Origin of the sequence: Bradyrhizobium sp. F1.4.3 (assembly GCF_040548375.1) — a bacterium.
GTDB lineage: Bacteria > Pseudomonadota > Alphaproteobacteria > Rhizobiales > Xanthobacteraceae > Bradyrhizobium.
This window is the reverse complement of record NZ_JBEPRN010000009.1, coordinates 219323-263347: the sequence shown is the minus strand read 5'-3', so window position 1 is coordinate 263347 and position 44025 is coordinate 219323. Positions and strand designations below refer to the sequence as shown.

39 protein-coding genes and 1 tRNA gene (1 of these 40 running past the window's edge) are annotated in these 44025 nt (G+C 62.5%); 35 read left to right on the top strand and 5 right to left on the bottom strand.

Annotated features, from left to right (window positions below; translation table 11 throughout):
- Positions 1 to 380: transposase (locus tag ABIB73_RS23715; protein WP_354227847.1), on the bottom strand; the 380-nt coding region annotated here is incomplete at its 3' end.
- A gap of 371 nt (positions 381 to 751) precedes the next feature.
- Between ABIB73_RS23715 and ABIB73_RS23710 the strand changes: the two genes are divergently transcribed.
- From ABIB73_RS23710 to ABIB73_RS23675, 8 genes are all read left to right on the top strand, one after another.
- Complete coding sequence (locus ABIB73_RS23710) at positions 752 to 1909, top strand: thiolase family protein (protein WP_354227845.1); 1158 nt, start codon at positions 752 to 754, stop codon at positions 1907 to 1909.
- The gene (locus tag ABIB73_RS23705) at positions 1909 to 2298 is read left to right on the top strand and encodes a Zn-ribbon domain-containing OB-fold protein (protein ID WP_354227843.1); all 390 of its coding nucleotides are present in this window, start codon (positions 1909 to 1911) and stop codon (positions 2296 to 2298) included. Before ABIB73_RS23710 ends, ABIB73_RS23705 begins: the two co-directional genes overlap by 1 nt.
- Before the next feature lie 210 nt (positions 2299 to 2508).
- Positions 2509 to 3369, top strand: a complete 861-nt coding sequence (locus ABIB73_RS23700; protein ID WP_354227841.1) for a MaoC family dehydratase — start codon at positions 2509 to 2511, stop codon at positions 3367 to 3369.
- A 169-nt stretch (positions 3370 to 3538) separates the two neighbouring features.
- A complete protein-coding gene (locus ABIB73_RS23695; protein WP_354227839.1) occupies positions 3539 to 4417 on the top strand; it encodes an SDR family oxidoreductase in 879 nt (292 codons plus the stop codon).
- A 30-nt stretch (positions 4418 to 4447) separates the two neighbouring features.
- Positions 4448 to 5401 (top strand): dihydrodipicolinate synthase family protein, encoded by a 954-nt coding sequence (locus ABIB73_RS23690; protein ID WP_354227837.1) that lies wholly within the window; start codon positions 4448 to 4450, stop codon positions 5399 to 5401.
- Between the two features lie 4 nt (positions 5402 to 5405).
- The gene (locus ABIB73_RS23685) at positions 5406 to 6200 is read left to right on the top strand and encodes an NUDIX hydrolase (RefSeq protein ID WP_354227835.1); all 795 of its coding nucleotides are present in this window, start codon (positions 5406 to 5408) and stop codon (positions 6198 to 6200) included.
- A 78-nt stretch (positions 6201 to 6278) separates the two neighbouring features.
- Positions 6279 to 7193, top strand: a complete 915-nt coding sequence (locus tag ABIB73_RS23680; protein ID WP_354227834.1) for a DMT family transporter — start codon at positions 6279 to 6281, stop codon at positions 7191 to 7193.
- Positions 7194 to 7316: 123 nt separating this feature from the next.
- Complete coding sequence (locus ABIB73_RS23675; protein WP_354227832.1) at positions 7317 to 10004, top strand: PAS domain S-box protein; 2688 nt, start codon at positions 7317 to 7319, stop codon at positions 10002 to 10004.
- Positions 10005 to 10011: 7 nt separating this feature from the next.
- On the opposite strand, the gene ABIB73_RS23670 is transcribed toward ABIB73_RS23675, so the two are convergent.
- Positions 10012 to 10362, bottom strand: coding sequence for a GrlR family regulatory protein (locus tag ABIB73_RS23670; RefSeq protein ID WP_354227830.1), 351 nt, complete (start codon positions 10360 to 10362; stop codon positions 10012 to 10014).
- A gap of 260 nt (positions 10363 to 10622) precedes the next feature.
- Here ABIB73_RS23670 and ABIB73_RS23665 point away from each other — a divergent pair, with 260 nt between their 5' ends.
- A complete protein-coding gene (locus ABIB73_RS23665) occupies positions 10623 to 11120 on the top strand; it encodes a hypothetical protein (protein WP_354227828.1) in 498 nt (165 codons plus the stop codon).
- Between the two features lie 52 nt (positions 11121 to 11172).
- On the opposite strand, the gene ABIB73_RS23660 is transcribed toward ABIB73_RS23665, so the two are convergent.
- Positions 11173 to 11556, bottom strand: a complete 384-nt coding sequence (locus ABIB73_RS23660) for a VOC family protein (protein ID WP_354227826.1) — start codon at positions 11554 to 11556, stop codon at positions 11173 to 11175.
- Between the two features lie 231 nt (positions 11557 to 11787).
- On the opposite strand from ABIB73_RS23660, the gene ABIB73_RS23655 reads away from it, so the two are divergent.
- The 5 genes from ABIB73_RS23655 to ABIB73_RS23635 all read left to right on the top strand — a co-directional run bounded on the left by ABIB73_RS23655 (position 11788) and on the right by ABIB73_RS23635 (position 17564).
- Entirely contained in the window at positions 11788 to 12345 is a 558-nt protein-coding gene (locus tag ABIB73_RS23655; protein WP_354227878.1) for a hypothetical protein, read from the top strand.
- A 165-nt stretch (positions 12346 to 12510) separates the two neighbouring features.
- Positions 12511 to 12975 (top strand): hypothetical protein, encoded by a 465-nt coding sequence (locus ABIB73_RS23650; RefSeq protein ID WP_354227824.1) that lies wholly within the window; start codon positions 12511 to 12513, stop codon positions 12973 to 12975.
- 151 nt (positions 12976 to 13126) lie between these two features.
- Positions 13127 to 13203, top strand: a tRNA-Arg gene (locus ABIB73_RS23645).
- Positions 13204 to 13911: 708 nt separating this feature from the next.
- Entirely contained in the window at positions 13912 to 16674 is a 2763-nt protein-coding gene (locus ABIB73_RS23640; protein ID WP_354227822.1) for an autotransporter family protein, read from the top strand.
- Positions 16675 to 16955: 281 nt separating this feature from the next.
- Positions 16956 to 17564 carry a DUF502 domain-containing protein gene (locus tag ABIB73_RS23635; protein ID WP_354227820.1) on the top strand — a complete coding sequence of 203 codons (609 nt, stop codon included), beginning with the start codon at positions 16956 to 16958 and terminating at the stop codon, positions 17562 to 17564.
- A 212-nt stretch (positions 17565 to 17776) separates the two neighbouring features.
- On the opposite strand, the gene ABIB73_RS23630 is transcribed toward ABIB73_RS23635, so the two are convergent.
- Positions 17777 to 20242 (bottom strand): tetratricopeptide repeat protein, encoded by a 2466-nt coding sequence (locus ABIB73_RS23630; RefSeq protein ID WP_354227818.1) that lies wholly within the window; start codon positions 20240 to 20242, stop codon positions 17777 to 17779.
- Positions 20243 to 20380: 138 nt separating this feature from the next.
- Positions 20381 to 22198 carry a tetratricopeptide repeat protein gene (locus tag ABIB73_RS23625; RefSeq protein ID WP_354227816.1) on the bottom strand — a complete coding sequence of 606 codons (1818 nt, stop codon included), beginning with the start codon at positions 22196 to 22198 and terminating at the stop codon, positions 20381 to 20383.
- A gap of 372 nt (positions 22199 to 22570) precedes the next feature.
- Here ABIB73_RS23625 and ABIB73_RS23620 point away from each other — a divergent pair, with 372 nt between their 5' ends.
- The 21 genes from ABIB73_RS23620 to ABIB73_RS23520 all read left to right on the top strand — a co-directional run.
- Positions 22571 to 22816: a hypothetical protein gene (locus ABIB73_RS23620; RefSeq protein WP_354227814.1), complete on the top strand. Its 246-nt coding sequence runs from the start codon at positions 22571 to 22573 to the stop codon at positions 22814 to 22816.
- Positions 22817 to 22989: 173 nt separating this feature from the next.
- On the top strand, positions 22990 to 24594 hold the full coding sequence (locus tag ABIB73_RS23615; RefSeq protein WP_354227876.1) for an arylsulfatase: 1605 nt from the start codon (positions 22990 to 22992) through the stop codon (positions 24592 to 24594).
- A gap of 77 nt (positions 24595 to 24671) precedes the next feature.
- Entirely contained in the window at positions 24672 to 25685 is a 1014-nt protein-coding gene (locus ABIB73_RS23610; RefSeq protein ID WP_354227812.1) for an HAD family hydrolase, read from the top strand.
- 85 nt (positions 25686 to 25770) lie between these two features.
- Positions 25771 to 26103: an HdeA/HdeB family chaperone gene (locus ABIB73_RS23605; RefSeq protein WP_354227874.1), complete on the top strand. Its 333-nt coding sequence runs from the start codon at positions 25771 to 25773 to the stop codon at positions 26101 to 26103.
- Between the two features lie 52 nt (positions 26104 to 26155).
- Positions 26156 to 27154, top strand: a complete 999-nt coding sequence (locus tag ABIB73_RS23600; RefSeq protein ID WP_354227810.1) for a formylglycine-generating enzyme family protein — start codon at positions 26156 to 26158, stop codon at positions 27152 to 27154.
- 37 nt (positions 27155 to 27191) lie between these two features.
- Positions 27192 to 28565 (top strand): DUF3300 domain-containing protein, encoded by a 1374-nt coding sequence (locus ABIB73_RS23595; RefSeq protein ID WP_354227808.1) that lies wholly within the window; start codon positions 27192 to 27194, stop codon positions 28563 to 28565.
- Positions 28566 to 28676: 111 nt separating this feature from the next.
- Complete coding sequence (locus ABIB73_RS23590; RefSeq protein WP_354227806.1) at positions 28677 to 30344, top strand: arylsulfatase; 1668 nt, start codon at positions 28677 to 28679, stop codon at positions 30342 to 30344.
- A 137-nt stretch (positions 30345 to 30481) separates the two neighbouring features.
- On the top strand, positions 30482 to 31477 hold the full coding sequence (locus tag ABIB73_RS23585; RefSeq protein ID WP_354227804.1) for an AAA family ATPase: 996 nt from the start codon (positions 30482 to 30484) through the stop codon (positions 31475 to 31477).
- A gap of 7 nt (positions 31478 to 31484) precedes the next feature.
- Positions 31485 to 32471 (top strand): DUF58 domain-containing protein, encoded by a 987-nt coding sequence (locus ABIB73_RS23580; protein ID WP_354227802.1) that lies wholly within the window; start codon positions 31485 to 31487, stop codon positions 32469 to 32471.
- Positions 32464 to 32955, top strand: a complete 492-nt coding sequence (locus tag ABIB73_RS23575) for a DUF4381 domain-containing protein (RefSeq protein ID WP_354227800.1) — start codon at positions 32464 to 32466, stop codon at positions 32953 to 32955. The genes ABIB73_RS23580 and ABIB73_RS23575 overlap by 8 nt, the downstream gene beginning before the upstream one ends.
- Positions 32948 to 33946, top strand: a complete 999-nt coding sequence (locus tag ABIB73_RS23570; protein WP_354227798.1) for a vWA domain-containing protein — start codon at positions 32948 to 32950, stop codon at positions 33944 to 33946. The genes ABIB73_RS23575 and ABIB73_RS23570 overlap by 8 nt, the downstream gene beginning before the upstream one ends.
- A gap of 4 nt (positions 33947 to 33950) precedes the next feature.
- Positions 33951 to 35468, top strand: coding sequence for a VWA domain-containing protein (locus ABIB73_RS23565; protein ID WP_354227796.1), 1518 nt, complete (start codon positions 33951 to 33953; stop codon positions 35466 to 35468).
- Positions 35465 to 36865 carry a BatD family protein gene (locus ABIB73_RS23560; protein ID WP_354227794.1) on the top strand — a complete coding sequence of 467 codons (1401 nt, stop codon included), beginning with the start codon at positions 35465 to 35467 and terminating at the stop codon, positions 36863 to 36865. Before ABIB73_RS23565 ends, ABIB73_RS23560 begins: the two co-directional genes overlap by 4 nt.
- Before the next feature lie 145 nt (positions 36866 to 37010).
- The gene (locus ABIB73_RS23555; RefSeq protein WP_502918453.1) at positions 37011 to 38627 is read left to right on the top strand and encodes an arylsulfatase; all 1617 of its coding nucleotides are present in this window, start codon (positions 37011 to 37013) and stop codon (positions 38625 to 38627) included.
- A 39-nt stretch (positions 38628 to 38666) separates the two neighbouring features.
- The gene (locus ABIB73_RS23550) at positions 38667 to 38879 is read left to right on the top strand and encodes a hypothetical protein (protein WP_354227791.1); all 213 of its coding nucleotides are present in this window, start codon (positions 38667 to 38669) and stop codon (positions 38877 to 38879) included.
- Positions 38880 to 38944: 65 nt separating this feature from the next.
- Positions 38945 to 39454, top strand: coding sequence for a hypothetical protein (locus ABIB73_RS23545; RefSeq protein ID WP_354227790.1), 510 nt, complete (start codon positions 38945 to 38947; stop codon positions 39452 to 39454).
- Between the two features lie 33 nt (positions 39455 to 39487).
- A complete protein-coding gene (locus tag ABIB73_RS23540; RefSeq protein WP_354227788.1) occupies positions 39488 to 39727 on the top strand; it encodes a DUF3302 domain-containing protein in 240 nt (79 codons plus the stop codon).
- Positions 39727 to 40668, top strand: a complete 942-nt coding sequence (locus tag ABIB73_RS23535) for an HlyD family secretion protein (protein ID WP_354227786.1) — start codon at positions 39727 to 39729, stop codon at positions 40666 to 40668. The genes ABIB73_RS23540 and ABIB73_RS23535 overlap by 1 nt, the downstream gene beginning before the upstream one ends.
- A 57-nt stretch (positions 40669 to 40725) precedes the next feature.
- Positions 40726 to 41160 (top strand): hypothetical protein, encoded by a 435-nt coding sequence (locus ABIB73_RS23530; RefSeq protein ID WP_354227784.1) that lies wholly within the window; start codon positions 40726 to 40728, stop codon positions 41158 to 41160.
- A 255-nt stretch (positions 41161 to 41415) separates the two neighbouring features.
- Entirely contained in the window at positions 41416 to 42798 is a 1383-nt protein-coding gene (locus tag ABIB73_RS23525) for an MltF family protein (protein ID WP_354227782.1), read from the top strand.
- 136 nt (positions 42799 to 42934) lie between these two features.
- Positions 42935 to 44025, top strand: the 5' portion of a protein-coding gene (locus ABIB73_RS23520; RefSeq protein ID WP_354227780.1) for an adenylate/guanylate cyclase domain-containing protein. Its footprint extends 832 nt past the window's final position; only the first 1091 of its 1923 coding nucleotides appear in the window; it begins with the start codon at positions 42935 to 42937; the stop codon falls past the right edge of the window.

Here is a 44025-nt window from a genome sequence, read left to right as displayed (position 1 = left end):
TTCACCGACACCCCGCCGCACAGCCAACGATAGGCATCGTGGCTCTCGCACAGCCGCTCCAACGCCCGCGCGCTGCCGACGCCCTCGCTGGTGGCCGAGAGCCACAGCGCCAGCAAAAGCCGCGGCGAGGTCGCGGGGTGACCGGGGCGGTCGCCCCTGGCCTTGATCCGGTTCTCCAGTTCACTCAGATCAAGCTCTTCGACATAAGACCAGATCAGGCGCACCGGGTGGTCTTCCCCGATCAGGCTCTCGATATCCACCGCCCGCAACGCGATCTGGTCGCGCTGTGGCTCACGCAGCCGTGGCGCGCCGAGCGGCGCCGCGTCGGCTTCGGGCTTCGACTGCGCCGGCAGATCACCGAACAATTCATCGGCAGCCATCTTCGCCTCCCGCCAATCCATCATCGCCAGAGAATCACATTCCACCAGCATTCGGACAGATTTACCTGGCACGCTGCCAAAAAAATCACACGCTCTGAGGTGCGAGCTGTGCGGCGCGTAGCACCGCGCAGCGAGCCTCGAAGGGCGACGGCCCGACTGCATCCGTCGGAAGCATCTCGGCCGTTCATCCTTCGAGGCTCCCCACGCGACGCGTAGCGCCGCATGGTTCGCGCCTCAGGATGACGGATTGAATGGAGCACTTGCGCCGAGCCGCTACCCTCTCGCCCGACGGAATATTTCCGCGCTTGCCAATCAGGCCACCGCGGTTCAGAAAAAAGAGGCAAGAAGAAACGCGAGCGGAGACCTCTGTTTTGACCATCAAGGGCAAGGCCTACATTGCCGGGATTTTTGAACATCCGACCCGGCACGCGCCGGACAAATCCACCGCCCAGCTCCACGCCGAGGTCGCCAAGGGCGCGATCGAGGATGCAGGGCTCAGCAAGGACGATGTCGACGGCTATTTCTGCGCGGGCGATGCGCCCGGCGGCGCCTGGCCGATGGTCGATTATCTAGGGCTGAACACCAAAAAGCTCCGCCACGTCGATTCCACCGAGACCGGCGGCTGTTCCTACATCATCCATCTCGGCCATGCCGCCGAAGCGATTGCCGCGGGCAAATGCTCGATCGCGCTGATCACGCTGGCCGGCAAGCCGCGCACCGGCGCGATGCCGCCGCGCGCCGCCGGCGCGGAAGCCGATTTCGAGTCAGCCTACGGCGCGACCACGCACAATGCCTATGGCATGTGTGCCATGCGCCACATGCACGACTATGGCACCACCAGCGAGCAGCTTGCCTGGATCAAGGTCGCGGCCTCGCATCACGCGCAATACAATCCGCATGCGATGCTCAAGGACGTCGTCACCGTCGAGGACGTGCTGAATTCACCGATGATCTCCGATCCGCTGCATCGCATGGATTGCTGCGTCGTCTCCGACGGCGGCGGCGCGCTGATCGTGACCACGCCCGAGATCGCCAAGAGCCTGAAGAAGCCGCTGGTCAAGTTGATCGGTCATGGCGAGGCGATGAAGGGCCCGCGCGGCGGCAAGGATCTCGATCTCACTTACTCCGCCGGCATCTGGTCCGGCCCGCGTGCGTTCGAGGAAGCCGGCATCACGCCGAAGGACATCAAATATGCCTCGATCTACGACAGCTTCACCATCACGGTGCTGATGCAGCTCGAGGACCTCGGCTTCTGCAAGAAGGGCGAGGGCGGCAAGTTCGTTGCCGACGGAAATCTGATCTCGGGCGTCGGCAAGCTGCCGTTCAACACCGATGGCGGCGGCCTCTGCAGCAACCATCCCGTCAACCGCGGCGGCATGACCAAGATCATCGAGGCCGTCAGGCAGTTGCGCGGCGAGGCGCATCCGAAGGTGCAGGTTCCGAATTGCGATCTCGCCATCGCCCACGGCACCGGCGGCCTTTTGGGTGTTCGCCACGCCGCCTCGACGGCCATTCTGGAGCGCGTGTGATGAGTGAAGCAAAAAAGTATCCGGCACCGGTGACCAATCCGGAGACCGCCGTATTCTGGGATGCCGCGAAGCAGGGCAAGTTCATGATCAAGCGCTGCACCGCCTGCGGTGAAGCGCATTACTTCCCACGTGCGATCTGCCCGTTCTGCTACTCCGACAAGACGGTGTGGGAGGAAAGTTCGGGCGAGGCCACGATCTACACTTACAGCCTGATGCGGAAGTCGCCGACCGGTCCCTACGCGATCGGCTACGTCACGCTGAAGGAGGGGCCGTCGCTGCAAACCAATTTCATCGATTGCGATCTTGAGAAGCTCAAGATCGGCCAGAAGGTGAAGGTGGTGTTCAAGCCGACCGACGGCGCGCCATTGCCGTTCTTCACGCCAGTGTAGTTCTTACTTCCCTTCTCCCCTTGCGGGAGAAGGTGGTGCGAAGCGCCGGATGAGGGGTATCGCTCCACGGAGACAATGCTCGATGCGGAGGCAACCCCTCACCCAAATGAGTTTGCTGCACGGCTCTCGCAGCCCTCTCCCGCAAGGGGAGAGGGCACATTAACGGGCGCCGCTGCTCGCTGAGAAGGATGCCGGGAGGAAACGAACAAAATGTCCGCCAGATACGAAGAACTCAAAGGCCTGAAGAACCTCGGCCAGAAATACGCCTACAGCGATCGCGAGGTCATGCTCTATGCCTACGGCATCGGTCTCGGCGCCGATCCGATGGATGAGAACGAGCTCGCCTTCGTCAACGAGGGCACGCTGACGCCGCGGCCGCTCAAGGTGGTGCCGACCTTCGCCTCCGTCGCGGCGTGGGGCTCGGGGCCGGGTGAGATGAATCTCAACCGCGTCATGGTGGTCGATGGCGAGCGTGACATCACCTTTCACCAGCCGCTGCCGGTGGCCGCGCACATCACCGCTGACTCCTCCGTTGTCGAGGTCTACGACAAGGGCAAGGACAAGGGCGTGGTGATCAGCCACCAGACCGTGCTGAAGAACGAGAAGGGCGAGAAGCTTGCTACGCTGGTCGCCTCGCGTTTCGCCCGGGGCGATGGCGGCTTTGGCGGGCCGAACCTGACCCAGCCCGATCCGCACAAGATCCCGTCGCGCAGCCCCGACCGCACGATCGACATCGCCACGCGTCCGGATCAGGCGCTGGTCTATCGCCTCTGCGGCGACCGCAACCCGCTGCATAGCGATCCGGAGTTTGCCAAGAAGGCCGGCTTCCCGCGCCCGATCCTGCACGGCATGTGCACGTACGGCATCACCTGCCGCGGCGTGCTCCAGACCTATGCCGATTACGATGCAAGTGCATTCCGCCAGCACGTCGCGCGGTTTTCTTCGCCGGTCTATCCCGGCGAGACCGTGACCATGGACCTCTGGAAGGACGGCAATTTGATCTCGTTCGAAGCCAAGGTGAAGTCGCGCGGGGTGACCGTGATCAAGAACGGCAGGACGGTGCTGGGATAGGTCGGTCTCGTGCCCCGGACGCAGCGCAGCGCTTCTTCAGCGGTGCGCTGCTGAGCCGGGGCCCAGAAAGTGGCCGCGAAGAAGAATGGGTCCCGGCTCTGCGACGCAGCGTTTCAGGCTGCATCGCGTCCGGGACACGAAGAGAAGACAAAAACAGGGAGATGCCACCATGGGACTACTCGACGGCAAGGTTGCGCTGATCACCGGCGCGGGCGGGGGGCTTGGTGAGGCCTACGCAAAGCTGTTTGCGCGGGAAGGGGCGTCCGTCGTCGTCAACGACCTCGGCGGGCCCCGCGACGGCTCCGGCGCCGACAAGTCGATGGCGCAGCTTGTGGTGGACGCGATCAGGGCCGAGGGCGGCAAGGCGGTCGCCAACGGCGCCGACATCTCCACCATGGAGGGTGGCCAGTCGGTGTTCGACGACGCCATCAAGCACTTTGGCCGGGCCGATATCCTCGTCAACAATGCCGGCATTTTGCGCGACCAGACCTTCTCCAAGGCCTCGGAGTCCGACTGGGACAAGGTCATCAAGGTGCACCTGAAGGGTACCTTTTGTTGCACCATGCCGGTGTTTCGCTGGATGCGGGAAAACGGCGGCGGCGTTATCGTCAACACCTCCTCGACCTCCGGCCTGATCGGCAATTTCGGCCAGACCAATTACGGCGCGGCCAAGGGCGGCATCTGGGGCCTGTCCAATGTGCTGGCGATCGAGGGCCGCAAATACAACATCCGGATCTGGACGCTGGCCCCGGGCGCGCTGACCCGCATGACCGCAGACCTGCCCCGCTATAAGGAGAACCCCGGTGCGGCGCTGGGGCCGGACGGCATCGCGCCGGCCGTGCTATATATGGTCAGCGATTTGTCGGGCGACCAGACCGGCAAGGTGCTGGGTGTGTCCGGGCCCCGCGGCGTGCGCGAAATGCGGATGATGGAAATGGAAGGCTGGAAACCGCCGCATACGGGCTGGAAGGCCCAGGACATCGCTGATCACGCCAAGGAGATCTTCTTCTCCGAGGAGCAGATCAAGATGGGTGCGCGGCGGTTTTAGCCACGACAGATGATAGGACAGAGAGACCCGATGAAACTCACCGCCGACGCCAAGGGCACCTTCGCAATCGCGCCGACGCCGTTCCACGACGACGGCCGGATCGACGAGCGCTCGATCGACCGCCTGACCGATTTCTACGAGGAGGTTGGCTGCGACGGCGTCACGGTGCTGGGCATCCTCGGCGAGGCGCCGAAGCTTGACGCCGCCGAGGCCGAGCAGGTCGCTGTGCGCTTCGTCAAGCGCGCCAAGAAGATGCAGGTCATCGTCGGCGTCTCCGCGCCGGGCTTTGCCACCATGCGCTCGTTGGCGAAGGCTTCGATGGACGCGGGCGCGGCTGGCGTCATGATCGCGCCGCCGCCGTCGCTCCGTACCGACGACCAGATCGTCGGCTATTTCAAGCAGGCGGCCGAGGCCATCGGACCGGATGTGCCCTGGGTGCTCCAGGACTATCCGCTGACGCTCTCGGTGGTGTTCACCCCTGCCGTGATCCGCAAGATCGTCATGGACAATCCGAACTGCGTAATGCTGAAGCACGAGGATTGGCCGGGACTCGAAAAGATCTCGACGCTGCGCAGCTTCCAGAACGACGGCTCGCTGCGACCGCTCTCGATCCTCTGCGGCAATGGCGGCACGTTCCTCGATTTCGAGATGGAGCGTGGCGCGGACGGCGCCATGACCGGCTACGCCTTCCCCGAACTGCTGATCGACGTCGTGAACCTCTCGAAGGCCGGCAAGCGCGATGCCGCGCATGATCTGTTTGACGCGCATCTGCCGCTGATCCGCTACGAGCAGCAGCCGGGCGCGGGCCTTGCCGTGCGCAAATACGTGCTCCAGAAGCGCGGCATCATCGCCTCCAGCGCCCAGCGCAAGCCCGGCGCGACCATCACGCCGGCGGCGAAGGCCGAGGTCGACTATCTGCTGTCGCGCGTCGCCCGCTTCGACAAGCGCGCCAATCTCCAGCCGCAATCGAGCGCCGCAGGTTAGTTGCATGGTAGAGGCCGCCGCATCACGCCCCGCGTCCACGATCCTTCTGCTACGCGATGGCGCAAAGGAGATCGAGGTCTTCATGATGGTTCGCCATCATCAGATCGAGTTCAATTCGGGCGCGCTGGTGTTTCCCGGCGGCAGCGTCGATGCGGGCGACAACGAGATTGTCGCCCGCATCGACCTGTATTCGGGCGGCGAGGGGCTGAGCGAGGCGGACCGCGGTTTTCGTATCGCCGCGATCCGCGAGACCTTTGAGGAAAGCGGCATCCTGCTGGCGCGCTCGAAAGGTTCGAGCACGCCGATCGATGCCAAGCGCGCCGGCGAGATCGCGGACAAGCATCGCGTCGCGCTCAACGAGCACAAGATCAGCTTCCTCAGCGTCCTCGCCGACAACGGTCTCGAGCTCGCGCTCGACACGCTCGTGCCTTACGCGCACTGGATCACGCCGGAGGGCATGCCCAAACGTTTCGACACCTGGTTCTTCCTCGCCGCAGCGCCGCCCGATCAGCTCGGCGCCCATGACGGCAGGGAGTCGACCGACTCGATCTGGGTGTCGGCGCGCGAAGCGGTGGAGGGCGGTGAGAGCGGCCGGTTCAAGCTGCCGTTCCCGACCACGCGCAACCTGATCCGTCTGGCGAAGCAGGGTAGGGTGGACGCCGCGCTCGACCACGCCCGCAGCATGTCGATCGTGACGGTGATGCCGATCATGACCAAGACAGAAAGCGGCCGCCAGCTCCGCATTCCCCGCGAAGCCGGCTATGACGGCGAGGTGTTCGAGGTCGGCGCCGTCGGATAGCACACTTCGACACACGACGAACTATTGTGCTCGTGGCCGCTGTATGTTCCGTCCCCTGAAAGCAGGACGGGACGCGCCATGGACAACCGGCAGGACACCAACATCGCCGTGGATCTGGCGCTGCTGGTCGCGCTCGCAACGCTCTGGGGCGGCTCCTACACCTTCATCAAGCTCGGCGTCGCCACCATCCCGCCGATCACGCTGATCGCGGCGCGTACCACGATCGCGGGCCTCTTGCTGCTGATCGTCATGCAGGCGCGCGGCGTCAAAATGCCGACGGATGCCGCGACCTGGCAACGCTTCGCGTTCCAGGCCGTGCTCAACAGCGTGATTCCCTGGACGCTGATCGCCTGGGGTGAGCGCCATGTCGATGCCGCGCTCGCCACCATCCTCAACTCGGCCGGACCGATCTTCACCTTCCTGCTCACGGCGGTCGTCACTCGCCACGAGGCGACGACACCACGAAAGCTGATCGGCGTGGTCGCCGGCATGGTCGGCATCCTGCTGATCGTCGGCGTCGATGCGTTCCATGACATCGGCAGCGGGCTCGTCGCGGAGGCCGCGATCGTCGCCGCCACCATCTGCTACGCCTGCGCCGCGATCTTCGGCCGGAGTTTTAAAGGCCTCGATCCGATGGCACCCGCCGCCGGCTCGCTGCTTGCGGGCGCCGCGGTCCTGGTCCCGGCCTCGCTCGTGTTCGAACAGCCCTGGACGCTGTCGCCCTCGCTGAGTTCCGTTCTGGCGCTGCTCGCGCTGGCCGTGTTCTCGACCGCGGCGGCGTTTGCGATCTATTTCCGCCTGATCCAGACGCTCGGCTCGGTCGGCACCACCGCGCAGGCCTATCTGCGCGTGCCGATCGGGGTCGCCATCAGCGTCGTCTTCCTCGGCGAGACCCTGAGCCGGACCGCCTGGATCGGCTTGGCCTGCGTGGTCATCGGCGTTGCCGCCATGACGATCCCGGCCCGGCGCCCGGCGAGCGTCAAAACGTCCTGATCTCAAGGGCTAATCCGGGACCGACCGGCAATTTTAAGGATATTCCGCGGCCGGAGGCATGTTCCCCCGGGGCCGCAACGTCGTATATTGGGCTCCCAGTAGCCCGGTCCGCAAAACACACCAATGTCAGCCGAATTGACGCCGACCCCTGAGAAAAAGCGAACATTTTCGCTCTCCATCGGCCAGTTGACGTTCGGCAGCTTCCTGCTGGTGCTGGCGGTGATCATCGTCACCTCGACCGCGAGCGTGATCGCGATCCGGCACATCGACACGACCTTCGCCGAGTTGCAGCGGCTCCAGAGCGTCGGCGACCTGGCCGAGGACATCGACCGGCGCATGAACGAGCTGCGCCTTGCCGCGCGCGACTTCGTCACTGATCCCGGCGCCGGCATCCAGTTCAAGCAGGTAGGCGAGGCGGCCTCGACGCTCAGCGACATCCTGAAGAAGACCCGCATCGAGCTCGCGCCCGAGCAGCAGGACATGATCGACGGGGTCACCGAGCGGCTTGCGACCTATCGCAGTGGTCTGGAGCGGATCTCGACCCTGATCGACCGGCGCGCGCAGCTGCTCGCTGGGCTGCCGCCGCTGCGCGACCAGTTCGACGCCGCCGTCGCTGGTGCTGCGGACCGCCAACTCGCCGCCCGCCTGTCGGAGGCGCAGAGCCGGATCGCACTCGGGCTGCTCGCGCGCAACCCGTCCGCGGCCGAGCAGGCCGCGCAGGGCATGCGGACGATGGACATCGCCGATGCCAAGCTGAAGTCGGCCGTGAACAGTTACGCCGATGCCATCATCGCGGTCGCCGTCCGCGAGCGGCAGATCGCCGATATCGACCGCGAGGTGCTGGGAACCGAGGGTCGGCTGATCGGGCGTGTCACCGAATTGCTGCGCGAGGTCAGCGCGCGGCGCGGCCACGTGCTGTCGCGCGACTTCGCCCGTACGCTGACCGAGGCGCGGTGGCAAAGCATCGTGCTCGGCACCATCGGCGTGCTGATCGGCATGGCCGCGGCATGGTTCGTGGTGCGGCGGACGGTGCGTCCGCTGGCCCAGATCGCGCGATCCATTCGCGCGCTTGCAGCCGGCGAGAAGAATGCCTCGATCCCGTCGGCCGACCTCGACAACGAGATCGGCGACATCGCGCGCGCCGCCGAGGTGTTTCGCCGCGCGCTGGAGGAGGCCGACACGGCGCGCGAGGCGGCGGTGCGCGCGCTCACTGAGCAGCGGCTGGCCGAGGAAGGCTATCGCAAGCTGTTCGAGGGCTCGGTCGACGGCATCTATGTGACGACGCCGGCCGGCGACCTCCTCAACGCCAATCCGGCGCTGGCGCGGATGATGGGCTATGACAGCCCGCAGCACCTGATCGACAGCATCAACGACATCGCCCACACCATCTACGTCCATTCCGAGGCGCGCGAGGAGTACCAACGGCTGATGCACCGCGATGGCATGGTGCGCGAGTTCGAGTACCAGGTGCGCCAGCGCAGCGGCGACATCCTCTGGCTCTCCGACAGCGCGACGGGCGTGCGGGACGAGCAGGGCAAGATCGTCCGCTACGAGGGCACGCTGCGCGACATCACCGACCAGAAGCGGGCGGAAGACGCCATCGCCGAAGGCCGGCGCCTGCTTCAGCAGGTCATCGACACCGTGCCCGCCGTCATCAACGTCAAGGACCGCGACCTGCGCTATGTGCTGATGAACCGTTACATGGCCGGCATCTTCGGCATCGAGCCCGGTGACGCGCTCGGCCGCACCACCGCGGACCTGATGTCGCGCTACGGTGCGGCCAAGACCGACGAGCACGACAAGCGCGTGGTCCAGTTCCGCAAGGGCCTCGGTTTCTACGAGGAGGAGTACAAGGACTCCTCCGGCAACATGCGGCAATGGCTTGTCAACAAGCTGCCGCTGCTCGATGCCGAGGGCGAGATCGAGCGGATCGTCACCGTGGCGCTCGACATCGGCGAGCGCAAGCGCGGCGAGCAGGAGATGCGGAAGGCGAAGGACGCCGCCGAGACCGCGCTGCGCAATCTGCGCGAGACCCAGGCCTCGCTGATCGAGGCAGAAAAGCTCGCGGCACTCGGGCGCCTGGTCGCCGGCGTCGCGCACGAGGTCAACAATCCCGTCGGCATCAGCCTCACGGTCGCCTCTGCGCTGGAACGCAAGACCGCGATGTTCACCGCCGAGGTCGAGCGCGGCGAGCTTCGCCGCTCCACGCTCAACGACTACCTCCACACCAGCCGCGACGCGTCCTCGCAGCTTGTCTCCAATCTCAACCGTGCGGCCGAGCTGATCCAGTCGTTCAAGCAGGTCGCCGCCGATCGCAACTATTCGGACCAGCGCACCTTCGACCTCGCCGATCTTACCGAGCAGGTGGTGATGAGCCTGCGGCCGGGCCTGCGCAAGCAGAACCTGACGCTCAATGTCGATTGCCAGCCCAATCTGACCATGAACAGCTATCCCGGCCCGTACGGTCAGGTGCTGACCAATCTGTTCCTCAATTCCGTTGCACATGCTTTCCCGGACGGCCGGCCGGGGATCATCGACATCCAGGTACGCGAGTCGGGCAAGGACAATGTCGAGATCATCGTTGCCGACAATGGCTGCGGCATGAGCCTCGACGTCCGCCGCCGCGCGTTCGATCCGTTCTTCACGACGCGGCGCGACCAGGGCGGCACCGGCCTCGGGTTGCACATCGTCTACAGCATCGTCACCAACCGGCTCGGCGGGCGGCTCGATCTCGATTCCGCGCCAGGCGGTGGCACGCGTATCCAGATGATTCTGCCGCGCGTCGCGCCGCTCGAACAGGCTGCGGAATAGCTCGCGCTCAATCGACGTCTGCGAGCTTGTGGAGAGTGGCGCCAAAGATCTGGCTGGCCTTGCCGACCAGAGCTGTGCCCGTCATGTCCGCGCGCGTAGCCGTGAAAGTGCCGCTGACACCGATGCCGACTGCCGCGGGACCGCCGAACAGGGGATTGTCGTCGCCTCGCGGGGAGGTATGCCGCTGCACCAGCACCTCGCCCTTGAAGGTGTTGTCCTTCACCGTGTAGCTGCCGGTGTAATAGAGATAGGCGTCGCCGCCAAGGATCTTGCCGTCGCGGAAAAGAATCACGCCGCTGCCCTTGCCGACTCGACCATCGAGCAGGGTTACGTGAATCGAATAGAGGCCGTTCTTCATAACGTCCCGTAGGCCGGCCGCCGTCGCCCAGCGGCGTAACCGGTGAAGCTTTTATGCCAAAGCGCAATCCCTCGCGCAACGCGGCAGTTTGCCGGCCGGCAGGCCGCCCCAATCACACGAACCGTAATTGTCCCGTCTTGTCTGTGACACGGATATGACGGTCTCATCGTGGGGCGAGGCCGGTCATTGCGAATCAGAGTTGGCCCGCGAAATGCATAACCATTGTTGCACTGGCCGCGGGGTGCTGGAGCAAGACGAACGTGACCAACTGGATCGATTCCGGCGGCGATGAGCCGCATCTGTACAGTGTGCGTCCCACGAATTGCGAAGCAGAACGACGGCGAGTTGGCCGCGCGACACGCAGGCGAAGCATGGCGAGGCTCGGCGGTGCCTTGCTCCTGATTGCGCTTGCTGCTCCCTTCGGGTACGCGCGCGACCGTGGCCAGTTCGTCAACACCAGTGCCGAGCTGAAGGCCTGGTTCGACGGTCTGCGCAGCGGCAAGGGGCCATGCTGCTCCGATGCCGACGGTTCGGCAATCTCGGACTCCGACTGGGAGAGCAAGGACGGGCACTATCGTGTCCGCGTCCCGCGCCTTGGCTATGTGATCGAGGGCCAGCAGCAGGAGCTCGTCTGGGTGGACGTGCCCGAGGAGGCCGTGATCTCGGAGCCGAACCGGGTCGGACGGACCATGGTCTGGCCGATCTACGGCTACATGGGCGTCACCATCCGATGCTTTATGCCCGGTAGCATGACCTAACCCCGGCGCTAGCTCGTCCGGTCTTGCTGACGATCGATGCGGCCGTGCCGCGTCAGGTGTATTTCTTGTCGCGCTCGAGCAGCTCGATCGAGATCCCTTCGGGACCGCGGATGAAGCAGATGCGGACGCCGGGCCGGATCGTGGTCGGCTCGCGCGTGAAGGTCACGCCCTTGGCCTTGATCTCGGCTGCGACGGCGTCGATATCTTTCACCGTGAGACCGAAATGGTCGAGGCCTTGATGCGGGTGCGGCGGTGGCGGGCTGACGGCGTTGTCACCCTCCAGCGGCGCGATGAAGATTTTTGCGCCGCCAAGGTTCACGTCGATTCGCCCCGGTGCGCGCGCGATCTCGCCCCCGAGGATATCCCGCAGCCAGGCCGCAGTGGCCTCCGGATCGGGGCTGCGCAGATGGACGTGATCCCAAGTGACGACTGGCATTTCATTTCCTCCCGACGGGTCTTCGCGATGTTGCGGCGCATGTTAGCGATCCGGGCCGGTGATCGCCACCGTGCGTCTTACCCGCGATTCGCGCGCTCGCGGGAACCTTAGTTCCTCCTGCGGATTGAAAAAGGACGCGAATGAGAGTTCGGTCGCAGAATGGCCGCATCGGGCCCTTATGATGAGGCAACATGCCGGAAAGCGCCCGGGCCGGCATTCGGTGATGCACCCATGAACGCAGGGTTTGGCCGGATCGGAATGGGAAGCGTCGTCGGGACCGGCGAGGGTCTGTCACGGTCTGGGGCCGTGACAAGCGTCTGGGTCAAGCGGGGCATGCTATGGCTGCTCGCCGCGATCATCATCGGCAGCGCCATCTGGCTGCTGATGCCCCCCTCCGAAGGCAATGTTGCGCAAACCGAGCCAGTGAAGTTGGCACTGGCAACTGTCGATCCGGCTCCGGCGGCAACGGCCGCAGAGACTTCGGCAGCGGAGGCCGCGGGGCTCGACCGGCTTAAGATTTCTTCGCAGACTTGGCGCCGCGGCGGGCTCGGCTCGAAGGCGCTGGTAACCTTCACCGTGCGAAATGACAATGACTATGCCGTAAAGGATGTCGAGATCGTCTGCGCCTTTACGCGACGTGACGGCAGCCATCTGACCGACCGCAGCCGCGTGCTGGCCGATACGGTAAGCATGAAGAGCCGCAAGACCTTTGCGCGCGTGCCTGTCGGCTTCATCAACGTTAATGCTGATCAGGCAAAATGCTCGCTGGTGACGGCGCGGCGTGCGTAAAGCGCGGCGCATTCCGCTAGCTAGCGGAAAAGTGACTGTCCTCCCCCTTGGTCAAAAAACTTAGCGTTGCCATTTGAACCGAACGGCTGGGCGTAGGAACCAATTAAAGGACCGCTTGTTAGGGCGGATAGCCCACGCGGGGACGCGGGGGGCGGAGTGCGGCCAATGCCCATCTTTCGCTATTTCATGTTTGTCGGCGGAGCGCTGCTCGCACTGTTGTTCGCGGCGGATTTTGTTTGGCCGGCGCCGCCGGTTGCGGACGCCGTTGCGACCGCAAGCTATGACCAGCCGCTGATCCGGATACGGTCCGACCGCCATCTGCCCGATCGTGTTGTGCTTGACACCAGCCAGCCGACGATCGCTGCCCCCGTGGTGAAGACCGCGGCTGTCGCGGCCCCGCAGCCGCCGGCGCAGGCGGATGCGTTGGCCGTGATGTCGGCTAAGGCGCGGGTGCGTGAGACCTTTGCCCAGTTCACGCCGGCGTCACCGAAGGCCGATGCAGCCTCAGCGAGGGCTCCCACTCAGCCCAAGCGCAAGGTCGCCAGGGCGCGTCCGGCGCTGCCGCGCGGCCAGCCGATGATGCTGGTGGCACAGCAGCCGCATTTCGGTCTGTTCAACACGACCTGGTAAAACGCCTTTGACCCGCCTCGATAGGGCGGGTAGGGCTTTTTATTGTCCGACCTCTCTGCTAATCCCAATGCATCCGAACGCCACCCGGCGTGCTGGCTCTCCAGCAACGGTCCGGCGCGTCTCGGTTGTGACCCACTACCCCCGGGTCAGGGCGCTCGTAGCTCAGTTGGATAGAGCATCGGATTTCGATTCCGAGGGCCGGAGGTTCGAATCCTTCCGAGCGCGCCATTTGCGTACAAAACTGCGAACGTCGGGGTTCGCGTTTGAATATCCGGTGGTATCGGCGGCAGCCTAGCAGACGTTGGCCGTCTGCCGAGCGTTGCAGAACACGCCCCCCCCAAATCGAAAATGGGTCGCGGAGTGATTTGGTTCCGCATCTTGAGGAACCGAAAGCCGGTGCCGGTGCTGCGGCCAAAAACGGGTTGAGAACGACAGGGCTGGATCTCCGGAAACGCAGGGTTCCAAGACTCCCGCAGAACGCAACCATCCGCCTACGCAGGCGCTTTGAAGCAGAAACGGGTCTCGCAAGGTGATCTGTCAGATTCGTGTGTCCCGAAAGCAGCACTCAGACACAAAACTTCATTGGCATTGCTTGTCGCCACAATCGCGGCAATCTCTGACCCGAGTGTTGATGAAATGATTTGCGATCTCAAATTGTACTAACTTTTGCGCTTTTTGCGCCGTGCGGGCGCAACCGCTCTTTCAATTTGTCGTCGTTAGCGACCGACATTTCTGGGGGGAGGAGCTTTCGCGATGGCTGGCGTTGCTGGTTGGGTTCTTCCATGCTTTCACTTGGCCAGTTGTGAGAACGAGGCGCCCGCAAACGGGTATTTTCGAATATTGCAATCCGCGATTGCGGTCCTCCGGAAGCAAGATCGGCGGACAGCGTCGGCCAATCGGGCTAGATCAAGTCGCTTTCACGTCACGGCGCTGGCGTTGCTCGCGTCGGGTGCCCTGATCGATGCGGCCGCAGCTCAATCCTGCACCGTAGCTCCCGGTTCCACCGTCACACTCACCAGTGGGACTTGCGCGATCGATCCGAATACGACTCTCATTGGCACGCCGGCGGTTCACGCCAGCACGACCGCCGCAATCACCACCAACAACGTCAACATCAATCTCTTCAACGGCGGCAGCGTCGGCGGCTTGGCCGACACGAACGGCACGATCATTTTCAGTTCCGGTTCTAGCATCAATGGCAACTGGAGCACTGCGGCGTGGGCGCAGAGCGGCGGCCAGATCGTCTTTCAGTCGGGGTCAGCCATCAATCCAGCGTTCAGTAGCGGCGGAACCGCGCTGCTGGCGGATGGCGCGGGTAGCCAGATCAGCGCGACGGGTCTCGGGGTGCATATCAACGGCGTCGGTAACATCGTGGCCGGGAGGGCCACGAATGGCGCCACCATCGATCTGTTAAATAGTTCAATCAGCTATGCCGCCGTTGGCCCTGGCGGCAATACGGGTCTTTGGGCGACCGGCTCCGGCAGCCAGGTTACGTCCACCGATACGACGATCTTGATGCCCGGCGGCGGCGGCAATGATGTCGGCGCGAAGGCGGGCGGAGGCGGTGCGGTCACGCTCATCAGAGGAAGTGTTGCCGTTAAAGGCAATGGCGGCGGCGAGATCGGGCTGCAAGCGAGCGGTGTCGGGAGCACGATCACGGCAACAGACGGTACTGTCTCGGTGTCGAGCAGCGGCGGCGCCGGCGCGCAGGCAGACAGCGCGGGACGAGTGGTGCTCACGAACACAACGGTCAACACGTCGGGCGCCTCGACGCCCGGTTTGCTGGCGATGGGAACGAACTCATCAATCGCCGCCATTGGCGTCGATGTCACCACGTCTGGTTCGACCGCCCACGCCGCGGCGGTGACAGGCGGCGGCACGCTGGACATGACCGGAAATTTGACCGCCAACGGCGCCGGTTCAAATGCCCTCAATGCAAGCGGCGGCACCGCGTCACTCTCTGTAACGATCTTGACCAGTCCGAACGGTGCGTCGATCGCTGCCCCCGGCGGCACCAGCGATGTGACCTTGACCGGCTCGGAAGCAGTTGCGAACAACGGCCAATGGCTTAACGTCAGTGGCGGTGCCACGCTTAATCTCGTCTCGGACGGCTCGATCTTGCGGGGCGTTGCGCTGACAGATTCCGGCAGCACGTCTAACGTCACTCTGAGAAATGGTTCGCAATGGACGATGACCGGCAACTCGAACGTCACCAATCTGACCAACGCTTCGAGCATGATCCAGTTCACGCCACCTGTCGGAGATCCCACGCTGCTGTCGAGTTACAAGACGCTCACGGCGGTGAATTACACCGGCCGGAGCGGCACGCTCGGGCTCAACACGTTTCTCGGGACCGATGGATCGCCGTCGGACAGGCTCGTCATCGACAGCGGCACCGCGACCGGCAACTCCTTCCTGAGCATCAGGAACACCACAGGCGCTGGTGCGCTCACGACTGGCAACGGCATCCTGGTGGTCGATGCGATCAATGGCGCGACCACTGCATCTGGCGCGTTCAGTCTATCCCGGCCGGTGCTGGCGGGCCCCTACCAATATACGCTGTTCCAATCGAGCCTCGATTCCAGCAATCCTCAGGCCTGGTATCTGCGCTCCACCCTCGATTGCGTCGCTCATCCTAACCTGCGCGCTTGCGGGGGCGGTGGAGGCGGCGGTGGAGGTGGAGGCGGTGGAGGTGGTGGTGGTGGCGGCGACATCCCCGACTTCAGGGAGGAGACGTCGCTCTATGCCGCGATCCCGTCGATGGCGCTTTTGTATGGGCGCAATCTGCTCGACACGTTGCACGAACGTATGGGCGAGGAGGAGGACGAGCGCTTCCGCGCCAATCCCGAAAACGCAAAGGTCGGTTGGGGCCGCATCCTCGGCGTCAACGGCGTGCAGCAAGGCGACAGTCTTGGCGTGCTCGGCGGATCGGCCGGTCCGCACTTTTCCTACAGCTTCCTGGCGCTGCAGGCCGGCATGGATGTCTATCGACACGATCGTCCCGACGGTTCGCGAGACCAGGCCGGCGCCTATTTCGCTGTCGGCGGTGCGCGAGGACGGGTCGCTCATTTCGATGGCGAGATAGGCGACAGCAACTTCGCCGCCTATACGCTCGGCGGCTACTGGACTCATTTCGGGCCGACCGGCTGGTATGTCGACTCGGTCCTGCAAGGCACATTCTACGATATCAGCAGCTCCGGAGATAACGGCATCCCGGCGCTCAAGACGGGGGCTCAAGGTGGTGCTGCTTCGGTGGAGGGCGGATACCCGTTCAAGTTCGCCGGCGGATACTTCATCGAACCGCAGGCGCAACTGGTCTATCAGAACATCCACATCAACGACGCCAGCGATGTCGCGGCCCAAATCCGCTTTGCCGATGCGACTTCGCTCGCTGCGCGGGTCGGCGCCCGGTTTGGCCGGACATGGGCGATCGACGACAGTGCGCGCACGATCACCGCGTGGATACGTCCAAACCTCTGGAACGAATTTCTCGGCAACCCCACCACCCTGTTCTCCTCGGAGACCGGCTTCGTTCCGTTCCAGGCCGATCTTGGCGGGCTGTGGGGAGAAATCAATGCCGGCGTCAGCGGCCAGGTCACATCGACAACCACGCTCTATGCGAATGCCTCCTACCAGAGCCGGTTCGACGGCGGCGGCTTCGCCTACAATGGAAAGGTGGGACTTCGGGTCAACTGGTAGGCAATATCTCAAGAACCATATCGTCTCCGTGCGGTCTCCCGTAGAGACAGGTTCGGTCCAACACCACCTCGCGGCCTACCGGCAAGGCAGCCCCATCGGTCCGGAGCGACTTGCAGGCTGCGGTGCTATACCCTGCGTTCCCAGGGGGGCAGATCGGCGCAAGCAAGGCGATCGCCTTGCTGTTGCAGCGAGCCAGCCTTGGCCTGCCGCATGGCGACGCGTCGGACCAATCCCGGGAAACCACAGCGCAATCTGCGCCGGAGAGGAAAGGGGCGAGGGTAATGAAGGAATTCCTGAAATCCACCATGATCGGAGGTGCGCTATTTCTTCTGCCTGTTGCGCTTCTCCTGGCTCTCCTCAGTCACGCGATGCGTATCGCGGTAAAAGCAGCACTTCCCGTTTCGCAGGCCCTTCATTTCGACCAGATAGGTAAGATTGCGGGCGTTGGAATTGTCACAGTCCTGGCAGTTGTCCTGCTGATCCTGGTTTCGTTTGTCGCTGGTGTACTCGCGCGGACAAAGACCGGCTCTCGCATCAGCGCGTGGGTTGAAAAGTCGGTTCTTGGCAGTCTCCCACAGTATCAGATGGTGAAGAGCATGGCTCAAGGCCTGGCGCAGGCCGAAGGCGCGAGCGATGAGTTCAAGCCGGTACTGGTGAGCACCGAGGGCGGTTGGCAAATCGGATATCTTCTGGAGGCCCTTGAAGGCGACTGGGTGGCGGTCTTCCTGCCGCAGGCTCCCACGCCGCTCGCCGGCAACGTCAGGTATTACCGCAGCGATCGCATCCGGCCCCTCGGCATTTCCATGCTGCAGGCCAGGGCGATCGTGACGAATATCGGGATTGGGTCGGCGGCCGTGCTCAAAGGAGAAAATCTGAGCCAATCGACTTGATTGCTACGGTTAAAAATTGGCTCTCCACGTCGGTCTAATCGTCGGGCCCCCTCGTGTGCGTCACCGGACCTACAGTGTAGACTGGCGCAGATTTCAACCGGGCGAACCTACGCTGAAACTCGCGAGGAGCGGTCGAGCGCGTGTACGGTGGCAATGGCCTCATCCCACGCTCATCGAGATCGAGCCACCTGTTGTACCGTTGTGCGCCGTGATCAGGGATGGGCGGGAGCAGAAGTCTTTTCCAATTCGCGGAGAATACGGGCGAGATCAGGATCGTCCGGCAAAATCCTGGCCAACTGCTGCCCGTATTTGAGCGCGTTCGCCGTATCGCCTGTCTCGCGATTGAAGCTCACCAAAGCAGAGAGGGTATCGCGATCCGCGGGATGGCGTTCGGCATTCTGCTCGAGCTGCCTGATCGCATCAGGTATACGACCCATCGAATGGAGCGCGATTGCGTAGACGTATGCATATCGTGCCTGGCCGGGCTGCAGATCCTTTGCGCGCTGAAGTTCTTGCAAGGCTTCCTGGGGGTGCTTTGAACGGACCAGCGCCAGCCCGAGTGCGTGATGAAGCGCTGCATTGTCCGGATCGGACCGCAACGACTGGTGCAAGACGGCTTCGGCTCGATCATCTTGTCTCTGCCGCGCATATAAATCAGCGAGATTGACTGCCGCAGGCGCATAGCGGTTATCGAGGCGAAGAGCGGCGAGATATTCTGTTTCGGCGTTGGCCATCTGGCCCTGACGCGCAAAAAAACTCCCGAGAGACGTGCGTCCTTCGGGGCGGTCGGCGTTCAAACGCTGAGCGTCGATATATTCCTGCGCGGCCTTTTCAAAGCTGGCGCGATGCTCTGCCGGCTGAAGCGCGGCTGGCAACCCTGCCAGAAGAGACGCGGCACGGACTCGCACCCCAGCCACAGGATCTGCGAGTGCTGCGGCCGCGATAGACCATAGACGTTGCACTGGAACGCCGTCCAGCATGTCGAGTGCGCCAATGCGCACCATCGGATCCGGATCGCTCAAGGCATCGCGCGCGATCTTGATTGCGTCGGGAGACAAGTAAGCGTTCAGTTCGGCAGTGGCACCAGCGCGCGCGAATCCGGGATTCTGCGTGTTGCTGGCGATACCGGCTAAGGCAGCCCCCGCGTCAGGCTGGCCAGCCCACGCCGCATGGAAGGCCTCACCGTAGGCTTGAAAGCCCTTCCGTTCGGGGCCGTGCCAGCGCTCGATAGCGGCGGCGGCCCATTCCGCCGACTGATCCTTATGGCAGGCGTTGCACGTATTCGGCGTGTCAAGCTGAACAGAAAGATCAGGACGTGGCACGCGAAAGCTGTGATCATGCCGTGAATCCACGACCATGTAGGTTTGGACGGGCATATGACATGAGGCGCAGGTTAGCGGAGGATTTGCGCCAGCATGTTGATGGTGGGAAGCCACGGCAAACTTGTCGGGTGCGTGGCATTGCAGGCAGACGTTGTCTCCAGAAGCTCGCGTTTTGCCGCTATGCGGATCGTGACAATCGCTGCATGTCACGCCTGCTGCAAACATTTTGCTCTGCTTGAACGAACCGTAGTTGTAGACCTCGTCCCGCATTTGCCCATCGGCAAAATAGAGGCCTCTGGACAAGGGCGAAACAGCATGTGTCTCCGATAGCCAGCGGCCCGGAATCCAGCCTTCGGATATCTGCCCGCGCCTTGCGTGGCAGAGACCGCACGTTTCGACTTCCTTGCGCAAAGTCACGGGCGGCGAAGATCGTGATGCCGTCGCGTCGCCTTCTCCACGCGACCACGATGCATTCAATCGCTCCGTAAAGCGGACCAGCAGCCCCCTTGTTTCGTCGTCTGTCTTGCCAAACGGCCAGATGCGCTTTCTTGCCGTCGCCCAAGCAACATGGCTGGAGCCTTGGCCATGACAGGTCTCGCAACCAACGCTGATCTCGGCCCTTGTGGTGTTGAAATGGTCCGTCGAGGGATCGTAATTCTTGCGTACTCCGGTGGAGTGGCATTCACTGCACATGAAATTCCAGTTCTGGTTCAACCGGGTCCAGTGAAGTGCGTCGGCGTGGTCAATCTTTTCGTTGGGGTAGAGGGAAAACCACCGCTGTCCTCCGTTTTCCTTGGGACGGGCATCCCAGGCGATCGTCAATGCCTGCAAGCGGCCATCGGGAAACTCGATCAGATATTGCTGAAGTGGATCGAGGCCGAAGGTGTACTTGATCTCATATTCGGCGAGTTTGCCATCGGGACCATCCGTCTCGACGAAGAATTTGCTGCCCTTGCGAAAGAAGCGGCTGCGCAATCCAAAATAATCAAAGCTGGCATTGTTGAAATCGCCAAGCACGGTGGCGTCGGTCGCATGATCCATCGCATGCTTGTGTTGTGACTGTCGCCAGAGGTCAGCCTCGACGCGATGGCAACCGGCGCAAGTCTCGCTGCCGACGAATTTTGCCGTTTCAGGCGATTCCGCGAGCGCAGCCTGCTTGAACTGCAAGCCTGTTCCGTTGCCGAGGGTGAGCCAAGCGACGAGGCCGCAGCCAATCAGCAGGAGCACCGCCGCGGTGGCAATTGCGCGACCGCGATTTGCGGGCGGCAGGCCGTTCGAAGTGCCCTGATGCTGATTGCGGCTCTTGTGCCTTGGGCGCCTATTCGATCGACTTGAGCTCGACTTCGGTAGTGCCAAACCTGTTCCCTCAAGCCTGCATTCGCCTGCAGCAACTTCGACTGCTGCTCCAATCGTCGATTGGCATCAATTCGAATAACGAAAACGTCACAAAGTGCAAGGACGGGTGGACGTCAACGCGCCGGCGCTCCGATCCCATTATTCGGAGGCGATCAATTGGGCTTTGCTCAGCCCGGCCATCATGGCGCCGACGATTTGATCCGTTGCCCCATGGCGGCGCATGAAGCCCTCGGGGTCGCCAGCTACGGGTTGGTAGCGTGACATTTTTTCCAACGCCTGTCGTACAGCGTCGCGATTACCAAGCTCCCCGTTCGCCACGGCAAGCAGGAACTGGCTGAACCCGGGATCGCCCAGCGCGGATCGTTCGGCGACCGCGAGCATTTGCTCGTAGTTGCCCTTCAAACAAAGCTCGATCGCGATGAGATGAAAATACCAGCTGGGAGGATTCAAGCTGCGCGCGATGGCGCGTTTGAGCATCGGAATCCCCTCCTCGAAATTCCCACGCACGGCAAGCCGCCAGCCGAGTTGGGCGAGGACTTCGGGATCATTCGGGTTGAGAGCCGCCGCCTGACGGGTGATGCGCTCGCTCTCGTCGTATCGCCCCGCATAAAAGTAGGCAGCCCCGAGAGCCTTGAGCGCCAGCGGATTGTTCGGTTGCAGCGTCACCGCACGGGCAGTCGCCTCAAGGGCCTTCTCGTATTCCTTTTGCCGGTTATTCTCACCGGTGTACCCCAGACGTCCTGCGTCGACGCGCAGCCAGCCGAGCATGGCCCAGCCATCGCTATAGTCAGGATCCCGCTGAACGGTCTGCTCAAGACACCGCAAAACCGGGTCGAACTCCGCCCGCGAAAAGTTGCGGCGGTAGCCGTAGGCGCGCAGGACGCACATATAGCTTTCCATGTTCGATACTGCAGCCGGCGATCGACTGTCGCCCAAATCGCTCTTGACCACACCATAGGGCTGGCCGATCACGGTCGCAATTTCGTCTGCGAGATCCGTTTGGATTCCCATGAGGGATTGGGGATTGGATGGCCGGGCGAAGGTCTTGGTCCAGACGACCTTGCCGTTTGTCGCATTCAGCACTTGGGTTGTGACACGCACTTCTTCGGCATTCGTCTGGACGCTTCCGGTAACGACATAGGTAACCCCAAGCCTGCGCGCGAGCTGCGCCGGCGCCAGGCTTGAGTCCTCCTCGGAGCCGACCGGAAAAATGTAGAGTCGGAAACCGGCGAACCGAAACAGATTGCCGATCAGCTCCTGGCCGATTCCATTGGCAAAAAAACGCGTGCTCTCGCCGGGGCTCAGCGCCTCGAATGGCATCACCAGCAGGGCAGGTTCGCGCGCGGAACGAAAGTGAGGCTGCGTCCGTCCAGAGAGCAAGATCCATCCCAGCACTCCAACAGCCAGGCCGGCCGCGAATGCTGCGACGATCCCCAAATGGCGACGAAAACCTGACCAGCTCGGCAGCTGGCCATCGGTCGCGAGATCATGTGTCGAATGGTCGCGGATGTCCGACGCTTGAGGGTCGGTTGAGGTGGGGAGCGATGGCGCGTTATGCCATTCGAAACTTGGTACGTACGAGCCCTTTGGAATCGAGATGCGGACCGCGTCGTTTTGGCCAGCGTCCATATAATAGCTGTCGAGATCGCGCCGCAGCCTTCGAGCTTCGAGACGGACGACCGGATCGGCTTGAGGATCGAAGGATTCGTCGCGGCCAAATACCGCCAGGGCAATCGTAAAGCCCTTCAGGCTTTCGGCGCGTCCCGTAAGGGTTTCATCGACGATGAAGCGAAGAAATGCGCGCCGTCGTTCGCTCGCCTGGAAATGTGGGCTCGAAAAGATGCGCTCCAACTCAGCCCATACGTCATCGGACGGCGGTAACACCCTCGCGCCTTCGCGCTGGGTGACGTCGCGAGACACGACGCTAGCTGCGGGCGCGTTGGAGAGATCACGCATCAACTGTGCGCCCCACGAATGACCTGATGTAGGCTAAGGCCATTGCGATGCCTTTGCAACTCACAAGCGAGTTAGCCCGAGCCGCACTTCTGCAACATCGGAATTTCTCATTGACTGACCAATAGCTTGAGCCGCTGTTGCGCGATTGTCGCAGTACCGTGGAGGGCCTCCTCGCGGACGAACGAACGATTGTCATAAATCTAGCTTTGATTGCACCGGATTTTTGATCGCATCGGTAAATCGATTGGAGGCTGTTCGTTCCACGCGATGTCTCGCGAGGTAGCTGGAGGTTACGAACATGTTCGTACCTTGACGGAGATGCGATCCGAGCCGTTACGTCGATGTCCAGAGCCGCCAACTCTGGTTTGTTGCATGGAGGAAATTCGATCCATCGTGGCCCGCTTTCCGCAGCGCGAACTTGACATTCGGCGCCGCGTCGTTCGCGACGCGCATTTTCGATCGATTTGTTCAGACTACGAGGAAGCGGCGAGGGCGCTCCGCCATTGGCAGCAAGCCATCGAGGAAGGAGATCGGGAGGGAGGTCGAAAAGCCGAGGAGTACGTCGGTCTGCTCGGCGAACTGGAAGGCGAGATCCTGGCGCATTTGGACCGGCCGTGAGCGAGCAGCGATCGGACGGCAAAACGGGTCAGGTCGGATTAGTCTCTGATTTTCGCTCGCAATGCCGCAGCGGCAGCACCGAAGTTCAGGTGCAAATGAAAACTCAGGAGGTGAGAGCCGTGAGAGACGCAATAAAGGACAAATTGAGGCAGTGCGGATGGGCGGCGCTTGCGGTGCCGCTGTTGTTCGCTACGACAGCAGCTCAGGCGCAAGCCCCGGTCCAGAAGCCGAACATCATATTGATCCTGTCGGACGACTTCGGCTATGGAGACGCGGGCGTGTATGGCGGCGGCGAAAATCGCGGCATGCCGACGCCAAGCATCGATCGCCTCGCGTCCGAAGGCATGCAATTCATGTCATTCTACGCGCAGCCGAGTTGCACGCCCGGTCGTGCTGCGGTGCAAACCGGCCGGATTCCAAATCGTAGCGGCATGACTACCGTGGCGTTCCAGGGCCAGGGCGGGGGCTTGCCGGCCGCGGAATGGACAGTGGCCTCGGTTCTGAAGACCGGCGGCTACAAGACGTTCTTCACGGGCAAATGGCACCTTGGCGAGGATGACTACGCGCTGCCGAACGCGCAGGGCTATGATGAGATGAAGTATGCAGGGCTGTATCATCTCAATGCGTACACCTATGCCGATCCCACCTGGTTTCCAGACATGGACCCCGAACTGAGAGCCATGTTCCAGCGCGTAACCAAGGGAGCGATGTCCGGAAACGCTGGGCAGACTGCGAAAGAAGACTTCAAGATCAACGGCCAGTACGTCAATACGCCTGACAAGGGCGTGGTCGGCATTCCGTTCTTCGACGAGTATGTCGAGAAGGCATCGCTCGACTACCTGGATCGCAACAAGGGATCGACGCAGCCCTTCTTCATGAGCGTCAACTTCATGAAGGTGCATCAGCCGAACATGCCGGCTCCCGAATTTCAGGGAAAGTCGCTCTCAAAGAGTAAATACGCCGACTCCGTCGTGGAGAACGACACACGCATCGGCCGTATCATGGAGAAGGTACGATCTCTGGGGCTCGACAAGAACACCTACGTCTTCTGGACGACGGACAATGGCGCGTGGCAGGACGTTTATCCGGATGCCGGATATACGCCGTTCCGCGGCACGAAAGGTACGGTCCGTGAGGGCGGCAACCGCGTTCCCTCGATCGCATGGGGCCCGGGCATCAAAGCCGGAACGAAGAATTCCGACATTGTCGGCGGTCTGGACTACATGGCGACGTTCGCGAAGCTCGCTGGCATAAAGCTGCCGGAGAACGACCGCGAGGGTAAGCCCATCATCTTCGACAGCTACGATATGTCCCCGGTCCTGTTCGGAACGGGCAAGTCGGAGCGCAAGAGCTGGTTCTACTTCACGGAGAACGAACTAACCCCCGGCGCAGCGCGCGTCGGCAATTACAAGGCCGTGTTCAATCTGCGCGGCGACGACGGCACCAAGACCGGCGGTCTCGCGGTTGACAGCAACCTTGGCTGGAAGGGAGCGGAGTCGTATGTCGCGACCGTCCCCCAGGTCTTCGATCTCTGGCAGGATCCTCAGGAGCGCTACGACGTTTTCATGAACAACTACACGGAGCGCACCTGGACCATGGTCACGATCAATGCCGCGACCAAGGACCTGATGCAGACTTACGTGAAATATCCTCCGCGGAAACTCCAGAGTGAGAGTTATGCAGGGCCGATCACCCTCACGCAGTATCAGCGATTCCAGTTCTTCCGGGATCAGCTTGCAAAGGACGGCTTCAGCATCGGCCTGCCTTCGGGCAACTAGATCGAGCGCATCGAACGGCCTCGAAGAGTTTCGAGGCCGTTCCTTTCTCAATTTTGAGATGGAATGACCGAGGACATATGAGGGGAAACCCGGTTGACCGACGCTCGATCCTGGCAGGCTTGCTGGCTTCGGCAGCGACCGTGTCTCTCTCGACGCGTCCGGCATCGGCGCAGGGTGATCCACTTGCATCGTGGAACGAGGGGCCGGCGAAGACCGCCATCCTGAACTTTGTCTCTGCGGTCACGAAGGAGGGAACGCCGGATTTTGTGCCTGCGTCAGAGCGCATTGCGACGTTCGACAACGATGGCACGCTCTGGTGCGAACAGCCGATGTATGTGCAGTTGGCCTTTGCACTGGATCGGGTGAAGGCGCTGTCCGGCAAGCATCCGGAATGGCGAAACAAGCAGCCTTTCAAGGCCGTTCTTGACAACGACCTCGCTACCCTTGCCAAGGCGGGCGAGCAGGGCCTAGTCGGGCTCGTGATGGCAACCCATGCCGGCATGACGACGGCGGAGTTCGAAAAAATCGCCAGCCACTGGATCGCGACAGCCCGCCATCCAAAGTTCGGCAAACTCTATACTGAGCTTGTCTATCAGCCAATGCTGGAGCTGCTCGCGTATCTGCGAAGCAATGGCTTCAAGACCTTCATCGTTTCCGGCGGCGGCATCGAATTCATGCGGCCGTGGACCGAGCGCGTCTACGGCATCTCTCCAGACCAGGTCGTCGGCTCCAGTATCAAGACCAAGTTCGAGACCAACAAGGGCCAACCCTCATTGATCCGTTTGCCAGCCGTCGATTTTATCGACGATGGCGCAGGCAAGCCGGTTGGCATCAATTCGCACATCGGTCGACGGCCGATTGCGGCCTTCGGCAATTCGGATGGCGATTTCCAGATGCTGCAATGGGCGACGGCAGCCGGCGGTCGCCGCTTCGGCCTCATCGTGCATCACACAGATCCAGAGCGTGAATACGCGTACGACCGGAAGTCTTCGTTTGGGCGGCTCGACAAGGCGCTTGATGCGGCGCAGTCCAATGGCTGGGCCGTGGTCGGCATGAAAGATGATTGGAAACGCGTATTCAGCTTTCAATAGAGGAGCAAAGCCAAACGATGATCGAGCGGGCAGCCGATAGAAGATGTCAAAGTCTCAAGCAAAAGGTGATATGCGTATGTCAGGCATGAAGCAAACCTTCGTCGCCGTCGCCGCCGCTGTTGCGGCACTTGCAGCATCGAGCGCGCAAGCACAGACGCCACTATCGGCCTACGCCGATTCAAAAGGTTATGTTGACGTGCAGGCGCTGACATGCGCCCAGCTTGCTGGAACCTATCAGGAAGACGCTGATATGTTGGCCGCGTGGTACAGCGGCTGGTACAACGGTCTAGCCAAGAAGCACTTTGCCCACATCACACGGGCAAAATCCGGCGAGCATGAGTTGATTCTCTATTGCAGGGCTCATCCTGATCTAAAGATCATCGAAGCGGTCGACACGCTCCTGAAGAACGAGAAGTAGGTCCGCGTCGGGGCCGAAGCCATAACCAGTGCAGAGTCGCGGAGACCGGACTATGTCGTCGTCCCCCGAACTTGTCGTCGATCTGGGCCACGACTCGGTCGAGGGCATGGTTTGGGTCCCTGGTGGGACCTTCCATATGGGATCGAACGACCACTATCCCGAGGAGGCGCCCGTTCATCGCGTGGCGGTGGACGGATTCTGGCTCGACCGTACCCCGGTGACCAATCGGCAATTCAAGCAGTTCGTCAACGCTACCGGTCACGTGACGACGGCGCAGGTGATTCCGGACCCGAAGGACTACCCTGGCGCGCGCCCCGAAATGCTCTATGCGGGCTCGCTTGTGTTCTCGCCGCAAGCGAAGGTCACTGACTTGCGTGACTGGAGCCAGTGGTGGTCGTTCATGAAAGACGCGAACTGGCGCCATCCTTATGGCCCGAAGAGCAACATCAAGAATCTCGATGATCATCCGGTCGTGCACGTGGCCTATGCCGATGCGCTCGCCTACGCGCAATGGGCGGGCAAGGACCTCCCGACGGAAGCCGAATGGGAATTTGCCGCGCGCGGCGGCCTGGACGGCGTCGAATACGCCTGGGGCGATGCGTTTGTGCCGCACGGCAAGCATATGGCCAACACCTGGCAGGGAAGCTTCCCGGTTCAGAACCTCTGCGAGGATGGTTTCGAGCGCACCTCGCCGGTGATGACATTTCCGCCGAACAATTACGGTCTCTACGATATGATCGGAAATGTCTGGGAATGGACCGCCGATTGGTGGTCAACCAGGCATGAGGCCGATGCAGCCAAGGCCTGCTGCATTCCGCAAAATCCCCGTGGCGGAGCTGAAAGCGCGAGTCTCGATCCCCGCCAGCCCAATGTTCAGATTCCACGGAAGGTTCTGAAGGGCGGTTCGCACCTGTGTGCCCCCAATTATTGCCGTCGTTATCGTCCGGCCGCACGGCATGCAGAACCGATCGACACATCGACGAGCCACGTGGGCTTCCGATGCATCCTGCGCACAACGCATCGCGAGGAGGATTCAAGGCCCAATTTGTGAGTGCCATTCGCCGACCTGGCCGGAAGGGAACGAAATGATGGTTAAACGGATCGTGAAGACGCTGCGTACCTCACTCGTCTACGCAGGCTTGCTGGCTATCATCCTGGGCTTTACGGACGGTCTCGTGCTGGCGCAGACCACGGCGCCGGCCGCGCCGCCAGCCGCTCCGGCAGAGAATCCGCCTCAAGCCCAGGGCGGCAGCGCGGCTCCCAGTGCCAGCCCAGCCCCGGCGCCTGCCGCGAGTGCAGCCTCGCCGGCGGCAGCCGCGCTGACCGAGGGGCAGATCGAGCAACTGGTCGCGCCGATCGCGCTCTATCCCGATTCATTGCTTTCGCAGATCCTCATGGCTTCGACCTATCCGCTGGAGGTGGTGGAAGCCGCACGTTGGTCGAAGGAGAACGCCAGCGTGAAGGGGAAGGCGCTTGAGGACGCCATGCAGAAGCAGTCATGGGATCCGAGCGTGAAGGCGCTCGCTGCGATCCCGCAGACATTGCAGATGATGAACGACAAGCTGGATTGGACCCAGCAGCTTGGCGATGCCTTCCTGGCGCAGCAGCAGGACGTCATGGCCGCGGTTCAGACTTTGCGTGCGCGCGCAGATGCGGCGGGCAACCTCAAATCCACGTCACAACAGAAAGTGACGAAGTCGGCGCCGCCCGCCGGCGTCACGCCGCCGGCCGGGATGCAGCAGGCCATCACAATCGACCCCGTCGATCCCGACACGTATTACGTCCCCGTCTACGATCCGGGGGTCGTCTACGGCGCATGGGATTATCCGGCCTACCAGCCATTCTATTGGTATCCGCCAGGCTACGTTGCGGCAGGCGTGATCGGCTTCACCGCCGGCGTCGCGGTTGGCGCCGCGATCTGGGGGCGTTGCGACTGGTGGCGGCGGGACGTGAACATCAACGTCAATCGGTTCAATCAGTTTAATCGCACCAACATCGTCAATGGCGGCTGGGCCCATAATCCGGCGCATCGCGGTGGCGTTGCCTATCACAATGCCAATGTCGCGGCGCGGTTCGGCAGCGGCAATACGGCCGCTGCGCGGCAGGCTCTCAAGGGAGGTGGGAATCCGGGCCAGCGGAATTTCTCGAACGCCGGCCGTGGAGCGAAGACCGGACCCAAGAACGCCGCGGCACGAGGTGGGGGCAATCGCCCAGCGAACGTTTCGCGAGCGAAGGGCGGCAAACAGGTTTCCCACGCGCGCAGCGGTGCGGGTCATCACGCCGCCCGCACGCGGCCAAATGTCAGCCGTCCCGGCGGTGGGACGCGGCCTAACATTAGCCGCGGCGGCGGCGGGCAACGAATGCACGCGGGCGGAGGCATGCGCGGCGGCGGCGGAGCAATGCGGGGTGGCGGCGGTCGCGGTGGCGGCGGTTTCCACGGCGGAGGAGGTCGGCGCCGATGACGAACAGGGAACGCTGAGGGGACACAGAAGCGCCGCGTCGGATTCCAATGCGTGAAGAGAATGAAGGCCGCGGATTGATTGTCAGTCCTCGAAGTGAACAAGGAGCCAGGAATGCCCGGCGACACCAAGCGACCAGATGAAGACCGATCGGCATCGAATGAGACCACAGACCGCGCCCCCAGCCGCCGCAACATCCTGCTCGGCTCCTCGGCCCTGGTCGCCGCCGCGGCGCTGACATCAGACGCACTTGCACAGGCCCAGAAGAACGCGCCGGCGACGTCGCCCGCAGCAGCCGCTTCCGGCCGTAAGCCGAATATTCTCTTCATCATGGGCGACGACATCGGCTGGTTCAATGTCAGCGCCTACAACATGGGAATGATGGGCTACCGCACGCCCAACATCGATCGCATCGGCAAGGAAGGTGCGGTGTTCACTGACTGGTACGGACAGCAGAGCTGTACTGCAGGCCGCGCCGCCTTCATCACTGGCCAGTCTCCGATCCGGACCGGTCTCACGAAGGTTGGTCTTCCCGGCGCCGAACTTGGCCTGGGACCGCTCGACCCGAGTGTCGCTGATGTGCTCAAGACCTATGGCTACGCCACCGGCCAGTTTGGCAAGAACCATCTTGGTGACCGCGACGAGCATCTTCCGACGGCGCATGGCTTCGATGAGTTCTTCGGCAATCTCTATCACCTCAACGCCGAGGAGGAACCGGAAAACCCCGATTATCCCAAGGACCCGGAGTTCCGGAAGAAATTCGGGCCGCGCGGCGTCATCAAATCGAGTGCCGACGGCAAGATCGAAAACACCGGTCCTCTGAATACCAAGCGAATGGAAACGATCGATGAGGAATTTCTCGCTGCAGCCAAGGATTTCATCAACCGTCAGCAGCGGGCTAGCAAGCCATGGTTCTGTTACTTCAACTCGACACGGATGCACGTATTCACCCACCTGAAGAAGGAGTCTCAAGGCAAGACCGGCAAGGGTCTTTACCCGGACGGAATGGTGGAGCACGACGGGCACGTTGGAGAATTGCTGAAGCTTCTCGATGATCTCGGTGTCGCCGACAATACCATTGTGGTCTACACGACTGACAACGGCGCCGAAGCTTTTACCTGGCCGGATGGCGGCACGACGCCGTTCAAGGGCGAGAAGGCGACCAACTGGGAAGGGGGCTTCCGCGTGCCTTGCCTGATCAAATGGCCGGGCGTGATTCAACCCGGCACAATCGTCAATGACGTCTGTGCGCATGAAGACTTCATCCCGACCTTCGCTGCAGCCAATGGTGACCTCGACCTCGTCGAGCGGACGAAACAGGGTACGCCCCTCAACGGAAAGTCCTTCAAGGTCCACTTCGACGGTGTCAACCTGTTGCCGTTCCTCAAGGGCGAAGTGAAGGAGTCGCCACGTCAGGAATTTCTCTATTGGAGTGATGACGGCGACCTGATGGCCATTCGCCTCCGCGACTGGAAGGTTACCTTCATGGAGCAGCACGCCGAAGTAGGGCCCACGACACCGGTAGGACCATGGCAAGGCCAGTTCACAAGGCTGCGCGCTCCCATGCTGTACGATCTGCGGTCAGATCCTTTCGAGCGGGGCCCGTCTAGCGCCTTCTATGGTGACTGGATGGCGCACCGCATGTTCCTGCTCGTGCCGGCGCAGGCCGTCGTCGGGAGATATCTTGAAAGCTTCAAGGACTTCCCGCCACGCGCCAAGGCAGCGAGCTTCACTGTAGGCGACGCGATGGACAAGATTTATGCGGCGAACCCCAACAAGTGAGGCACCGAGATCTTACGTGGATGCCGCGCCGTCATGCGTGGTCGTGAACAAATCGACGTTCGCGGGTTGCGAACGTCTCTGAAGGTGAGTGAGATTCCATGCCGGACGGAGACCCAAGCAAACTCATGGCAGCTCCAGTGCCTCAAGATGCCGGGAGGTCGGCCGCCCGCGATGCCGTGCTCGAGCTCAAGTCACGGATCGGTAAGTCCGTGCTCGGCCAGGATCACCTTGTCGAGAGCATGCTGATCGCGCTGCTCGCCAATGGAAATCTTCTGATCGAGAGCCTGCCGGGTCTCGCCAAGACTCGCGCCGTCAAGACGCTGGCAAAGCATCTCGCAGCGGATTTGTCGCGCGTGCAATTTACGCCCGACTTGCTGCCGTCGGACGTGACCGGCGCGGAGATCTATGTCCAGACCGAAAAGGGTGGGCAATTCGAGTTTCAGAAGGGACCGATCTTCGCCAACCTCGTGCTTGCCGACGAGATCAACCGCGCTCCGGCCAAGGTGCAGTCCGCGCTGCTCGAGGCGATGGAAGAGCGCCAGGTCACCGTCGCCGGCAAGACCTACAAGATGCCCGACCTGTTCATGGTGCTTGCGACCGAGAATCCGATCGAACAGGAGGGCACCTATTCGCTGCCGGAGGCGCAGCTCGACCGCTTCCTGATGCATGTCGTCATCACCTATCCGGACGAGGCCGTCGAAGGCGAGATCATCAAGCTCAATCGTGCGGAGAACGCGCAGAAGCCGAAGGACCACGTTGCGGCGCTGGCGCCGGTACCGCAGCAGGCGATCCTGGACGCGCGCGGCGAGATCGACGGGATCTTCGTCTCCGACCTCGCTCAGAAGTACATGGTGGACGTGATCTACGCGACGCGCTTCCCGAGCCGCTATGGCGATCCGCTCGGCAAATGGATCCAGGTCGGCGCCAGCCCGCGCGGCAGTCTCGCCCTCGACCGCTGCGCGCGGGCCCGCGCCTGGCTCGACGAATACGAGTTCGTGACCCCTGATCATATCCGCGCGGTGATCCACGACTGCCTGCGGCATCGTCTGATCCTCAGCTACGAGGCCGTGTCGCAGGGGGTCACGCCCGATCAAGTGATCGACAAGATCGTCGAACTAGTTGCGTCAGCCTGAGGCCGTCATGACCGGGACATTAGCAAAAGCGCCTGGCGTCTATATCGGTCTCGACGATCTGATTGCGCTTGAATACCGCGGAAGCAGGGTGTCCTTCCTGCCGCGCCAGCCGGTGCACAGTTTGCTGTCCGGGCGCTTTGCCTCGCGCATGCGCGGCCGCGGGCTCAATTTTGAAGAGATCAGGGATTATCGCCCCGGAGATGATGTCCGCTCGATCGACTGGAAGGTGACGGCGCGACTGCAGAAGCCGCATATCCGTGTCTTCAACGAGGAACGCGATCGGCAGGCGGTCGTGCTGGTCGACCAGCGCCTGTCGATGTTCTTTGGCAGTCAGCTCGCGATGAAATCGGTGACCGCGGCGCAGGCCGCTGCGATCGGCGCGTGGCGGGTGCTCGGTGTCGGCGATCGCGTCGGCGCGATTGTGTTCAACGACCGGGATCTGGTCGAGGTAAGGTCGCGGCGCAGCCGGGCGACCGTGCTCCAGATCCTGTCGGCCATCGTGGCGCAGAACCAGGCGCTCGGCGTCGGGCGCGGTCTCGTGTCGGCGCCGGCCATGCTCAACACTGCGCTGGAGCATGCCCGGCGTCGCGCGCTGCATGACGCGCTCGTGATCATCATCAGCGATTTCGACGGCGCCGACGATGCGACGCGCAAGATGATCGGCGCGATGGCGCGGCACAATGACGTCGTTGCCCTCCTGGTCCACGATCCCCTGCAAAGCGACCTGCCGCCCTCCGCCAGCATGACGGTCACCGATGGAGAGTTGCAGATCAGGCTCGAAATCGGGCGCGACAGCGTTCGCAAGAGCATTTCGCAGGCGACAGAAGAGCGCCTGAAGGGCGTCTTTGCGTTGACGCATGAGCTCGGTATTCCCGTGCTGCCGCTCAGCGCAGCCGAGGAGACCGCCGCGCAGCTTCGTCGTCTGCTTGGCGCGATGCCGGCCAGGCACGGGCGCGGCGGCAGCCACAGAGGCGCGGAGGCAACGCTTGGCTGAAACTCAACCCGCCAGCATCGATCCGGTCGCCGGCCTCATCGACATCCCGCTGCCGCGCGAGGTCAGCCTTTGGCCGCAGACCTGGGAGTCGCGGATCGCGATTGTCCTGCTTCTGGCGGTCGTGATCTCGGTGGTCTGGCGCTTGGTGCACTATCGGCGTGCCAACCGCTATCGGCGCGAGGCGCTCGCCGAGTTGAGCGCGATGGGACAGGCAGGCCCCTCTGGCAGCGAAGAGCTGCTGGCGCGGTTAACGTTGCTGGTCCGGCGAACTGCGCTTGCGGCTTTCCCACGCGAACAGGTGGCATCACTGGCCGGCCCGCCATGGCTCTCGTTCCTCGATCGGACCTATGGCGGGCAGGAATTCTCGCAAGGCGTCGGCCGCTTGCTTGTCAGCGGGCCCTATCAGCCAATTCAGCCGGACGAAGCCGAGCTACAATCGCTCGGCGGTCTGGTGCGTCGCTGGATCAAGGTGCACCATGCTTGAGTTCGCCTGGCCATGGATGTTCCTGTTGCTGCCGCTGCCAATTCTGGTGTGGTGGTGGCTGCCGCCTTATCGTGCGCGGCAAGCGTCGATACAGGTGCCATTCTTCGAGCGGTTGGCGGCCGCAACGGGCCAGACGCCGCAACGAGGCGCCGTGGTGCTCGAACGACGCGCTCTACAGATGGTCGCGGCGGTTGCGATCTGGATCCTCCTGGTTTCAGCTTTGGCAAGGCCGCAATGGGTCGGCGATCCCGTGACGCGGGAGGTTTCCGCGCGCGACCTGATCCTCGCCATCGACATATCGGGCTCGATGGAGCAGCGCGACTTCAAGACGCCGGATGGCGCGAGGCTGACGCGGCTCGACGGCGTCAAGGGCGTCATCAAGGATTTCATCGCACGCCGCAAGGGCGACCGCGTGGCGCTGATCCTGTTCGGCACCAGAGCTTATGTGCAGGTGCCGTTCACCCAGGATCTGCAGACGGCGCAGCAGTTGCTCGACGAGACCGCGGTCGGCATGGCCGGCCAGCAGACCGCGATCGGTGATACCATCGGACTTGCCATCAAGACCTTTGCGACGAGCACGGCGAAACAGAAGCTTTTGGTCCTGCTGACGGATGGCAACGACACGGCGAGCCGGGTGCCGCCCGAGCACGCCGCGGATATCGCGCACCAGAACGACGTGGCCGTCTACACGATCGGCGTCGGCGATCCCGCGGCTACGGGCGAGAATCGCGTCGACCTCAGCGTGCTGCAATCCGTCGCGAGCACGACCGGCGGTCATTTCTTCCGGGCCGAGGACGGCGCGCAGTTGCAGGCGATCTATGCCGACATCGACCGGCTCGCGCCGGCGAAGCTGCAAACGTTGTCATGGCGGCCGAAGTTGCCGCTGTTTCAATGGCCGCTGGGCGCGGCCGTCATCCTCGGCCTGCTGCTGTGGCTCGCGCTTCTGCTGGGGAGCGAATGGCGCCGGGTAAAGGCTCTCAGCCATGCATGACGCCATGACCATATCCTTTCACCTGCTGCGCCCGTTGTGGCTTGTCGCATTGATCCCGCTCGCCGCCGTGTTTGCGTTGTTGCTCTGGCGGCAGAGTGTGCGGGCGCAATGGGGCGGGGTGATTGCGCCACATCTTCTCGACCATCTGATCGTGCAGCCGGGCCGGGGACGCAGCGTCAACCCGTTGTATCTCGTTTCGGCCGCCCTGACGCTCGGCATCATCGCGCTGTCCGGTCCGACCTGGCGGCGCGAATTGCCACCCTTCGTCGAGGACAAGGCGCCGCTGATGATCGCGCTCGCGGTCGGCTCGTCGATGAGCGAAAGCGACGTCGCGCCCTCGCGCCTGGAGCGCGCCAAGCAGAAGATTACGGACCTTCTTGCTGCCCGCGCCGGCGCCAGGACGGGGCTTGTTGCCTATGCCGGTACGGCGCATCTGGTCATGCCGCTGACCGATGACCGCGCCGTCATCACGCCATTCCTTTCCGCGCTGGCACCAGGATTGATGCCTGCCGACGGGAAGAACGTGGAGAGTGCGGTTACCCTGGCCGAACAGTCGCTCGCGACCGAGCCGGTCGCCGGCACGATCCTGGTGGTAGCCGACGATCTCGGCGCCTCCGACGCCGCGGCGCTCCGGCAGGCAGCCGGGCGAAACAATCTTGTGATGCTCGTGGTTACCGCGAGCGACGCATCCGTGCCGCTCGGAAGCGACGCCGTCGAGGTCAGTGTCGACGGTGCCGATATCTTGCGACTGGAGCGCCGGATCGAGACGCGCTTCCAGGCCGCCCAGGGCGACGCATTCGGAACGCGATGGCAGGACGAAGGCCTCTGGCTGCTGCCGCCGCTTGTGCTGCTGACCCTGATCTGGTTCCGGCGCGGCACGACGGTGGCCTGGGTTGTTGCCTTCGTCATCGTCGTGCACGCAGGGCCATCGCGGGCGGAGGGGACGTCGCGCTTCATCAATCTTTGGTTGACGCCGGACCAACAGGGCCGGCTCGCGTTCGACCACCGCGACTATCGTGCTGCGGCGAAGCTGTTCGCCGACCCGATGTGGCGCGGCATCTCCGCATACCGCGCCTATGATTTTATTGTGGCCGCGCAGGAATTTTCGCGTGTCGAGACGCTGGAGGGCACTTTCGCGCTCGGCAACGCCCAGGCCCAGAACCACGCCTTCGAAAAGGCAATCCAGGCTTATGACGATGTGCTGAAGGTGCAGTCGGGCAACATCGCCGCCAAAACCAACCGCGCCATCGTGCAGGCTGCGCTGGACGCGAAGGAGGAGAAGCGCCGCAAGCAGGAGCAGGACGATAGCGCGCCGCCGGAGCTGAAGCCGGATGAGATGCGCGTGGATCCCAAGCAGAAGGGCGGCAAGCGAATTCAGGTCAAGCCGGAGGATTTGACGACGGCGGGCGCCGCGGAGGCTTGGATGCGTGAAGTGCAGACCTCGCCTGCGGACTTTCTCAAACTGAAATTTGCGATCCAGGCGGCGGCGCCGGTGCCGGTGCAGAGGAGGGCGTCGCCATGAGACATTGGCTTACCGCCGTTATTCTGCTGCCCGCGGCCGCACTGCCCTTGCAACATGCGCAGGCGCAACAGGCCGTTGCGGCTGAGCCGATCGTGCAAGTGACAATCGATCCGCCGCGTGTCGTTGTCGGGCAGCGGGCGACGCTCGACATTCTCGTGCTGGCGCCGAACTACATGACGCAGCCGCCCGAGCTGCCGGGCTTCCAGGTGCGCAACGCCGTGACGCGGCAGTTGCAGAGCGTCAACACCAACGAGCAGCGGGATGGTGTGTCCTATGCGGGCGTGCGTTTTGAATACGCCATCTATCCGCAGGAGCCCGGCTCCTACGCCGTCTCCGGCCAGAAGGTCCACATTAAATATGCAGCCGAGCCGCCGGCGACGCGCGAGGTCGACATTGCGCTGCCGGATGTTTCGCTTGAGGCTTTCGTTCCGGATGCGGCCCTCGATCTGCAGCCCTTCCTGTCCGCCAGCAGGTTGACGGTCGAGCAGCAAATCAAGCGCTCCTCGGATCAGCTCAAGGCCGGCGACGCTGTGACGCGAACCGTGACGATCAAGGCGGAAGGCACGCCTGCGATGTTGCTGCCCCCGCAAGCTTTCGCGGCCATCGATGGCCTACGGCTCTATCCGGCACAGCCGGTGCTCGAGGACAAGACGGACGGACGCACCGATGTCATGACCTCGAACCGGGTCGATTCCGCGACCTACATGCTGGAACGGCCTGGCGACTATTCGTTGCCTGCGATCGATGTCGGCTGGTGGAATGTGGGCAGTGGCAAGGTCGAGATGGTTCATCTCGATGCCGTGCCGCTGAAGGTTACCGCCGATCCCGCTGCGGGGAGCACAACGCCCGTCGGCCAGTCGGGCCAGGGTTGGACGTGGGATGGCCTCGTCGACCTCATCGCGGACCATTGGCTGTCCGCGCTGCTCGTGGTTCTCGGCCTCGCCGCACTCGCATGGGTTGTACCCGGCTTGGTGCGGCGAATCGCCGACTATCGTCGTCGGCGATGGCAGGCGTATCTGAAGTCCGAGACCTTTGCCTTCGGCAGGCTTCGCAGCGCGGTTCGTCACCGCGATGCAAGAGCCACGTATTTTGCCTTGCTTGACTGGCTGCCGCATCTCGATGCGGCGCCGCCGAACAACACGCTAGGTGCTTTCAAGGTGATCGCGAGCGACCCGGCGCTCGACCGGCAGCTCGGCGCTCTCGAAAGAGAATTGTTTGGAGGTCAGCGCGACGCAGATCGCTGGGCACCGCGTCAACTGTTGCGCGGCGTGACCATCGCCCGTCGCAGGGTGCGCTCGCGCGCGACGGTCCACAAGAACACACGTCTACCCCAGCACCTGAACCCTGCCGCGGCGTCGAACGCTTCGGCTTACGTGGGCAGAAAGCCTGCCCGATGAGCGGAGAAGGAGACCGAGCAAGCGGACCATAAGATTCGAAGTTAACGGCCACAATTTAAGTCAGGAAATCAAGGAGCGTCGAATGAGCACCGAGAAGAAGCAGGACAACACCGTCGCCGATCCCACCTGTGCTGACAATTCAACCATGAATCGGCGCGCCATATTGCTCGGCTCGTCATCGCTGGTCGCGGCAGCGACACTGACGTCGCAGGCGCTTGCACAAGCGCAGAAAGCCGCTCCCGCTGCAGCCCCGGCTGGTGTATCGGGCCGCAAGCCGAATATCCTCGTCATCTTCGGCGACGACATCGGCATCCCGCAGATCAGCGCCTACACCATGGGCCTGATGGGATACCGCACGCCTAACATCGACCGGATCGCGAACGAAGGAGCAATCTTCACTGACGCCTACGGCCAGCAAAGCTGCACTGCCGGCCGCGCCTCCTTCATCCTGGGGCAGGAGCCGTTCCGGACCGGCCTTCTCACCATCGGCATGCCCGGCGATCCCCACGGCATCCAGGACTGGATGCCGACGATTGCCGACGCCATGAAGACGCAGGGTTACGCCACTGGACAGTTCGGCAAGAACCATCTGGGCGATCGCGATGAGCATCTGCCGACCAAGCACGGCTTTGATGAGTTCTTCGGCAATCTCTACCACCTCAATGCCGAGGAGGAGCCGGAGGGCTATTTCTATCCGAAGGATCCGAACTTCCGGAAGCAGTTCGGTCCACGCGGTGTCATTAAATCGTCCGCCGACGGAAAGATCGAGGACACCGGACCGCTCAACACCGCGCGCATGCCGACGGTGGACGAGGAGTTTTTAGGGGCAGCCAAGGATTTCATCGGCCGGCAGGCCAAGGCGGACAAGCCGTTCTTCGTCTGGTTCAACTCGACACGCATGCACGTCTTCACACATCTGAAGAAGGAGTCGCTCGGCAAGACCGGCAAGGGCATCCATGCCGACGGCATGGTGGAGCATGACGGGATGGTCGGAGAACTGCTGAAGCAGCTCGACGACCTTGGCATCGCCGACAACACCATCGTGCTTTACACGACCGACAACGGTGCAGAAATCGCGCTTTGGCCGGACGGAGCCATGACGCCATTCCATGGCGAGAAGGGCACCACGTGGGAAGGCGGCATGCGCATTCCCATGATGGTGCGCTGGCCAGGCGTGGTGAAGCCGGGCACCCAGTACAACGACATCATCTCGCTGATCGACTGGTTCCCGACCCTTTGCGCAGCGGCAGGAATCTCGGACGTCAAGGAAAAGATGAAGACCGGATTTGCAGGTGCCGGCGGGAAGAACTTCAAGGTTCATCTCGACGGTTACAACTTCATGCCGTACCTGAAGGGCGATGCCAAGGAGGGACCACGCGAGGCGATCTACTACTTCGATCAGGGTGGCAATCTCAATGCGATCCGGTGGAACGACTGGAAGTTGAGCTTCGCTTCCTCATCAAAAGGTAACATTGCCACCTCTACGCGAGAGGTGACGGCTTGGGCTCTGATCACCAACCTGCGCATGGATCCCTATGAGAAAGGCCTGGAAGAGGGAGGAGGAGCAATGGAGTTTCTTGGCCGTAACATGTGGCTGATCGTGCCAGTGCAGGCAAAGATCAAGGAGTTCTTCTCCGACTTCGACCAATTCCCGTATCAGGAAGGCGGTTCGCTGAACGCGAGCGGCATCAACTACGGACTGCTTCGGCAACAAGCGGCGTTAAAGCGTCTCAATGAGCTGGAGCGCTTGACGCCGCAATAGCGCGAGGTGGAGGCAACGGAAAGGAAGAGGACAAAGACTATGATGGTTTGGTCGTACGCCGTGCTGCTCGCATGTCCCGCAGCCATGTCCGTTGCGGTGGTGCAGCCGGCGGATCCCGTGCCATCATGGAATAACGGCGCGGCGAATAAGGCGATTGCCGATTTCGTCGCGCGCGTCGCGGCGGAGGGTGATGCGGACTTCGCGCCACCCTCCGAGCGCATCGCGACTTTCGATAATGAAGGCATGCTCTGATGTCGGCGCGTTTTGCCGACAGGGCCGCAACGATGGCAACGCCAGAAACGAGAAGAGGTACCTTGATGTCTACTCCCACCCGTACGATATCGTTCGCAACCGCCGTCTTGATGATCACATCCAGCGCTTCGATGCCGGGCGGAACAGCCTCGGCGGCGCCGTTGCAACCGGCCGCAATCCACCAGGACATAACGGCATCGCCCGACCTTATCGAGGTTCGGGCGGCTGGTCGCCGTGGCGGGGCTGCTGTCGGCCCGCGCGGGGGCGCGGTGGTCCATCGCGGCGGCGCTGCGGTCGGGCCTCGCGGCGGGGCTTATCACGGCCGGACTGCGGTCCGGGGGCCGCGCGGCAATGTCGCCGTTCGCAGCACCACGGTGGTGGGCGGGCGTGGCGGCTGGGCGCGGCCCGGCTGGTACGGTTGGCCGAGAGGCGGGGCCATTGCGGCAGGCGCCGCGATCGGGTTCGTAAGCGCGGCGACAGCCGCAGCCTGGGCTGGTGCTGCGCCTGCGCCCGGCATGTGCTGGTACTACACCGACCCATCCCGGACGCAGGGCTTTTGGGACTATTGCCAGTGATGGCCCGCTACTGATGCGATCGGGGCCATCAGCATGAGCGGCTACGACATCTTCGCCTGGATCGTGCTCGTCATCCTGCTCGTCAGCGCGATCGCCGTATTCTGCATCGCCGGCTGGTTGCCGGGACACATCGCTAAGTCCCGCAACCACCCTTATGCGCACGCGGTGACGGTTGCGGGTTGGATCACGCTGTTCTTCGGCTTCGCATTGTGGCCGATCGCCTTGATCTGGGCCTATGTCGACGTGCCCTCGCGCAAGGCGGGAGACGTCTGATGGCCGTCGCGATCCTCAACATCTACCTGTTGCTACTGTTCCTGCTAGTGCGCTTCAAGGTCGTACCCTTCAATGCGTTCTGGAAGGCATCGCCGTTCATCGTTCTGGTGCTTGTGATGTTCGGCCTCCTGGTCCCGATGGGGTGGGGCGCGCCGCAAGGCAATGCGCTGGTGGTGCGCAATGCGGTCTCGATCGTGTCTGACGTCGCGGGCGAGGTGACGGATGTGCCGGTGGTGGCGAATGCTCCGCTCAAGGCCGGCGACGTCCTGTTCAAGATCGATCCGACGCCCTACGCGGCGCAGGTGAGGTCGATCGAGGCCCAGTTAAAGCTCGCCAAGACCCGTCTCGGTCAGATGACGCAGCTCTATGAGCGTGATGCCGGTCGCGCCTTCGATGTCGAGCAGCGGCAATCGGAGGTCGACCAGCTCGGCGGTCAGCTCGATGCGGCGCAATGGAATCTCGACAAGACGGTCGTGCGCGCACCGGTCGACGGCTATGTCACCAACCTCGCGTTGCGCAAGGGCGCTCGGGTGGCGACCTTGCCGCTGTCGCCGGTGATGGCCTTCATCGACACCTCCAACACCATCATCGGTGTCGAGATCAACCAGATCGACGCACGCTATGTCGCGCCTGGACAGGACGTCGAGGTCACCTTCAAGTTCGCGCCCGGGCAGATCTACAGCGGCAAGGTCGAGAGCGTGCTTCAGGCGATCGCGACCGGTCAAGTTCAAACCTCGGGTACGGCCGTGGCCTCGAAGGCGATCGAGGCGGCTCCCTTCATCGTGCGGGTCAAGCTCGACGATGCCGCCTTCGCCGACCGCCTGCCGGCCGGGAGCACCGGGACGGCGGCGATCTATACCGACCATTTGAAGCCGACTCACATCGTCCGCCGCGTCGTCCTCCGTCAGCTCGCAATTCTCAACTACGTCAATCCGTTCTAGCATCCCACGAAGAAGAGAACCGTCGAAGTCCGCAATGTTTTTACAAGAGGAGAGGTCATGAGAATAACTGTCAAATACGCCACCCTGGCTGCCCTGTTCGCAGGGATCACATGCTTCAGCTCGTCATCGCGAGCCGATACGGGAAGGGTCGCCGTCGTCTTCACCAAGGGCGGGTTCATTGTTGGCGTGGGCGGCGGCGAGGGCGTGCTGATCTATCACGGCAGGCAGTATCCCTTCACCGTTTCAGGCATGAGTGTAGGCTTTACGATCGGCGCCTCCACCACCAAGCTCACCGGACGGGCGCTCAATCTGCGAGGGCCTGCATCGATTGAAGGGAGCTACGGAGCAATCGGAGCCGGCGGCGCGGTTGCGGCCGGCGCAGGTGGCGTTCAACTCCAGAACGGTAATGGCGTGATCCTCCAGCTCAGTGGTCCGAGGGTCGGCGCTGAAGTGTCGGCGGCCGTCGGCGGAGTTACGATACGTTTGAAATAGGACTGAGGCGATCAGGTCGCGCGCTCATCGCGGCCGGATCTATCGGATGTCAGCATCCGTCAATTGATTACCGCTCCGGGTAGCGATCCGCGGCGACGGCGGTGATCTGCGGCGTTCCGGTTCTGGACAAGAAGCCGGATGCGCGATGCAATGGAGAATAGCGACTTCGATCATAGTGCCAGCTGGCGGGGGAGGAAAATGCGAGTATTGGCTCTTTCAATTCTTATCCTGTCGATTGTGACTCTGGAATCTTCGATGTCTGCAAGAGCCGGGCAGTCGGACATCATGGCGCTGCCCAGGATTCGTCCCCAGACCGGTGATCTCGACGGCATGCTCAAACGGCGTACGTTCCGGATCCTGGTGCCGGTCGATCGCACTGCGTTCATTCTCGATAAGGGCACGTCGGGCGGGTTCGAGGCCGAGCTGGGCGAGGAATTCGAGACCTGGATCAATAAGAAGTACGGCAACAAGAAACTGAAAATCCACGTCGGATTTGTTCCGACCAGCCGCAACGCATTGCTCTCGGCGCTCAACGACGGAAAGGGCGACATTGCCGCGGGGCTTCTCACAGTCACGCCCGAGCGCCAGGCAATCGTCGATTTTGCGCCGCCCTGGGCTACCGGGGTCAAGGAGGTTCTGGTCACTGGGCCGGCGGCGGGCGAGGTGAATTCGATCGACGATCTCGGCGGCAAGTCTGTCAGCGTGCGGCCTTCCAGCAGCTATCATTCTCACCTTGTCGAAATGAATGCGGCACGCAAGGTCGCGGGCAAGCCGGAAATCGAGATCATGCCCGCTGACGAGGGCCTCGGCGATGAAGATCTCATGGAGATGGCTGGAACGGGTATGCTGCCTTGGGCAATCGTCGACCGGTTCAAGGCGAACGCCTGGGCGGCGATCCTGCCGAACCTCAAGGTACGCGACGGCATCGTCATCCACGAAGGCGGTGAAATCGCCTGGGCCATTCGCAAGAACAGTCCGTTGCTGCAAAAGGACCTTGCAGAATTTGTCTCGACTCACAAGATCGGCACCGAGTTCGGCAACGACCTGAAGGGACGCTATTTCGGGACGGGCAAGACCATCCGGAATGCGCTTGCCGCGGCTGAGAAAGACAAACTCGGTCAGTTGCTGCCGTCGTTCCACGAATCCGGCAGCACGTTCTCGATCGATCCGCTGCTGCTGGCGGCGCAAGGCTATCAGGAATCGAGTTTCGACCAGAAAATGCGCAATGCATCCGGCGCGGTCGGCGTCATGCAGATCAAGCCGAGCACGGCACGCGAGAAGCAGATCGCGATCAACGATGTCGTGAGCAGCACCAGCAACAACATCAGGGCCGGCGCTAAATATCTCCGTTTCCTCGCCGACACCTATATCCACGACCCCGAAATCAGCGCGCGCAACCGGGTGCTGATGGCGCTCGCCGCCTACAATGCCGGCCCCGGCAATCTCAAGCGCTTTCGCGAATTCGCCCTGAAGCATGGCTTCAAATCGAACGTCTGGTTCGGCAATGTCGAGAACGGCGCCGCGGCGATCGTCGGGCAGGAGACCGTCCAGTACATCGGCAACATCTATAAATATGACATTGCTTATTCAGGATTGATCCCGGCGAAGGAGGCATCGGCGACAGCCGGCACGAAATAGCTCCGGCGGATGCCCGGATCGGTCTGCGATAGTCATGAGACCAAGGATTTAGCGAGCGCCGTCAAGGCGATCCGGATTCGTGCTGCGTTCGAATCCGAACGTTGCCGCGGCCGCGCACAGTATGCGGTGATGTGCCATGAGTTTTCGTCTTACCCTTACTGCCTCGGTCATGTTGATGCTCTGCCTCTTGGCCGGTCTACTCCTTTTTGTTCAGTTCCGCACACTCGATCTTGCCGTTGATGATTCCGCAACCTCGACGATGGAGGCGGCCAGCAAGAATACGATGTCGCTCCTGCAGTATCAGGTAGAGATGCTTTCGCGGGCGACTCGAACGCTGGCCTTCAGTCCCGCAATCATTGGATCGGACGAACCGGACGAAGCAAGTCCATCGGCGGCTTTGATGAGGAACAACCTTGTTCAGTGGCCGGCATTGGACAGCATCTATGTCGGCTATGACAACGGGCACTGGTTGCAGGTACAACGGCTCGCTGGACTGAAAGGCGAGCAGCGCGATCGCGTAGGAGGACCACCCGAAGCGGCATTTGCCGTCACGATGACCCATTGGAAGGGCGCGCGGGAAATGCCGACCACGCGCGTGTTTCAAGACGCGGCCGGCAACCCGATTGGACAAATTGAGATTCCGCCGCGCGGCTACGATGCCCGGCAGCGCGATTGGTATCTCAACGCCCAGAAGGCCGGGCAGTTGATCACTTCCGCTCCCTATCTTTCGTTCAACTTGCGCGTCCCCATGATCACCTTGAGCGCACCGATTCAAGGGCCGGGATCGGGGGTCGTTGGCGTCGATCTGAAGCTTGACGTTTATAGCGATTCGGCGCCGATTCTGCACTTCGGCAAGAGTGGCCATCTCGTGATTTTTGACGCCAATCAGGCCGTGATCGCGCATCGCGACTACGCCGCCATGTTTGCTCGTTCGTCTGCCGATCCCGCCGGCGCCAGGCTTCCGAGCGCGCATGATCTGAAGGGCAGTCTCGAAGGCAAGGTCATAGCGGACTGGGACAAGACGAGCCCCTACTGGCGCAAGCTGAGCTGGAGCGACCACAAGGAATATTTTGCTCGCCTCGAAACCATCGCTCTCGGACCGACATTAGCGGCAAATGTTCTCCTTATCGCTCCTGAGGATGATTTTGCCCTCGGCATCAGAGACCTCAACAGGAGGGCGAAGCTTCTGGCGCTGATTGCCTGCTGTCTATTCGTCCCGGCAGCCTG

What these genes read in the sequence shown, in the direction of transcription:
- ABIB73_RS23705 (WP_354227843.1), top strand. Translation starts at nt 1,909, where the DNA reads ATGAGTGAAGCAAAAAAGTATCCGGCACCGGTGACCAATCCGGAGACC.
- ABIB73_RS23700 (WP_354227841.1), top strand. Translation starts at nt 2,509, where the DNA reads ATGTCCGCCAGATACGAAGAACTCAAAGGCCTGAAGAACCTCGGCCAG.
- ABIB73_RS23695 (WP_354227839.1), top strand. Translation starts at nt 3,539, where the DNA reads ATGGGACTACTCGACGGCAAGGTTGCGCTGATCACCGGCGCGGGCGGG.
- ABIB73_RS23690 (WP_354227837.1), top strand. Translation starts at nt 4,448, where the DNA reads ATGAAACTCACCGCCGACGCCAAGGGCACCTTCGCAATCGCGCCGACG.
- ABIB73_RS23685 (WP_354227835.1), top strand. Translation starts at nt 5,406, where the DNA reads ATGGTAGAGGCCGCCGCATCACGCCCCGCGTCCACGATCCTTCTGCTA.
- ABIB73_RS23680 (WP_354227834.1), top strand. Translation starts at nt 6,279, where the DNA reads ATGGACAACCGGCAGGACACCAACATCGCCGTGGATCTGGCGCTGCTG.
- ABIB73_RS23675 (WP_354227832.1), top strand. Translation starts at nt 7,317, where the DNA reads ATGTCAGCCGAATTGACGCCGACCCCTGAGAAAAAGCGAACATTTTCG.
- ABIB73_RS23670 (WP_354227830.1), bottom strand. Translation starts at nt 10,362, where the DNA reads ATGAAGAACGGCCTCTATTCGATTCACGTAACCCTGCTCGATGGTCGA.
- ABIB73_RS23660 (WP_354227826.1), bottom strand. Translation starts at nt 11,556, where the DNA reads ATGCCAGTCGTCACTTGGGATCACGTCCATCTGCGCAGCCCCGATCCG.
- ABIB73_RS23655 (WP_354227878.1), top strand. Translation starts at nt 11,788, where the DNA reads ATGAACGCAGGGTTTGGCCGGATCGGAATGGGAAGCGTCGTCGGGACC.
- ABIB73_RS23650 (WP_354227824.1), top strand. Translation starts at nt 12,511, where the DNA reads ATGCCCATCTTTCGCTATTTCATGTTTGTCGGCGGAGCGCTGCTCGCA.
- ABIB73_RS23635 (WP_354227820.1), top strand. Translation starts at nt 16,956, where the DNA reads ATGAAGGAATTCCTGAAATCCACCATGATCGGAGGTGCGCTATTTCTT.
- ABIB73_RS23625 (WP_354227816.1), bottom strand. Translation starts at nt 22,198, where the DNA reads ATGCGTGATCTCTCCAACGCGCCCGCAGCTAGCGTCGTGTCTCGCGAC.
- ABIB73_RS23620 (WP_354227814.1), top strand. Translation starts at nt 22,571, where the DNA reads ATGGAGGAAATTCGATCCATCGTGGCCCGCTTTCCGCAGCGCGAACTT.
- ABIB73_RS23610 (WP_354227812.1), top strand. Translation starts at nt 24,672, where the DNA reads ATGAGGGGAAACCCGGTTGACCGACGCTCGATCCTGGCAGGCTTGCTG.
- ABIB73_RS23605 (WP_354227874.1), top strand. Translation starts at nt 25,771, where the DNA reads ATGAAGCAAACCTTCGTCGCCGTCGCCGCCGCTGTTGCGGCACTTGCA.
- ABIB73_RS23600 (WP_354227810.1), top strand. Translation starts at nt 26,156, where the DNA reads ATGTCGTCGTCCCCCGAACTTGTCGTCGATCTGGGCCACGACTCGGTC.
- ABIB73_RS23595 (WP_354227808.1), top strand. Translation starts at nt 27,192, where the DNA reads ATGGTTAAACGGATCGTGAAGACGCTGCGTACCTCACTCGTCTACGCA.
- ABIB73_RS23590 (WP_354227806.1), top strand. Translation starts at nt 28,677, where the DNA reads ATGCCCGGCGACACCAAGCGACCAGATGAAGACCGATCGGCATCGAAT.
- ABIB73_RS23580 (WP_354227802.1), top strand. Translation starts at nt 31,485, where the DNA reads ATGACCGGGACATTAGCAAAAGCGCCTGGCGTCTATATCGGTCTCGAC.
- ABIB73_RS23570 (WP_354227798.1), top strand. Translation starts at nt 32,948, where the DNA reads ATGCTTGAGTTCGCCTGGCCATGGATGTTCCTGTTGCTGCCGCTGCCA.
- ABIB73_RS23565 (WP_354227796.1), top strand. Translation starts at nt 33,951, where the DNA reads ATGACCATATCCTTTCACCTGCTGCGCCCGTTGTGGCTTGTCGCATTG.
- ABIB73_RS23560 (WP_354227794.1), top strand. Translation starts at nt 35,465, where the DNA reads ATGAGACATTGGCTTACCGCCGTTATTCTGCTGCCCGCGGCCGCACTG.
- ABIB73_RS23555 (WP_502918453.1), top strand. Translation starts at nt 37,011, where the DNA reads ATGAATCGGCGCGCCATATTGCTCGGCTCGTCATCGCTGGTCGCGGCA.
- ABIB73_RS23550 (WP_354227791.1), top strand. Translation starts at nt 38,667, where the DNA reads ATGATGGTTTGGTCGTACGCCGTGCTGCTCGCATGTCCCGCAGCCATG.
- ABIB73_RS23545 (WP_354227790.1), top strand. Translation starts at nt 38,945, where the DNA reads ATGTCTACTCCCACCCGTACGATATCGTTCGCAACCGCCGTCTTGATG.
- ABIB73_RS23540 (WP_354227788.1), top strand. Translation starts at nt 39,488, where the DNA reads ATGAGCGGCTACGACATCTTCGCCTGGATCGTGCTCGTCATCCTGCTC.
- ABIB73_RS23535 (WP_354227786.1), top strand. Translation starts at nt 39,727, where the DNA reads ATGGCCGTCGCGATCCTCAACATCTACCTGTTGCTACTGTTCCTGCTA.
- ABIB73_RS23530 (WP_354227784.1), top strand. Translation starts at nt 40,726, where the DNA reads ATGAGAATAACTGTCAAATACGCCACCCTGGCTGCCCTGTTCGCAGGG.
- ABIB73_RS23525 (WP_354227782.1), top strand. Translation starts at nt 41,416, where the DNA reads ATGTCTGCAAGAGCCGGGCAGTCGGACATCATGGCGCTGCCCAGGATT.